This window comes from Duganella sp. BJB476, from assembly GCF_003416895.1.
In the GTDB taxonomy this organism is placed as follows: Bacteria; Pseudomonadota; Gammaproteobacteria; order Burkholderiales; family Burkholderiaceae_D; genus Rugamonas.
Map to the genome: position 1 here is coordinate 399,834 of NZ_QVIO01000001.1, position 57,671 is coordinate 457,504.

A 57,671-nucleotide genomic window follows, 5' to 3' on the forward strand; every position below is an offset into this window, starting at 1 on the left:
ATGGCGCCGGCCGGCGCCGCGCCCGTGCTGCGCCAGAGCCACCCGGTGATCGGCACCTGGCGGATCACCATGCCGGATGGCTCCTGCAGCGAGACCTATCGCATCCGCGCCGACGGCACCACGCTGGTGTTCAGCAACGAGGAGGTGGCCGAGTCCACCTTCGCCATCAGCGACCAGCCGGACAAGCAGGGCTTCTACAAGGAAGTCGACACCATCGTCAAGGATAACGGCAAGCGCGATTGCCTCGGCGATGTGACCGAGGTTGGGCGCGCCGTCACCAGCTATCTGCTGTTCCACCCCAGCGGCGACATGTTCCTGATGTGCGTGGAGCGGCGCACGGACAAGTGTATCGGCCCGTTCGTGCGGGTCAAGGGCAACGCCATTTAATCCGCATTTCAGCTTCGATACGCGCCGGGATTGACGCCCGCCCATTCCTTGAAGGCGTGGTTGAAGGCGCTCTGCTCCTGGTAGCCCAGCAGGAAGGCGATATCCACCAGGCCCAGTTCCGGCTGACGCAGATAGTCCTTGGCCAGCGCGAAGCGGGCCTGGTCCAGGATCTGCTGGAAGGTCGCGCCGGCCTCGCTCAACTTGCGTTGCAGCGTGCGCGGCGACAGTTTCAATTCTTCGGCGATGGACGCCAGCCGCACTTGGCCGTGCGCGAGGTTGCGGACGATGGCGGCGTGCACCTGCTGGGCGATCGAGTTGTCGGTCTGCGCGCGCTGGCGCAGCAGCTGCTCGGCGTGCTGTTGCAGCACCGGGTAGAGGCTGACGTCGGCGTTCGGCACCGGGAAGGCCAGCAGGGCGGCGTCGAAGCTGGCGACGTTGGCCGGCGCGCCGAAGCTGGGCATGGCGCCCAGCACGCGCACATATTCGTCGCGGGCTTCGGCGGCGCCGCCGTCGTGCATCAGCGCCAGTTGCGCGGCCGGCAGCGTGATCCCGGCCAGCCAGTTGCCGAACACGCGGATGCCGGCGAACACGCTGTCGGCCAGGTGGCGCTGGGCCGGGCCGTAGTTGCTATGCCAGGTGTAGTGGGCCACGCCGTCCGCCACCGTCAGTGTGGAGCGGCCCAGGTCATGCGCCAGCTGCTCGTAGCGCATGGTCTGCTCGAAGGCCTGGCCGAAGTCGCGGCAGCTGAGCAGGATCAGTCCATACACGCTGTAGGTGCCCAGCTTGACCCGTTCGCCCACGTGCAGGCCGAAATGCGGATCGGCCGCCAGCTCGGCGCCGATGTCGAGCAGGCGCACGTAATCGTCGGCGTGCAGCGTATCGGGCAGCGGTTGCAGGGCGCCCGCCGTCATGCCGGCGGCGCGTTCCAGCGCCGCAGCCGTGACGCCGCGCGCCGCCGCCGCTTCGAGCAGGGGCTGCAGGTAGGAGCCGGCCACGCGGCGCGACAGGTCAGCGGGCATGCTTGGCATGATCGAACAAGGCGAGTGTCATAAAAGCGCAATACCAGGTTGGTTCGTTATCTTATTCTGTTGTCATTCAAACTCGGTGCGCGCCAGTATAGCAAGCGCTCCGCTACGCAGACAGGAAAACAATGAGACGCTGGAACGGTTGGGGTGACGATACGATAGAGTTTGCGCTGAACGAGGATGCGCTGGGCTTTCTGGCCCAGCGCGTCGGTGCCGGCAGGCCGGTGGCGGATGCGGCGTTCGAGCAGGCCTGTGCGCGGATCGCGCCATCGCGGCTGCCGCCGCATGCGTTGATCGATGGGTTGATCGATACATCGGCCGAGGTCCGCTTGCGCAATGCACTGGGCCAGAGCCTGCCGGACTGGCTGCGCCTGCGCTATGGCGTGATCGAGACGGCGCCGGACGGCGTGGCCTATCCGGAGAGCGCGGAGCAGGTGCGGGCGCTGATCGACTATGCGCAGCAGTTCGGCGTGGCGCTGATACCGCAGGGTGGCGGCACCAGCGTGGCCGGGCATCTGACGGCGCCGGCCGGCGCTCGGCCGGTGCTGGCGGTGAACCTGACGCGCTTGCGGCAGATGTATTACCTGGACACGGAATCGCAGCTGGCGACCTTCGGCGCCGGCGTGTTCGGGCCGGACCTGGAGGCGCAATTGCGCGCACGAGGTTATACGCTGGGCCACTTCCCGCAGTCGTTCGAATATTCGACGCTGGGCGGCTGGGTGGTGACGCGGTCTTCCGGCCAGCAGTCGCTGCGCTACGGGCGCATCGAGCAGATGTTCAAGGGCGGAAAGGTGGAGACGCCGGCCGGCACGCTGGATATTCCGACCTTCCCGGCATCGGCGGCGGGCACGGATCTGCGCGAGATGGTGCTGGGTTCCGAGGGGCGGCTGGGCATCCTGACCGAGGCCACGGTGCGCGTGACGCCGCTGCCGGAGTACGAGGCCTTCCATGCGGTGTTCTTCCCGAGCTGGGCGGCGGCGGAGACGGCTGTGCGGCAGGTGGTGCAGGCGGGGTTGTCGCTGTCGATGCTGCGCTTGTCGAATCCATTGGAGACGACCACCATGCTGGCGCTGGCCGGCCACAAGAAATTGATCGCCGCGCTGGAACGCTACCTGTCGTGGCGCGGCTGCAAGGATGGCAAGTGCATGCTGATGATAGGCGTCAGCGGCCGCAAGACCGCGGCCAAGGCGGCGCTGAAGGATGCGCTGGCGCTGACGGCGACGCACGGCGGTGTGCACATCGGCCGCAAGATGGGCGACAAGTGGAAGCAGAACCGTTTCCGTAACGTCTACCTGCGCAACGCGGCCTGGCAGCACGGCTATGCGATCGATACGGTGGAGACGGCGGTGGACTGGCCGCGCGTCGGCACGATGATGCAAGCGCTGGAAGCTGCCGCCACCGGAGCGCTGGCGCAGCATGGCGAGAAGGTGCACGCCTATACGCACTTGTCGCATCTGTACGCGCAGGGCGCGAGCGTTTATTCGACCTTTGTGTACCGGCTTGCCGGCGACTATGAACAGGATCTGGCGCGCTGGCGCACGCTCAAGCACGCGGTGAGCATGGCGATCGTCGAAAACGGCGGCACCATCAGCCACCAGCATGGCGTGGGCAGCGACCACGCGCCTTACCTGGTGGCGGAGAAGGGCGAGTTGGGCTTGTCGGCGATGCGGGCGATGTTCGCGCACTTCGATCCGCAGCAGATCATGAATCCCGGGAAGCTGCTGCCATGACGGCGCTGTGGCGCAGCGGCGGGCGTACCGGCTTGACGGAGGTACTGGGGCGCGAATGGGATTTGATCGTGATCGGCGGCGGCATCACCGGCGCGGGGATTTTGCTGGAGGCTTCGCGGCGCGGCTTGAAGGCGCTGCTGGTGGAGCAGCGGGATTTTGCCTGGGGCACGTCGAGCCGCTCGTCCAAGCTGGTGCACGGCGGCTTGCGGTATTTGAAGGAAGGCCAGTTTGCGCTGACGCGCGAGTCGGTGCAGGAGCGGGAGCATTTGCTGCAGCAAGCGGCGGGGCTGGTGGAGCCGCAGAGTTTTGCGTTCGGCGAGTTTGAAGGTCGCAAGCCGGGCAAGCGCATGTTTCTGCTTGGGCTGGCGATCTATGACCGCATGGCTGGGCAGAAGGCGCGCCATTATTTCGGCCGGGACGAGTTCGAGGCGCTGGCGCCGAACGTGTCCACCAAGGGGCTGAAGGGCGGCATGGTCTACACCGACGCCAAGACGGACGATGCGCGGCTGGTGATGCGCGTGCTGCAGGAGGCGCAGCAGCATGGCGGCGTCGCCGTCAATTACATGGCGGTGGAATCGCTGCTGCGGGCGGACGGCGGCGTGCGCGGCGTACGTGTGCGCGATGGACTGGGCGGCGCGCAGCATGATGTGCGCGCACGGCTGGTCATCAGCGCGACCGGCGCGTGGGCCGACGGCTTGCGCTTGCAGGGCGATGCGGCGGCGCGCGGCGCCAAGCCGCGCTTGCGGCCTTTGCGCGGCAGCCATCTGGTGCTGCCGGCCTGGCGCTTGCCGCTGGCGCAGGCGATCAGTTTGATGCATCCGCAGGACGGCCGGCCGGTGTTCGCCTTTCCGTGGGAAGGCGTGACGCTCGTAGGCACGACGGATGTCGATCACAAGGGCGACCTGTCGCGCGAGGCGGCGATCACGCGCGCCGAAGTCGATTACCTGATGGCGGCCTTGCACGACCAGTTCCCGCATTTGGGCTTGCAGGAGAGCGACGTGATTGCCAGCTATGCGGGCGTGCGCCCGGTGATCGACAGCGGCAAGGCCGATCCGTCGAAGGAAGGGCGCGATCATGCGCTGTGGCTGGAGGATGGGCTGCTGACGGTCACCGGCGGCAAGCTGACCACGTTCCGCGTGATCGCGCTGGATGCGCTCAAGCTGGCGGCCACCTTGCTGCCGGACTGGCGCGACAAGCTGGAGCCGCAACCTGTCTTCGGCGTTGCCCCGACGACGGGAAGCAGCGCGGCGATGGCGCGCGCCTTGCCCTACCAACGCCACCTGCCGGCGGGCCAGGCGCATCGCCTGCACGGACGCTACGGCGCGCTGGCGCGGGAGCTGATCGAGGCGGCACAGCCGGGCGAACTGTCGCTGATCGCCGGCACGGAGACCATCTGGGCGCAACTGCGCTGGGCGGCCCGTTGCGAGTCGGTGCAGAAGCTGGAGGACCTGCTGCTGCGCCGCAGCCGCATCGGCATCCAGCTGCGCGGCGGCGGCGTCGAGATCCTCGGCCGCATACGCGCCATCTGCCAGCCGGAATTGGGCTGGAGCGACGAGCGCTGGGATGTCGAGCAGGCTGCCTATCTGGCATTATGGAATACCCACTACAGTTTGCCCGCATAGAGAGCGACATGGCCGATCAATACCTTCTTTCCATCGACAACGGCACGCAGAGTGTGCGCGCGCTGCTGTTCGATTTGAACGGCAACCTGGCCGCCAAGGCGCAGGTGCATTTGCAGGCTTACTTCTCCGATCATCCCGGCTGGGCGGAGCATGACGCCGACGGCTACTGGACGGCGGTCGGCCAGGCGTGCCGGCAGCTGTGGGCTTCGACCGATATCCCGCGTTCCGCCGTCAAGGGCGTGGCGGTGACGACGCAGCGCGGCACGGTGGTCAACCTGGACCGCGACGGCAAGGTGCTGCGGCCGGCGATCACTTGGCTGGACCAGCGCCGCGTGGGCAAGCAGAAGCCGCTGAGTTTTTTGTGGCGCACCGCGTTCAAGCTGGCGCGCGTTGCCGGCACCATCGAATACTTCCGGCGCGAAGCGGAGATCAACTGGATCGCCGAGCACCAGCCGGAGATATGGGCCCGGACCGACAAATACCTGCTGCTGTCGGGATTCCTCAATTTCCGCTTGTGCGGGCGGCATGTCGACTCCGTCGGTTCGCAGGTGGCGTACCTGCCGTTCGACTACAAGCGCCACAAGTGGGCCGGGGCGCGCGACTGGAAATGGGAAGCGCTGGCCATCAAGCCGGAGATGCTGCCGGAGCTGGTGGCGCCGGGCACGGTGATCGGCGCGATCACCGCCGCCGCCGCCGAGGCGACCGGCATCCCGCAAGGCACGCCGCTGGTGGCGGCCGCCGCCGACAAAGCCTGCGAGGTGATCGGCGCCGGCGCGCTGGAGCCGCACATCGCTTGCCTGAGCTACGGCACCACGGCGACCATCAACACCACGACAAAAAAATATGTCGAGGTTACGCCGTTGATACCGCCTTATCCGGCGGCCGTTCCGGGCGCCTACAGCACGGAGGTGCAGATCTTCCGCGGCTACTGGATGGTGAACTGGTTCAAGGAGCAGTTCGGGCACTTCGAGCAGATGGCCGGCTTGGAGCAGGGCAGGTCGCCGGAGGCGATGTTCGATTTGCTGGTGAACGAAGTGCCACCCGGTTCGATGGGGCTGATGCTGCAACCGTACTGGAGCCCCGGCATCAAGACGCCCGGCCCGGAGGCCAAGGGGGCGATGATCGGTTTCGGCGACGTCCACACGCGCGCCCATATGTACCGGGCGATACTCGAAGGCCTGGCCTACGCGCTGCGCGAAGGGAAGGAACGGATCGAGAAACGCAGCGGCGTGCCGGTGACGGAGTTGCGCGTGGCCGGCGGCGGTTCGCAGAGCGACGCGGCGATGCAGCTGACGGCCGATATCTTCGGCCTGCCGGCGGCGCGCGCGCATGTGTACGAGACGTCGGGACTGGGCGCGGCCATTGCGGTGGCGGCGGGACTGGGGCTGCACAAGGACTTCGACAGCGCCACGCACGCGATGACGCGGCCGGGCCGGGTGTTCCAGCCGATCGAGGCGAACCGGCAGATCTACGACAAGCTGTACCGGCGCGTGTATCTGAACATGTACAAGCAACTGCAGCCGATGTACCAGGAGATCGCCGACATCACTGGTTATCCCGAACAGCTCTGAAATCGGTTTGTGGCATAATATATTTTCGATAATATTATGTTTGCCATATCGGGCGCGTCGCGATGTTGAGCAGTTCTATGGTGCGCGCACAAGATGACGCCATGCCGGCGTTACGCAGTTCTGCCCAGGCCGTCATGGCGCGGCTTCGGGCCGACAATGCCAATTGACTCAACTTTAGGGAGTAACGAAATGCTAGTGCATATTTTTCGAGGACCAGGTCGGGTGTTTGGCGTTACCGAGGACGAGAATGGGGCGAATCTGCCGGCAAAGTTTGCGCCGTGGGTTCTCTTTAAACCGCTGGAGTTGAACCGGGATGTTGCGACCCCAGGTCTTGATGTGAACGAGTGTCTCGATGACATCGCGCAGTATGGACTCCACCTCACCGATGCACATGTCCGCATCACAGACTCTGTATTTTAGCAGCGCTGCCGATATTCCGTAGGGCTCATACCTTCGATTCGCCGGAATGCGGCGGCGAAGGCGGATGGGGTCTGGTAGCCGACGGCCAGGGCGACCTGGGTCAACGGGATCGAAGGATCGAGCATCAGTGAGCGGGCGCGCGCCATGCGCTGGGTCACCAGCCACTGGTGCGGCGTCAGGCCGGTGCTGCGGCGGAAGGCGGCGCAGAAGTAGAAGCGGGACAAGCCGACCAGCTGCGCGAGATCATCCAGCCGGACCTCTTCATCGAGCCGCTCCTGCAGATATTCCGTCACGCGGCGGACCTGCCAGTTCGCCAGGCCGCCTTTGGCGCCCGGACCTTCGCGCCGGCAGGTGGTCGAGTGGCCGCGCACCAGTTGCATGCACAGCAGATCGATCGCCTGCTCGATAAACAGGCCGTTGCCGGTGTCGTCGCGGCAGGCTTCGGAGGACAGGATCTCCAGCAAGGCGCTGGCGGTGGGGTCGGGCAGCGCCACCCGGTCCAGCAGCTGCACGGCGGGACCGCGATGGCCGGTCGCCTCGGCGCAGGCTTGCAGGCGCGCGTCCGAAAAATAAACATGTGAGACCTCGATGGCGCCCGCGATCATCCATGCGGCCTCGTGACCGCTGGGGATCAGCGTGATCGACTTCTGCCGCGTGACGCATTGCTGGTAGCGGCCGCCGTCGCGCCATTCGATTCTTCGCGGTGCGCCGTAGTAGGTCATGACCACATGGTCCGCCATCGGCTCGACATGGGATGTGAAGCCACTGTGCGCCCATCGTTCCGTGATGCAGGCGCCGCTGCCGCAGACGTCGGCACGCAGGCGCGGGGCGACATCGAGCACGCGATTCATCTCTTGCATGGCGCTGCGGTCCAGCATGGCCTGATATCTCCAATTGCAATGACCGCGTAAGGATATCATTGTTTTACGCCGATCCAGCGCAGGCGTGATGCGGCACACGGCTCCAGAAGCAGCAGCTCCGCCTGCGTATTCAGCGCGGCCTCGGTGGCGCACAGGGCCGGATGCAGGGCGGCCAGCGCCTGCATGTCCTGGACGATGCCGATCCAGGCGACGCAAGCCGCGTCGACAGCCTGCAGCAGGCCTGCCTCCACCACACCGGCGCCTCGGTAGCGGCCCACCAGTTCGTCCACCTGCCCGAAGCGGGCGCCGTGGAACAGGTGAACCAGCACCACGCCGCGCTTGCCGGGCGGTGCGTGCGGTGCGACGCTGGGCTCCAGCAGAGGAAGTGCGTGCATGCTGTCCGGCGCCTGCAACAGCATCGTGCGCTCGGTTTCCGGCGCCCTTGCCTGCGCGATGCGGGCGTTCGTCATGGTCGGATAGGCGCGCAGTGAAAGATGGTTGCCGTGCCGGCCGGCCTCCCGGAAGCAGCCAAGGACTGCGCCGTTGTGGCAGGGCTGCAACCGTGGCGGACCACGGCGCAGCATGACCACGCCGCCGGAGATAAACCGGTTTTTTTGTTCCATGCTGTGCTCCTGAAAGTGGGGCGAAGATTGGGTTGCATGGAATTTTCACGCTTCCCAGGCTGGCCCGCTGTTCAGGAGTTGCTGGAACTATTCCGAAATTGTCGCGTCAGCGCTTTATAAGCTGCCCCTCAATTCCAGCCCGATCATGCGCGGCGGGGTGATGCTGGCGAATGGCATGCCGAGCGGCTTGGTCTGGCCATCGAGGTTGTAGACGTAGCGTTTGTCGAACAGGTTGTTGACCAGCAGCGCCACGCCGAACTTGCCGCTGGCGTTGTCCCAGGCCAGGCGCAGGTCCGCCTTGCTGACCGCTGTACCGGTGCGGAAGGCAGGGGCGTTCATGCATTGCAGGGCGCGGGTGTCGTCGTTGCAGCGCGATTTGCCGTGGTAGCTGCCTTGCAGCGTCGCGTTGATCCTGCCGCCGGGCGCATCCCAGCTGCCGTTCACGCCGGCCATGCCGCTGAAGACCGGCGTACCCACCGGCTGGCCGGACAGGTTCAGCGTGGCGCCGTCGCTGCCGGTGGTTTGATAGCGATGATAGGTCTGGTCGATCAGTTCAAGTCCGGCGAACAGCGTGACGCCGGGGGCTACGCGGATGCGGCCGTCGAGGTCCAGCCCTTTGGCCTGCTGGTCGCTGCTGACGATGTTGTAGGTCGAGATGGCGCCGGTGCCGCCTAGCTTGATGTCTTGCAGGTTCTTGAAGCGGTAGGCGAACAGGGAGCCGTTCAGCGTGGCCCGGATGCTGGGGAGGTAGAGCTTGAAACCCAGCTCCAGGTTGGTCATCTTCTCGGGCGCGAAGCTTGGGTCGCGCGCCTTGGCATCGGCCGACGCCGGATTCGGCGGCGTGAAGACGTTGTAGCCGCCGGCCTGGTAGCCCTGCGACAGCGATGCGAACAACAGCAGATCGCCGGTCAGCTTATGGTCCAGCACCACGCGCGGGCTCCAGTCGCTCCAGCTGTGGGAGGCGTTGACCGGTGTGGCGGCCAGTTGTCCCGCCGCGCCGAACACCACGTTGGCCGGCAGCGATGACGCGTCCAGCCCCGCGGCCGGGCCGTAGGTGTTGAGCAGGGCGTCGAGCTCCGGCGACTGGCGCGCGGGTACGTACCACTGCATCGTCTTGCGGTCGCGGCTCCAGCGCACGCCGGTGGTCAGGTTGGTGGCCGGCGTTACGTGCCAGATGATGTCCTCGTAGACCGAGACTGCGCGGCTGTGTAGCCTGGAGTAGGTGTGCTCGCCCCATGAGAAATTCGACGAGCCATCGACACCGGGCACGCCGGCTTGCGCCAGGCCGGCGAACAGCGTGGCGAAGTCTGCGGCGCCACCCTGCATTTGGCTGATGGTGTCCAGCGTCGCCGTGTTGACGATGGCGGAAGAGGTCTGGCGCTCACGATTGTCGTAGAAGCTGACGCCGGCGATCCAGTCCAGCGTATCGGTCTTGCCGGACAGTTTGAACTCCTGCTGCCAGTTGTAGGCGTTCTTGTGATCGTCGGTGGACAGCCGGAAGTCGGCCCGGCTGGTGCCGTCGTTGTCGGTCAGGTTGGACGAGGAGAAGGTGCGGAAGGCGGTGGTCGAGCGCAGCGTCACGCCGCCCAGCGGCAGCTCGGCGCGCAGGGTGACGCCGTCGAACACGCGCCGCTCGCGGCCATCGGTGTCGTTCTCCAGCGGCGCCTTGCGCGGATCGACGAAGTTGGCGATGTAGGCAGCATCATAGACGCCGGTGTAGCCGCTCTGCGGCAGCGCGGGGTCCTTGACCACGCCGAACGCCGGCCAGCCGTGCTGGCGCAGTTGCTCGTGTTCCCACGAGAGGTTGATCGTGGCGTCCTTGATCTTCTGCTTCAGCGAAAGGCGGGTGGCCCACGAGTTGTCGCCGCCGGTACGGGTGCCGGTGGTGGTGTTGCGCACCCAGCCATCGCTGGCGGCGCGCACCACCACCAGGCGCGCCGCCGTGTCCTTCCCCAGCGGGAGATTGAGCATCGCGTCCATGTTGACGCGGTTGTAGTTGCCGACCTTGACGTGGCCGGCCACGTCGAGATTGTCGTCCGGCTCATTGGTGACGACGGATATCGCGCCGGCGGCGCTGTTGCGGCCAAACAGGGTCCCTTGCGGCCCCTTCAGCACTTCGACCCGCTGGATGTCGATGAAGTTCATCAGCGCGCCGCCGGTCTTGCCGGTGTAGACGCCGTCCACGTAGATGCCGACCGGCGTGTCGGTGCCGATGCCGAAATCGCCCGGCTGCACGCCGCGTATGCCGAACACCGGCTGCGTTGCCTGGGTGGCGTCCACCTGGAGGCCTGGCAGGTAGCCGTTCAGGTCACCGAGGTTTTTGGCGCCAAGGTTCTGGATGTCCCTGGCCGTTACGACCTCCATCGAGATCGGCACGTCCTGCGCCGACTGCGAGCGCGATTGCGCCGTGACGACCACTTTCTGTATGTCGTCGTTCGCGGCCTGCGCTGCGAACGGTGCGAGTGCGGCGCCGCCCGCAAAGGCAATGGCGATGCTGTGCGCGAGGGTGCGCATGCGGCTCGATGATGGTTGTGTTGCTGGTGTCTTCACGATATCTCCCGGGTTGATGATGGTTTTATTTTGCTGCCGTGTGAACCGAATGTAGACGCGCGCCGGACGGGGAGGGGGGCTGGATCGGACAGCCGGGGATGCCGGTGAGGCCAAGGCGGCCCCGGTGTTGCTGGGCCGCCCGTGGGGCCGCCTTGGCCGGAATTGCTCCCTGCCTGTCCTTTTGGCCCCCGTGCGTGGCCGCCTTTATTTGCACAATGAATCCTGTAATTTCATAAAACGGGAGAGTGAACATGGCGGACCAACAGACGGATAAAATTATCGATTGCGGCAACGCGGTGTGCGTGGTGGGGGCGGGGCCGGGCGGCCTGTCGGCGGCGCGGGCATTGAAGGGCATGAAGCTGGCGTACGAGCAGTTCGAACGCCATTCGGATGTGGGCGGGATCTGGGACATGAACAATCCCGGCAGCCCGATCTACGAATCGGCCCACTTCATTTCGTCGCGCGATTTGTCGGGCTTTATCGGCTTCCCGATGCCGAAGTCCTTTCCCGACTATCCCACCAACCAGCAGATACTGAGTTATGTGCGCAGCTACGCCGACGCCTTCGGCCTGCGCGGTGCGATCCGTTTCAATACGGCGGTGCAGAACGTGTACAAGGAAGACAGCGGTAAATGGCTGGTGACGCTGGGCGACGGCAGCCGCCGGCGCTATCACGCCGTCATCTGCGCCACCGGCTGCAACTGGGACCCCAATATGCCGGAGCTGAAGGGCCAGTTCAACGGCGAGATACGCCATTCCGTCACCTACAAGAGCAGCGACGAATTCGCCGGCAAGCGCGTGATGATCGTCGGTGCCGGCAACTCCGGCGCGGACATCGGCTGCGACGCGGCGGCGCGCGCCGACCAGGCCTTTATCAGCCTGCGGCGCGGCTATCACTTCATTCCAAAGCACCTGTTTGGCCTGCCGGCCGACCAGGTGGGCGAGAGCGGTCCGCAGCTGCCGATGTGGATCGCGCGACCCGTCATGGGCCTGCTGCTGAAGATGTTCACCGGCGACCTGACCCGCTTCGGCCTGCCCAAGCCGGACCATCGCCTGTTCGAGAGCCATCCGCTGCTCAACTCCCAGCTGCTGCACAATCTCCAGCACGGCAATATCGCCGTCAAGCCGGACATCGCCTACTACGACCGCGACGACGTGGTCTTCAAGGACGGCAGCCGCGAGCAGCTGGACCTGGTGATCTACGCCACCGGCTACAAGTGGAGCTGCAAATACGCGGCCGAATATTTCGAGTGGCGCGGCGGCAGGCCGCAGCTCTACCTGTCGATGTTCAGCCGCGATCACCGCAACCTGTTCGGCATCGGCTATGTCGAAACCAATTCCAGTGCCTACAAGCTGTTCGACACCGAAGCCTTCATGATCGCCGCCTATCTGCGCGACCAGCTGGACAACCCCGGCGGCGCCAGCCGCTTCGACGCGCTGATCGCCGAGGACGACCCGGACCTGTCGGGCGGCCTGAAATTCGTCAAGTCGCAGCGGCACGAGGTGTATCTGGAGGCGCATGCGCTCAAGTCCTATCTGAAGCGGCTGCGCAAGAAGATGGGCTGGCCGGAACTGAGCGAAACCTATTACGACCATTTGCGCACCAAGGCGGCGCGGCGATCGCCGGCGCTGCGCGCGGCAGCTTGAGAGGAATACTGTGGACAAGACAGTGCAGTACTACCAGCAACAGGCGACACAGCTGGATTTTGAGACCCGCGCGCTAATCGGCGGCCGCTTCGTCAACGCGGTCTCGGCCGAGGAGTTCGACTCCATCAATCCCGCCACCGGACGCAGGCTGGCCGGCATCGCGCGCTGCGGCGCCTTCGAGGTGGACGACGCGGTCGGCGCGGCGCGCCTGGCCTTCGAGCGCGGACACTGGTCGGGCGCCTCGCCCAAGCACCGCAAGAAGGTGCTGCTGCGGTTGGCCGAGCTGGTCGAGGCCAACCTGGAAACGCTGGCGCTGATGGAGAGCCTGGATTCCGGCAAGCCGATACGCGACGCGCTGGGGGCCGACCTGCCGGACATGATCGAGAGCCTGCGCTGGCACGCCGAGGCGGCCGACAAGCTGTACGACCAGATGGCGCCGACCGCACCCGATGTGGTGGCGATGATCGTGCGTGAGCCGATCGGGGTGGTGGGTGCGGTCCTGCCGTGGAATTTTCCGCTCTACCTGGCCGGCTGGAAGATCGGCCCGGCGCTCGCCAGCGGCAATTCGATGGTGATCAAGCCCGCCGAGCAGACCTCGCTGACGGCGCTGATGCTGGGCCGCCTGGCGCTGGAGGCGGGCCTGCCGGAGGGCGTGCTGAATATCGTGCCGGGCTACGGCGAGACGGTGGGGCAGGCGATGGGCCGGCACCGCGACATCGACTGCATCAGCTTTACCGGTTCGGGCGAGGTGGGGCGGCTGTTCCTCAAATACTCGGCCGAATCGAACCTGAAGCGGGTGGTGCTCGAATGCGGCGGCAAGAGCCCGGCGCTGGTGCTGGCCGACGCCGCCGACCTGCCGCGCGTGGCGCAGCAGGTGGCCACCGGGGCGCTGTTCTGCCAGGGCGAAAACTGCAGCGCCGGTTCGCGCCTGATCGTGCACCGCTCGCGCAAGGACGAGCTGCTGGAGCTGGTCAAAGGCGCGTTCGACGAGTGGCGGGTCGGCGATCCACTCGACCCCGCCACGCGGGTCGGTGCGCTGATCGAGCCTGCTCACATGCAGCGCGTGCTGGCCTACATCGACGGCGGCAAGGCGCAGGGCGCGCATCTGGTGCACGGCGGCGCGCAGGTGCGACGCGACTCCGGCGGCAGCTTTGTCGAGCCGACCATCTTCGACCACGTGCAGCCGGGGATGAACATCGCCCGCGAGGAGATCTTCGGGCCGGTGCTGTCGGTGCTGGGCTTCGACACGCTGGCCGAGGGCGTGGCGATGGCCAACGACACCAACTACGGCCTGGCGTCCTCGGTCTACACCAGCAACCTGGACGCGGCGCATGGCGTGGCACGGGCGATACGGGCCGGCACCGTGTCGGTCAACTGCTTCTCCGAGGGCGACACCGGCGTGCCGTTCGGCGGCTACAAGGAGTCCGGTTTCGGCGGGCGCGAAAAATCGCTGATGGCGCACGACCAGTACACCGAGACCAAGACCATCTGGATGCAGCTGGGCGCGGCCGGCGGCATCAACACCTGAGAGGAATGCACATGGCTACAACATCGAAGGGCGGCCGGATCGCCCTCATCACCGGCGGCGCCGGCGGCATCGGCCGCGAGATCTGCCGCGGCTTCATCGAGCGCGGCATCATCTGCGTGCTGGCCGACCATAACCAGGAGGCGCTGGACCGCGCGACGGCCGAGCTGGGGCCGGCGGCGGTGGGCGTGGCGGTCGACCTGTCCGATTTCAGCAAGCTGCCCGCCTTGCTGGCCTTCGTGCAGGCGCGCTACGGGCGGCTCGACATCCTGGTCAACAACGCCGCCATCACCGGCACCGGGCACTTCGAGGAGCGCCCGGTCGATAACATCCTGGCGGAGCTGAACATCAACCTGCTGTCGCCGATCGTGCTGACCCGATTGGCCTTCGCCGCCTTGCAGCGCAGCGGCGACGGTCGCGTGATCAACACCGTGTCGCTGGGCGGCATCTTCCCGCTGCCGGAAACCGGGGTCTATTCGGCCACCAAGTTCGGCCTGCGCGGCGCCATGCTGTGCCTGGGCATGGACCGCGAGCGGCACGGCGTGCATGTCGGCAGCGTGCTGCCCTCCGCCACGGAGACGCCGATGCTGATGCGCGAGGCGGTCGAAGGCGGCAACACCCTGCAGTTCATGGATCCGCCGCAGCAGCCGGCAGACGTGGCGCGCCAGGTGATGCTGATGCTGGACAGCCCCTGCCTGGAGCGCTATCCGCGCTGGAGCGAGTCCTGGTCGGTGCGGCTGGCGATGCTGGCGCCGAATTTTCTGCCGCGCTTGATACCGCTGTTCCGCAAAAAGGGAGTGCGCGGCCACGCGCGCTACCTGGAGTCGCTGCGCAAGCGCGGGCTGGCGGTTGCCCACGAGGGGAAGTGGGAGTTGTCCTGACGATGGACTAGGCCCAGGCGTTCAGGCGCGGCGCGGCGGCGCCTTGCCGCACCTGGTTCGGCAGCATGCCGGACCAGCGCTTGAACGCGCGGCGGAAGTTGCGCGCATCGGTGAAGCCGGTGGCCATGGCGATTTCCACCAGCGGCATGTCGCTGCGCTTGAGCAGGTCGAGCGCGCATTCGTAGCGGACCTGGTCGACCAGGCGCTGATAGGACGTGTTCAGGTCCGACAGACGGCGGCGCAGCGTGCGCTCGCTGAGATTGAGCGCTTCGCCGATCGCGGCCAGGCCGGGTACTTCGTCGACCGAGGCACGCAGCAGGTTCATGATCGATTCCACCAGATCGTTGCGCGGCTGGTCGACGGCCAGCAGTTGGTCGATCTGCGCCTGCAGGGTGGCCTGCATGTAGCGGTCGTAGGTGGGCAGCGGGCAGTGGAACCAGGCCATGTCGCAGATCAGCCGGTTCAACGGCGCGTTGAACACCACCGGGCAGCGGAAGTATTCGTTGTAGGCGCTGGCATAGGCGGGACGCGGGTAGCGCAGCTCCAGCCGCGCCGGGCGGAAGTGCGAGCCGACCAGCGCGCGCGATACTTCGACGCTGCTGACGAAAATCTCCTCGATGAAAAACGGCTCCATCTCGGGATCGTGAAAACGGGTCGTCACCTCGGCGACGAAGTGATGCTCGTCGAGGACGCCGAGTTCATTGACGGTGAAGGCGCCGGCCGCGCGCTGGTGCCGGATCAGGTAGTGGAACGCCTCGCCCAGCGTGGCGCAGGTGAGCATGCCCAGGCCCGGCAGGCCGAAACAGACCACGGTCTGGCGCGCGCCGGTGGCGATGCCGATGGCCGGGTCGCCCCAGCGCTGCATGGCGCGCTTGACCAGTTGGCTGGTCTGGCGATAGGAGACGCGGAAGCCGGCGTCACACAGATTCTCGGGCGTGAAGCCCAGTCCCTTGCACAGGCGTTCGGGCGAGTGGCCGCGGCCGGCCAGCAGTTGCAGCACCTGGCGGATCACATGGGGCGCTACGTCGGCATCGGCATCGGGGTGGTGGGATTTCGCCGTCACGGGTGCTCCTTTTGAAGATGTAGCCAGCATAGTATGGATTTGTGCGCATGGGGCGTCCGGCGCGGAAATGGCCGTTTGAGTGTCTGTTTCTGGCCGTTTTGGACCTCTGCCGGCGCGGCGCCGCCGTATGCTTGGTGTCGGCGCGCAGAGTCGCCGCATACCTCGGAGAACAGATGATCATCACGCCAGCGCAGCCCGCGCGCCAATCCCGCCCCACCTTGATCCTGGCCTGCTGCTGGGCGCTGGGCATAGGCGGCACCACCATGATGCCGCTGCTGGTGACCAACGCGATGGCGCGCCTGCGGCTGGACGAGGGCCAGGCCACCATGCTGGCCGGGGCGGAGATGTTGGGCATGCTGGCCGGCTGCATCGTACTGCCGGCGCTGGCCCGGCGCTGGCCGTCCCGGCTCACCGCCGGCGCGCTGGTGCTGCTGGTGTGGAGCCAGGTGCTGTCGGCGCTGATCGTGTCGGCGCCGGCGTTCGCGGCGGCGCGCTTCGCGGCCGGCTTCTGCGAGGCGCAGATGATCGTCATGGTCGGCATTTGCCTGGCCTGCCACCGCGACGCGGAACGCCTGTGGGGCGTGGTGCTGCTGCTTTCCGGGCTGGCCGTGGCGGGGGTGTTCACGCTGCTGTCGCTGCTGCCCGGCGTGGCGAACGGCAGCGGCATCTGGTACGGCCTGGCGCTGCTGGCGGCGGTGCTGGGAGTGGGGGCGGTGCGCGTGCCGGTGCTGATGCCGCCGCAGCAGCCGGAAGTGTATGTGGGCCGGCGGCGCGGCCGGGCCGAGGTGTGGCTGGCGTGGGGCGTGTTCGTCGGCGTGTACAGCGTGCAGGCGGGCGTGTGGGCGGTGTCGGCCTTGCAGGGCGAACGTATCGGCCTGTCCTTGCCGGCCACGGGGACGTTGTTGTCGCTGTCTTCGCTGCTGGGCTTCTTCGGCGCGGTGGTGCCGGCGATACCGGCGCTGGCGGCGCGGCGCGGACTGACGGTGATGGCGGCGCTGGCGGTGATGTCGGCGTCGGTGGCCGGCTTCTTCACCGCGCACGGCGCGGCGGCCTTCTTCATCGCCCAGCTGGCGCTGAACGCCGCCTTCTATACCGTGATGGCGATACTGAACAGTTTTATTTCGGCGCGCGATCGCGACGGCTCGCTGCTGTCGCAATCGGTGGTGGTGACGTTTGCCGCGGTGGCGCTGGGTACGGTCGGCGCCGGGGCGCTGTTCCAGGGCATGGGTGCTTGGGGCGTGATCCTGTTTTCGCTGCTGGCGCTGGCCGGCAGCGTGCCGCTCGGGCTCAAGGCCCTGCGCGCACGCCCTGCACCATTGCCGTTCTAGCCGTAGGGAGTGTAGGCGAAGCCCTGGCCGATCACCGGCAGCAGCGCCGCCTGGTTTTCCGCGCTTTCGCTGAAGTTGTACAGCACTTCGGCGCGCTCCACGCCCTTGTGCAAACCGTTTGTCCAGAAATCGAAGCCGCCCTGCTCGGGGGCGCGGTGCAGGATGTTGGTGTACAGATTGGTGACGAAATCGTGGTCGCTGACGCCGTCGCCATATTGCTTCTTGAATTCATCGCTGATCAGGAAATTTTGCGCGACCTCCTTGAGGGTGATCCCCTTGTCCAGCGCGTTGATCCAGAAGCCGACGCCGCCCAGGTCCGGCGTGCGGTTGAACGCCGCCTGGTACAGCCGGTAGGCCTGGCCGCCGTGGCCGTCGATATCGAGCGCCAGCGCATGGTTCGGGAACAGCAGCCGTTCGACCCCGGTCAGGGTGTCGCCGCCGGTGGCGCCATGCTGGCTGACGGTGGCCTGGCCTTTTTGCAGCGAGATGTCCAGCGCGCCCTTGCTGTCGTCGTAGAACGCGGTATCGATGCCGGCGCCGCCGTCGATCTTCTTGCCGCTGGCGTTGCCGGTGAGGAGGTCGTTGCCGCTGCCGCCGACGGTGGCGGCGGACGCGGTGGTGAAGGTGTAGGCGGTGTGGCCGGCGTAGCGGTTGCCGGCCAGATCCAGTACGCTGCCCAGCGGCAGCGCCAGGGTATAGGTCACGCCGGGGCGCAGGTTGACGTGCGGGTCGAGCTGCAGCGCGTTGCCGCTGGCGCTGAACAGCGCCGCGCCGTCGGCCGCCTTGACGGCCACGCCGTGGTCGTCGGTCAGCGCCAGGCCGGCGCCGGCCGCAATCGCTTCGTTGAAGGTCAGCGTGAGTTTGGGGTGGAGCGCGACGCCGGTGGCGCCGCTGACGATGGATGCGGCGCTCAGCAGCGGGGCGGTGATGTCGCCCGATCCGAACGTGGCCTTGATTTCATAAGCGGCAGGCACCGGCTTGTTGGCCGGGGTGCTCAGCGTCAGGTAGTAGTCGCCGGCAGAGCCCGCTGCGTAGCGTGTGATCGTATGGCCGGCATCGACGCTCTGGCTGATCGCTTTGATTGGGTCCAGGGCTGTGCCTGCGAACACGCTCAATGTTACCGCGCCGTCGGATGCGCCCAGGTCCACGGTGAGCACGCCGCTCTCGGTGACGTGCACCTTGAACGTATCGGTGTCGAAGAGGCTGCTATGGATCTGGCTCTTCACCAACTGGCCGAGGTCCAGTGCGCTGGCATATTCCCGCTGACCGCTGATGTCGTCGCCGGCAATCCCCAGTAATGCTTTCAGCGTATAGCTGGCCGGCGCGGGCGCGGCGCCTGCATTGACGACCTTGACGTAGTAGTCGCCGTAGGCCCCGGACAGAAAGCCCAGGCGGAGTTCCTGCGGGACGCTGACGTCGGCATACGAGCGCAGCGCCTTGCCGGCGCTGTCGACGATTTGCAGTGTCGGGCCATTGGTCTGTTGGCCGGCGGCGCCGCTCAGTTGTGGCGAGCTCAAATAGATCGAGAACGACTCGTCCGCATGCAGCGTGATTTTGAATACGTCGGAGGCGCCGGCCGATGCCAGCGTGCCTTGCACCTGTTGGCCGTAGGTGAGCGCGCCGGCATGGGCGTTATCGTTGCCAGGGACGGGGTCGGCGACTGCCTTGGTCAAGTGCAGCTGGTAGGTGCTGCCCTTGGCTTCGCTGGCGGATGCCACTTCGACATAGTAGGTGCCGCTGGTGGTAGGCGTGTACTGTGGCAGCCTGGTATGCGGCGGCGGACCGGCGAAGTTCATGGCGAAGCCGTTGGCGAGCTCGGTGCCGGATGCATTCTTCAGGCTCAGCTGGACGCTGCTGTCGGCTTCGAGGTCGACCACATAGGCGGTGCCGGCTTCCAGCGTGACCGCGATCCAGTCGCGGTCGCCGCCGCCCTGGCCCAGCATGCCCTTGATGGCGCCGCCCACCGCCAGCACGCCGGTGGTGCTGGTGTTGGCGCTGTAGTCGTCGTCGGCGTCCAGGCTGGTCTTGATCGTGTAGCTGCGATTGGCCGGCGTGTCGGTGTTGGCAGAAAACGCGGCGCTTGCCGCCAGGTAGTAGGTGCCGCTGGTGGTGGGCGTCATGCCGAACGAGATGGTGCTGCCGCTGCCTTTGTGGACGACGGTGCCATCTGCTGCATACAGCGCCACCTGCACACCGGACGAGGTATCGGACGGCGCTGTGAACGCATAATTGAGACCGGCGGTCAGCTCCAGCTTGACCATGTCGACATCGCGCGCCATTTGCAGCTTGCCGCTCATGGTGGCGCCGACGGCCAGCTTGGTGGCGGCGTCCCTGGTGTCGGCGTAGTCGTCCTCTGCGGCCGTGGCGCTGAGGGTGTAGCTGCGCGAGCCGGTCTGCGGCGTCGCGTTGTTGGCGTCGCCGACGTCCAGCGTGTAGGTGCCGGTGGTCTTCGCCTTCATCGCAAACGAGAAGATCTTGGCCGTGCTGCTGATGGCGCCGTAGTCAAAGGCGTTGTTGCCGGCAGGGTCGCGCAGCAGCAGGTTGGCCGAGTGGCCGCTGGCGACGGCGCCGGTATTCTGGATGGTCACCGAGTAGATCGTGCCGGCCACCATGTCCAACGTGAACCGGTCGACGTCGCCGTCGTATTGCAGCGCGCCTTTGGCCGGAGCGTCCACCGTCAGGTGACCCGGCTGGCTGTCGTTGCCGCTGTAGTCGTCGACCAGCGTGGTCGCGGTGGCGGTGTAGGCGCCGGAGCCGTGCGCCGTCACGGCGACGTAGAAGTCGGCATCGGTGGCCGATTCGATCACGCCGGCGTTGGTAGGCAGCAGCTTGCCCTTGGCGTCGTAGGCTTGCACGGAGCCGTAGCTTCGGTTGTCGTCGCCGTCGGCCCTGATCTGGTAGTGCTGGCCGGCTTCGGCGTGGAATTTGAACCAGTCGACATCGTCGGCGCGCTCGAACACGCCGCGGCCCGGGGCGCCGATGCTGATGACGCCGGTGGTTGCGGTGCTGGCCGGCAGATCGTCGGCGGCCGGATAGCTGGCCGACACGGTGTAGCTGCCGCTGAGGTAGCCGGTGAGGCTGGCTTCCAGGTAGTAGATCCCGCTGACCGTCGGCGTGAACTGCGTGAGCGGGGGCAGGTAATAGCGGGCGGAGCTCAAGCTCGCTTGCGCCTCGCCGGCGCTGTTGAACAGGTGCAGGGACGAATACGAATAGTCCGCCAAGGTACCGGCCCCATCGGCCTTGCCGGTGAGCGTGAATAAATAGGTGGTGCCGGCCTGGAGCGAGATCTTGAACCAGTCGCGGTCGTTTGTCACATAGCCGCCGCTTGGGGCCTCGAAATTCCCGGTGGCGGAGCCGCCGGCGGTCAAGAGTCCTGTGGTGCTGGTGTCGGAGCTGAAGTCGTCGGTCATGCTGGGGCGGCGGAATGGGCGGACCGGCATTGTAACAATATTTCCAACCGGAAAAACTATCCGATTGTCACCCGCCGCCCGGCTAGCGCATCACCAGCGCCTTGACCGCTTCCATCGCGGCGCTGCCGGTCTGGGTGGCCTGCACCTGGTTGCGGCCGCCTTCCTTGGCCACGTACATGGCGCGGTCGGCTGCGACGAACAGCGATTCGGTGTTGTCCAACTGGTGCGGGGTGATGGTGGCCACGCCGATGCTCACCGTCAGCCAGGCCGAGGTGGTCGAGCGCGGATGCGGGATCTGCAGCGATTCGACATGGGCGCGGATCGATTCGGCCAGCAGGTAGGCCGAGTCGCCGTCGGTTTCGGCGAACAGCAGCACGAACTCCTCGCCGCCGTAGCGCGCCGCGAGGTCGGTCGGGCGCAGCGCGTGCGAGGCGATCGCCTGCGCCACCTGCTGCAGGCAGGCGTCGCCGGCCGGGTGGCCCAGGGTGTCGTTGTACAGCTTGAAGTGGTCGACGTCCAGCACCACCAGCGACAAGGGCTGGGCGCTGCGCATGGCGCGCTGCCATTCCTTCTCGAGGAAGCTGTCGAAGTGGCGGCGGTTGGCGATCTTGGTCAGCGGGTCGACCATGGCGGCCCGTTGCAGCGCGTCTTCCGACTGCTTGTGGTGGGTGATGTCGTGCAGCAGGCCGATGAACAGCGGCTGGCGCAAATACATCGGCGTCAGGGTCAGGTCCATGCACACCGAGCTGCCGTTGCGGTGGCGGATGATCACTTCGCGCGTGCCGTGGCTGTGCGCCGTCTCGGGCGCGGCGGCGTAGCGGTCGAAGTAGTCCAGGTATTCCTGCGCCACCAGGGGATTGAGCAGGTCGGCGATGGCGCGCCCGGCCAGTTCGTTTTCCTGGTAGCCCAGGTATTTGTCGCAGGCCGGGTTGGTGAACTGGATGCGGCCGTCCGCCTCGATGATCAACAGGCCCTCGGCCATGTTGTTGACGATGGTGCGCAGGCGCTCGGCCTGTTCTTCCTGGGTCTCGCTCTTGCTGCGGATGTGCAGCTGGGTGCGCACGCGGGCGCACACTTCGGCCATGCGCAGCGGCTTGCTGATGTAGTCGACCGCGCCGATGTCGAAGCCGGCCACCACGTCCTCGGTCTCGGTGCGGGCGCTCATGAAGATCACCGGGATGCGCTGGGTGGCGGCGTGGCTTTTCAGCTGGCGGCAGGTCTCGAAGCCGTCCATGCCGGGCATCATGACGTCGAGCAGGATCAGGTCGGGATGGACCCGGCGGGCGATCTTCAGCGCCCGCTCGCCGGAGGTGGCGACGAAGGTCTGATAGCCTTGCTGGACCATCAGCTTGCGCAGTGCGCTCAGGTTCTCCGGCGCGTCGTCCACTATGAGTATCGCGGCATCGCGCCGCGTGGCAAGGATGGGATGGGGAACTGGGGTGAACAAAGGCTGGCCTGATCTGAAAGTGACTATCCGTTCAAATCATAACGCTTCAGCTCGGCTGCGGGTGAAAAAAAATCCGCAGTTTTTTGAGGATTTCTTCGGAAGTGACTGGGATGCCACATCAACCGGGGACTGGCTTGCCTATTGTTGATGGGATGTTACTGCTTTGGTGGGGTTTTGTTACTTTTGGTGATAATGCTGTGGGCGGCGAGCGCCGCCCACGACAGGTACGACGACTTAGATCTTGGCGGCGATCAGCTTGCCCAGGATCTCGATGCCGGTGCGGATGCGGTCCGGCGCCACGGTGACGAAGGACAGGCGCAGCGTGTTGGTTTCCGGCTCGTTGGCGTAGAACGGCGAACCCGGCACGAAGGCGACTTTCTGGGCGATGGCTTCGTCCAGCAGCTTCATGGCGTCGATGTGCTTAGGCAGCGTGACCCAGATGAACATGCCGCCTTCCGGCTTGGTCCACTCGACGCCGGCCGGGAAGTGCTGGGCCATGGCGTCCAGCATGACCTGGCACTGGTCGCCGTACAGGGTGCGGATTTTCGGGATGTGGCGGCCCAGGAAGCCGTCCTTGATCACTTCGTGCACCACCATCTGGGTCAGCTGCGAGGTGTGCAGGTCGGCGGCCTGCTTGGCCAGCTCCAGGCGGCGCACCAGCGGCAGCGGGGCGACCACGTAGCCCAGGCGGATGCCGGGGGTCAGCACCTTGGAGAAGGAGCCCATGTAGATGACGCCGTCCGGGTTCATCGCCACCATCTTCGGCAGCGGGTCGCCCTTGTAGCTCAGGGCGCCGTACGGATCGTCCTCGATCAGCGGCAGGCCGAGGCGGGCGCAGGTTTCCACCAGCTCCAGGCGGCGCTCGACGGACAGGGTGCGGCCGGTCGGGTTCTGGAAGTTCGGCAGCGCGTACAGCAGGCGTGCGCCCTGGGCGACGGCATCCAGCGACGACGGCACCAGGCCGTGTTCGTCGGTTTCCACCGATTTGAATTCAGGACGGTAGACCGAGAACGCCTGCAGCGCGCCCAGGTAGGACGGCGTCTCGACCAGCACGCGGCTGCCTTCGTCGATCAGCACTTTGCCCAGCAGGTCCAGCGCTTGCTGGGAGCCGGAGGTCATCAGCACCTGTTCCGGCACGATCTTGGCGCCGTTGGTCGACAGCGAATCGGCGATCCACTGGCGCAGCGGCAGGTAGCCGTCGGTCGGGCCGTATTGCAGGGCGACCTTGCCGTTTTCGCTCAGCACCTTGTCGAAGGCGGCCTTCATTTCGTCGATCGGGAAGGTCAGCGGCGACGGCAGGCCGCCGGCGAAGGAGATGATCTCCGGCTGCTGGGTGATCTTCAGGATCTCGCGGATGAAGGACGATTGCAGCTGGTCGGCGCGTTCGGAGAAGCGCCACTGGATCGGATTAGGGTTTTCGATTTTCATACATGTCTCACTAGAGGATGCCGGCGCTGCCGGCTATTCAACAAGCTCGCTTGTGGCGTGCTCTTATAAAAGGAACGACTCCGGATAAGGAGCCGCCCGCTTACGCGACTTCCGCGATCAGTTCGATTTCGACGCAGGCGCCAAGCGGGATTTGTGCGACACCAAAGGCCGAGCGGGCGTGCTTGCCGGCTTCGCCGAAGACTTCGCCCAGCAGCTCGGAGGCGCCGTTGGTGACCAGGTGCTGTTCGGTGTAGTCGGCCGTGGAGTTCACCAGGCTCATGACCTTGACGATGCGCTTGACGCGGGTCAGGTCGCCGCCGACGGCCGCTTGCAGCGTGCCCATCAGGTCGACGGCGATGGCGCGCGCGGCGGCCTTGCCTTCGGCGGTGTCGATATTCTTGCCCAGCTGGCCGACCCACACGCTGCCGTCGGCGCGCTTGGCGATATGACCCGACAGGAACACCAGGTTGCCGGTTTGGGCGTACATGACGTAGGCGGCGGCCGGGGTGGCGGGTGCGGCCAGGGTGATATCGAGCGCTTTCAGTTTTTCGTAGACAGACATGTGTTATCCAAAGTGTAAGTGGTGGAATGCGTTGAGCTAAGACCGACATTGTACGTCAGCGGCAGGGCGTGCCCACAAACGCGGCAAAATCAAGATAGTCTACGGTTTTAGCCGCGTTTTACCTGCATTTTGCGGCCGGCACCCACCACGGCGATGACGGCGATTGCAAAAACGATAGTGGGCCATTCCAGCGCTTCGCCCAAAACCACCGCCGCGCCGAGCAACGACAGGAAGGGCTGGACCAGCTGCACCTGGCCGACCCGCGCCACGCCGCCCAGCGCCATGCCGCGGTACCAGAAGAAGAATCCGATGAACATCGAGAATACCGAGACGTAGGCGAAGCCGGTCCAGGCGGCGGCGCTGGCGGCGGCCAGCTGCGGGCCTTCCTGCCAGCACAGCCAGCCCACCAGCGGCAGCAGCACGGGCGCCGACAGCACCAGCGCCCAGCAGATGGTGTGCTGGCCGCCCAGGGTTTGCGACAGGCGGCCGCCGGCGGCGTAGCCCATGGCGGCCAGCAGCACGGCCAGGAAGATCGCCAGGTCGGCCAGGTGCAGGCTGCCGCCGCTCTGGCCCAGCGCAAAGCCGACCACCAGCGCCGAGCCCACGCTGGCCATGATCCAGAAGCCGGCCGACGGCTTTTCGCCGGCCAGCAGGGCGCCGAAGACGGCGGTGGCCAGCGGCAGGATGCCGACCAGCACGGCGCCGTGGGCGGCCGGCAGGCTGCGCATGGCGATGGAGGTCAGCCACGGGAAGCCGATGATGCAGCCGATCGCCACCATCGCCAGCGGCAGCAGGGCGGAGCGCGGCGGCAGCGGCGCGCGTTTCCAGGCCAGCCAGCCGCCGGCCAGTACGGCGGCCACCAGCGCGCGGCCTAGGGCGACGAAGGTGGGGGACAGGCCGGCGCCGTGGCTGGCCAGCGCGCCGCCGACCGCCAGCCGGGTGAACGGCAATGTCAGGCTGAAGATGGCGACCGCGACCAGGCCAAGCAGCATGCCGGTGGTTTCGTCGCTCAGCCCCGGGCGGGTGGCGATGGCGGCGGCGATGGGCGGCGGGGCGCTGTGGGTCATGCGGGTCTCCGGTGGCGTTATGGTTGCTATGGTTGTATGCTACGTGACAAAACCAGTACAGTGCCAGTACACTTGCGCACATAATTTCTCATACTGTGACGGTAAAATGACCAATACACGCTCGCGCACTTCACTTTTGGGCGCCGCCGCGTCGGCTGCGGCGGAGGCGGTGGCCGATGCGCTGGCGGCGGCCGAGGCCCGCGCGGCAGCCAGGCAGGCCCCCGGCCGGACTGTGGCCGCGGCCGCGCCGGGACCGGCGGTGGCTTCGGTGATACCGACTCCGGCGCCGGCCGCGACGAGCGCGCGGGCGGGACGCGGGGCCGGCAAGGGCGCGGAGAAGGCGCAATCCGGGATGGTGCTGGGCTTGCTGTCGCGCGAGTCGGGCGAGACGCTGATCGACCAGATCGTGCGCTCGGTGACGGCGCGCATCGACGACCGCCTGCTACGCGGCGGCGCGCGCATGCCGTCGATCCGCGCGTTCGCGGCGGCGCATGCGGTGTCGGCGTTCACGGTGGTGGCGTCGTACGACAAGCTGGTGGCTGCGGGCTACCTGGAGTCGCGCCGGGGCGCGGGCTTCTTCGTGCGCGAGCCGGCGGCGATGGAACTGAACCTGGCGCAGCGGCGTCCGGGCTCGCGGCGCCGCTCGGCGGAGGGCGAGCGCGAACATCCCGGCGCCAAGCCGATCGACGTTGTCTGGCTGGTGCGGAATATGTTCCGCCAGATGCCGTACGGGCAGATGCCCGGCACCGGCGTGCTGCCGCCCGACTGGCTGGACGGCGCGGCCATCGCCAACGCGCTGCGTTCGGTCAGCCGGCAGAATAGCAACCTGCTGGTCAGCTACGGCGTGCCGCAAGGTTTCCTGCCGCTGCGCCAGCAACTACAGCTGAAGTTCGCCGAGCTGGAGATCGCCGCCGCGCCGGAACAGATCCTTACCACGGCCGGCGTGACGCAGGCGCTGGACCTGGTGGCGCGCGAGTTCACGCGGCCGGGCGACACCATCTTCGTCGACGACCCGGCCTGGTTCCTGATGTTCGGCTCCTTCGCGGCGCTGGGCGCCAAGGTGGTCGGCATCCCGCGCCTGGCCGACGGCCCGGACATCGCGCAACTGGCGGAGCTGGCGGCGCTGCACAAGCCCAAGCTGTACATCATCAACTCGGTGCTGCACAACCCCAGTTCGACCTCGCTGTCGGCGGCCAAGGCCTTCCAGGTGCTGCGGCTGGCCGAGGAGCACGATTTCATCATCGTCGAGGACGACATCTATTGCGACCTGCATCCGGGCAGCGCGGTGCAGCCGGCCACGCGGCTGGCGGCGCTGGACCAGCTGCAAAGGGTGGTCTACCTGGGCGGCTTTTCGAAGACCATGGCGGCCAATCTGCGGGTCGGCTTCATCGCGGCGTCGCCGGAACGGGCCGAGCGCCTGGCCGACCGCAAGATGCTGACCATGCTGACCACCAGCGATATCGGCGAGCGGGTGGTGTACAAGGTGCTGTCGGAGGGCTTGTTCCGCAAGCACTCGGACCGGGTGCGCGCGCGGCTGGACGCGATCCGCGCCAAGACCATCCGCCAGATGGAGCGGGTGGGGCTGAAGGTGGACGTGGCGTCGCCGGCCGGGATGTTCGTGTGGGCCGACGCCGGCTGCGACACCAATGTGCTGACCGAAAAGGCGATGGCGCACAACCTGCTGCTGGCGCCGGGCAGCCTGTTCTCGCCCAAGCAGCTGCCGTCGACCCGCATGCGGCTCAACGTGGCGGCGATGCAGGAGCCGGCGGTGTGGCGTTTCTTTGAGCGAGAGCTCGGCAAATGATGGGCCGCTCTTGAAAACTCTCCTATAATCCCCACTTTCGTCAAACCCTTGCATCAACCACAAGACTATTGAGGCTCTTAAAATGGCAGACAACGACAAGCAAACCCTGGGCTTCCAGGCCGAAGTGAAACAGCTGTTGCAGCTGATGATCCACTCCCTGTACTCGAACAAAGAGATTTTCCTGCGCGAGCTGATTTCGAATGCGTCCGACGCGTCCGACAAGCTGCGCTTCGAAGCGATCAACAACGACGCCCTGTACGGCAACGACCATGAACTGAAGATCAAGGTCTCGTTCGACAAGGCCGCGCGCACCATCACCATTTCCGACAACGGCATCGGCATGAGCCGGGACGAGGCGATCTCGCACCTGGGCACCATCGCCAAGTCGGGCACCAAGGAATTCTTCGGCAAGCTGTCGGGCGACCAGCAGCAGGACGCGGCCCTGATCGGCCAGTTCGGCGTGGGCTTCTATTCGGGCTTCATCGTCGCCGACAAGATCACCGTTGAAACCCGCCGCGCCGGCGCGGACGCCGCCGATGGCGTGCGCTGGGAATCGGCCGGCGAGGGCGACTACTCGATCGAACAGATCGAGAAGACCGGCCGCGGCACCGACATCATCCTGCACCTGCGCGAAGGCGAAGACGAGCTGCTGTCGTCGTGGAAGATCAAGTCCATCATCCGCAAGTACTCCGACCATATCTCGCTGCCTATCGTGATGGCGAAGGAAGAGTGGGACGAGGAGAAGAAGGAAACCGTCGTCAAGGACGAGCTGGAAACCATCAACCAGGCCAGCGCGCTGTGGGCCCGCAACAAGTCGGACATTACGCCGGAGCAGTACGAGGAATTCTACAAGCACGTGTCGCACGATTTCCAGGCGCCGCTGACGCATACCCACAACCGCGTCGAAGGCCGCAGCGAGTACACGCAGCTGCTGTACATTCCGGCCAAGGCGCCGTTCGACCTGTGGGACCGCAACAAGCGCGGCGGCATCAAGCTGTACGTCAAGCGCGTGTTCATCATGGACGACGCCGAGCAGCTGATGCCGGCCTACCTGCGCATGGTCAAGGGCGTGATCGATTCGGCCGACCTGCCGCTGAACGTGTCGCGCGAGATCCTGCAGGAGTCGCGCGATGTGAAGGTGATCCGCGACGGCTCGACCAAGCGCGTGATCGGCATGCTGGAAGAACTGGCGAACGCCGATGAGCAGGAGAAGAAGGACAAGTACGTCACCTTCTGGAAGGAATTCGGCCAGGTGCTGAAAGAGGGCATCGGCGAGGACGCGACCAACAAGGACCGTCTGGCCAAGCTGCTGCGCTTCGCCTCGACCGCCAACGACAACGACGAGCAGAGCGTCTCGCTGGAGCAGTACGTGGCGCGCCAGAAGGAAGGCCAGGACAAGATCTACTACGTCACGGCCGATAACTACGTCGCCGCGAAGAACTCGCCGCACCTGGAGATCTTCCGCAAGAAGGGCGTGGAAGTGCTGCTGCTGACCGACCGCGTGGACGAGTGGATGTTGTCCTTCCTGACCGAGTTCGAAGGCAAGGAGCTGGTGTCGGTGGCCAAGGGCGGCCTGGATCTGGGCGCGCTGGAAGACGAAGCCGAGAAGAAGGAACACGAAGAGACCGAGACCTCGTACAAGGATTTGGTCGGCAAGATGAAGGAAGCCTTGGCGGACAAGGCCAAGGACGTGCGCGTGACGTTCCGCCTGACCGATTCGCCGGCCTGCCTGGTGGCGGACGAGCATGAGCTGTCGGGCAACCTGCTGCGCATGCTGAAGGCCGCCGGCCAGAGTGCACCGGAGTCCAAGCCTATTCTGGAAATCAACCCGAACCACCCGCTGGTGACGCGCCTGAAGTACGAAGAAGCGGGCAGCTCCTTCAGCGACTGGGCCAACATCCTGTTCGACCAGGCTTTGCTGGCCGAGGGCGGTTCGCTGAGCGATCCGGCCACCTTCGTCAAGCGCCTGAATGAAATGCTGTTGAGCGGCGCGAGCAAGTAAAGTAAGTTGGTAGGACCCGTCCCGGGAGTTGTGCTATTTTTAGGTTTCACTGGCACAATTCCCGGGATACACATGAACAAGATCGTGTTGGCGCTGACGGGCGCCTTTGTTTTATCCGCGCAGGCCGTCCTGGCCCAGAATACGCTGCCGGCATCGACGCCGGGCGTCGCGGCCACACCCCTGTATCCCGCATTGCCGAGTGAGACGCCCGATGAGTTCAAGGCGCCGGTCGACGGGCTCGACTACGTCAAGCGCAGCGTGATGGTGCCTATGCGCGATGGCGTCAAGCTCAATACCGTGATCATCGTGCCGCGCAAGGCGCGCAACGCGCCCATCCTGCTGACGCGTACGCCCTACAGCGCGGCCGAGCTGACCAGCCATAACGAGAGTTCGCAGATGGAGTCCATCTTGCAGGGCTATGACAATGCGGCCGACGTCATCGCCGAGGGCGGCTATATCCGCGTGGTGCAGGATGTGCGCGGCAAGTACGGTTCCGAGGGCGACTATGTGATGAACCGGCCGCTGAGCGGCAGTGCGCTCAATCCGACGCCGGTCGATCATTCCACCGATACCTGGGACACCATCGAGTGGCTGGTCCAGAATATTCCCGAGACCAATGGCAAGGTCGGCATCATCGGCATTTCCTACGACGGCTTCCTGCCGTTGATGGCGCTGGTCAATCCGCATCCGGCGCTGAAGGTGTCGGTGCCGATGAATCCGATGGTGGACGGCTGGCGCGGCGACGACTGGTTCCACAATGGCGCGTTCCGGCAGATCAACCTGTCGTATGTGCTGGAGCAGGTGGTCACGCGGCGCAACGAGGCCAAGTGGTACAACAGTCATTTCGATGATTACGACACCTTTATCCGCGCCGGGTCGGTGGGCGAGCTGGCGCGCCAGCGTGGGGTGGAGCAGAGCGGTTTCTGGCGCAAGATCGTCGCGCATCCGGCCTATGACGCGTTCTGGAGCGCGCAGGCGATGGACCAGATCCTGGCCCGTCAGCCGGTGACGGTGCCGACCTTGCTGGTGCACAGCCTGTGGGATGCCGAGGATATCTATGGCGCCATCGCGGTGTACAAGGCGATCAAGCCGCACGACAGGGACAACAAGGTGTTCCTGGTGCTGGGGCCGTGGAATCATGGCGGCGGCATCGGCGACGGCAGCCGGCTGGGCGCGCTGCGCTTCAACAGCGATACGGCGCTGCACTTCCGGCAGGAGATTCTGCGGCCATTCCTGGACCGCTACCTGAAGGACGATGCGCCGGCGACTCCTATCGCGCCGGTGTCGGCGTTCGAGACCGGGACCAACAAATGGCGCTCGCTCAATAGCTGGCCTAGCGGCTGCGTCAGCGGCTGCGCGATCGCGCCGGCCACGCTGAAGCTGGCGGCCAACGCCCGGCTGAGCTTGACCAACGAGGCGTCGCGGCCGGCTTCGGCGCCGGCGCAGCGCAGTGCGTTCGACGAGTATGTGTCCGATCCGGGCAAGCCGGTGCCGTTTCGCGCGCGGCCGATTGCGCCGTATGGCTATGACGAGGCCAAGGGGCAGACCTGGCCGCGCTGGCTGGTCGACGACCAGCGCGAGGCGTCCGGCCGCACCGATGTGCTGAGCTACACGACCGACGTGTTGACGGCGCCGGTGAAGATCAGCGGCGAGCCGGTGGCGCATCTGCTGGCCTCGACCAGCGGTAGCGACGCGGACTGGGTCGTCAAGCTGATCGACGTCTACCCGGACCAGGTGGCGGCGCAGCCGGAGATGGGTGGCTACCAGCTGATGGTGTCGGCCGATATTTTCCGCGGCCGCTACCGCGAGAGCCTGGAGACGGCCAGGCCGATCGCCGCCAACACGGCCTTGCCTTACACCTTCGCCCTGCCGACCGCCAACCATGTGTTCCTGCCGGGGCACCGCATCATGGTGCAGGTGCAGTCCAGCTGGTTCCCGCTGTACGACCGCAACCCGCAGACCTTTGTGCCGAATATCTTCTACGCCCAGCCGTCCGACTACAAGAAGGCGACCCAGCGCGTCTACCACGACAGCTATATCGAGCTGCCGCTGGTTGGCGCGACGCGCTAGTTACGCTTTGCGGCGGCGCCGCGCCATCAGCAGCACGGCCGGCACGCCCAGGCCCAGCATGCCGAACATGGCCGGCTCGGGCACCGGCGGGGTCGGGCCTGTCAGGAAGCCGCGAATTTCTCCGCCCGGGTAGCGGCTGGTGTGGATGTTGAGGTAGGCCTCGCCGCTGGCCAGGCCGGCGGCGAAGGCCGATTCGGCGCCGGCCGTGGTGCCGCCGTGGCTGCTGATGAAGGCCGGGTTCCAGCTGGCCGCCAGCGAGGTGTCGAAGGTGTTGGCGTAGGCGCCGCTGGTCACGCCCAGCGGGAAGCCGCCGAAGGTCGGCGTTTCCGTGGCGATGCCGGCGGTGCCGGCGCCCGGCATGGCGGTGCAGCAGTGGATGTGCGAGGCGGTGGTGGGGCCGAGCAGGCCGCCGAAGGCGACGTCCACTTCCAGGATGTGGGTAGTGGCGTCGAACTTGACGAACGCCGCGCCCGTGCCGGTTGAGCTGTTGGATGGTGATTCCTTCGGGCCGGTGAGGATGGCCGTATAGTCGGCGGCACCGGCCGTCATGACGGTGAGCAGCAGGCCTGTGGCCGCCGCGCAGTTGCGGATACGCTGGTTCATTTTTCTTCCCTCCTTGGTGCGTGATGCAAGGTTAGAGGGGCGGACCAGCGCCAGAGTTCCGTCAGCGTTGCAGCCTGGCGCAGAAATTCAGCAGCATTTGTTCGCCTTCGGGCCAGGGGCCGTAGCCGGCGTCGCCGTTGATGTGGCCGGCGTCGCCGATCTCGATGTAGTCGCTGCCCCAGGCCTGTGCGAACTGGCGCGCGCGTTGCGGGCTGACGTACTGGTCGTCGCTGCTGGCGATCACCAGGCTGGGGAAGGGCAGGCGCTCCAGCAGCATGGGCTGGAAGCCGGTGGTGCAATCGGGGTAGCTGGGGGCGTCGGTGTCGCTGGGGGCGACCAGGAAGGCGCCGGCGATTTTCAGCGGCGAGCCGGAGGCGGCCCAGCGGCCCACCAGCGAGCAGCTCAGGCTGCGCGCGGCCAGCACCGGCGGGCGTTTGCATTGCGCGATGGCGGCTTCGAGGTCGGCCACCCAGTCGTCGCGGTTGGGCGTTTCCCAGTCGCGGTGCGGCACGCGAATCCAGTCCGGGTGCTTGCCTTCCCACTGCGTTTGCCAGTGGGCTGGGCCGGAGTTCCACAGGCCGGCCAGGGTCAGTACTTCGTAGTCCATGCTTGATCCTTGCTGAATAAGATGGGGTTTATCTTACTTCAGCGCGGCGGGAATATTTTGTTGGCGACGGCAGTTTGCGCAAGCGCGGACAAATGCCCGGAATCAATGGTGAGCAGGACGCGGGGCGAGGCCTGCACGATCCTTCTACGAAGCCTCCTGATTCCGCTTTCTGAAACGTGCTGAAATCTGCCGTATTCCACTGCGACGGTGGCGGCAGATTTTACAGTTTGGTCCCGATAATTTCAGCACGTTTCAGAAGCCGCTTTCAGGCCCTTTGCCAGAAGGAGCGTGCGGAGACACCCATGGTGTGTATTCTCGCGGCAATCTCAGAGCGCGGTGCGCAGGGCGAACAGTTCGGGGAACAGCACCACGTCCAGCATCTTGCGCAGGTAGCTGACGCCGGCCGTGCCGCCGGTGCCGGTCTTGAAGCCGATGATGCGCTCGACCGTGGTGACGTGGCGGAAGCGCCAGAAGCGGAACGCGGTTTCCAGGTCGACCAGCTTCTCTGCCAGTTCATACAGCGCCCAGTAGCGGGACGGGTCGCGGTAGACCTCCAGCCATGCGTTCTTGACGGACTCGTCGGCGGCGGTCGGCAGGGTCCAGTCGGCGTTGAGGCGCTCGGCGGAAACCGGCAGGCCGTTGCGGGCCAGCAGCTTGATCGCTTCGTCGTACACCGACGGTTCGCGCAGCGCCTTGTCCAGCACGGCAAAGGCGTCCGGCGCGGTGGTGTGGACGTTGAGCAGGGCGGCGTTCTTGTTGCCGAGGATGAATTCGATCTCGCGGTACTGGTAGGACTGGAAGCCCGACGACGCGCCCAGGTAAGGGCGGATGGCCGTGTATTCCGGCGGCGTCATCGTGGCGAGCACATCCCATGCGTGCACCAGCTGGTCCATGATGCGGGCCACGCGGGCCAGCATCTTGAAGGCCGGCGCCAGGTCGTCCGATTGCAGGTGGGCGCGCACCGCGTGCATTTCGTGCAGCATCAGCTTCATCCACAGTTCGCTGGTCTGGTGCTGGACAATGAACAGCATCTCGTTGTGGTTGGGCGACAGCGGGTGCTGGGCGGTGAGGATCTGGTCCAGGCCCAGATAGTCGCCGTAGCTCATCTTGTTGCTGAAGTCCATTTGCGCGCCGTGCCATTGCGTATCTGAGCCGGCGCCGGCGGCGGGCGCGGCGGCGTGCATCGGGCAGCCGCTGGCGGTGTCTTTGGAATCGCTCATATCGTTTATCTCGTTATTAAGTCACTGCGTCGCGCTTGGCGTCGACGTTGTAGTCCTTGCGGCCCAGGATGTCGCGCAGGATTTCCACCGCGTCCCAGACATCGGCATAGCTGGTGTACAGCGGCGTGAAGCCGAAGCGCATGATGGCCGGTTCGCGATAGTCGCCGATGACGCCGCGCGCGATCAGCGCCGACATCACCGCATAGCCGTGCGGGTGGGTGAAGCTGACCTGGCTGCCGCGGCGCGCATGTTCGCGCGGCGTGACCAGGCCCAGCGGATGGTCGGCGCAGCGTTGCTCGACCAGTTCGATGAACAGGTCGGTCAGGGCCAGCGACTTGGCGCGGATGGCGGCCATGCTGGTCTGGCCGAACACGTCCAGGCCGCATTCAACCATCGCCAGCGACACCACCGGCTGGGTGCCGCACAGCGCGCGGCCGATGCCGTCGGTGGGGGCGAAGTCGGGCGCCATGGCGAACGGCGCGGCGTGGCCCCACCAGCCCGACAGCGGCTGGCGGAAGCGCGCCTGGTGTTTGCGCGGCACCCAGATGAAGGCCGGCGAGCCGGGGCCGCCGTTCAGGTATTTATAAGTGCAACCCACGGCCAGGTCGGCGCCGTCGGCGTTGAGGTCGACCGGCACCGCGCCGGCCGAGTGCGCCAGATCCCAGACGATCAAAGCGCCAGCGGCGTGGGCCAGGGCGCTGGTGGCGCGCATGTCGTGCTGGTAGCCGGTGCGGTAGTTGACGTGGGTGAGCATGACGACGGCGGTGTCGGCGCCGATGGCGGCCGGCAGTTCTTCGACGCTGTCGACCAGCTTGACGGTGTAGCCGCGTTCCAGCCAGCCGCTCAGGCCCTGGGCCATATAGATGTCGGTGGGGAAGTTGGAGCGTTCGGTGACGATCACGCGGCGCCCGGCCGTGGCCGGGGCCGGGTCGCTGGCCTGCATGTGCAACGCGGCGGCCAGCGCCTTGAACAGGTTGACCGAGGTGGTGTCGGTGACCACCACTTCGTCGTCGGCGCCGCCGATCAGCGGGGCCAGGCGGTTGCCGAGGCGCTTGGGCAGGTCGAACCAGCCGGCGCTGTTCCAGCTGCGGATCAAATCATGGCCCCATTCCTGGGCGATCACCTGCTGGGCGCGGGCCAGCGCGGCCTTGGGGCGGGCGCCTAAAGAGTTGCCATCCAGATAAATCACATTGGGGGGCAGGTCGAACTGGTCGCGCAGGGCGGCGAGCGGATCTTGTGCGTCGCGGCCCAGGCAGTCGTTGCGAGTTGTCATTATGTAACTTTCTTGCAAGGTGGTGGAATGCTTTAGGCTTCAATAAGTTGCCAGTGTAACCCGAAAAACCGGGGCCTGACCCCAAACCGGGTCAGGCGCCAGGCTGGCTGCGTGCCCGCAAACCCGCATGAATACTGGCTTTGCGACTTTTTTTAAATTATTTTCGATTTTTTTCAAAAAAACCCTAAAGTTCCCGAAAACGCTGCCGTTACCAGTCTCATGATGAGCGGAAAAGCGCCATCAGGTAGCAAGAAAGAATCGAAAATAATTCAAATTATTTTCACCGGAACCCTAAAGTTCCTCGAATTGCTGCCGTAACCGGGTTAGATGTAGCAAAAAAGAGTCGCTGAACTGCACTATTTTTCGTTTCATGACAGGACTTTTTTGAAGATCTTGGACCTTAAAAAGCCTACGCCGCAAGGGCGTGGATGAGTGATCTGTGTGTGTTTGTCAGACAAACACCGACGGGTCGCGTTCGCTATTTCCTGACGGAAAATACGGAGAACCTCCTCTACTCGTATTTTTGTTGCTCCCGCAGAATGTATCTCACTGGAAACGCAAATGTGTTCCGCAGTGCAGATAACGGACTAGGAGATGGAAATGACCGCTAACGATATGATGGCTGAAATTCGCGACGCCAACCTGAGCTACCTGATGTTGGCCCAGCAGATGATCCGCGCCGACAAAGTCACCGCGATCTTCCGCCTTGGCATCGCCGCCGACATCGCCGAGCTGATCGAAGGCATGAGCAACGCGCAGATCCTGAAGCTTGCAGGCGGCAACATGATGCTGGCCCGCTTCCGCTTCGATGACAGCGCCATCCTGTCGATGCTGACCAACTACAATAAAGACCGCGTCCTGGCCCAGTCGCACGCCGCCATCCTGATGGCCGGCCAGGCCGTCGAAGAAATCGCCTGATCACCCAGCCGGAGCCGATCATGTCCAAGAAAAGCGTAGTGACGGAAGCCCAGGAAATCCAGCTGGCCATCGAACTGATCCAGCTGGGCGCGCGCCTGCAGCTGCTGGAATCGGAAGTGTCGCTGTCGCGCGAACGCCTGCTCAAGCTGTACAAGGAGCTGAAGGGCGTGTCGCCGCCTAAGGGCATGCTGCCGTTCTCCACCGACTGGTTCCTGACCTGGCAGCCGAACATCCATTCCTCGCTGTTCATCAATATTCATCATTTCCTGACCGAGCACGCCGGCGCCACCGGCATCGAGGCGGTCATGAAAGCCTACAAGCTGTATCTGGAGCAAATGCCGCCGGAAGCGGGCGAGGAGCCGCTGCTGTCGCTGACGCGCGCCTGGACCCTGGTGCGTTTCTTCAGCGGCAAGATGCTGGAGCTGGCCCCGTGTGGGCGGTGCCAGGGCAAGTTCGTGGTCAACTGCATGGACCTGAACGGCAGCTATGTCTGCGGCCTGTGCCACATGCCTTCGCGCGCCGGCAAGACCAAGAAGGCCCGCGACGCCGACGCCCTGGCCGCGTGAGCCCACCCGCTCCCGACTCCTACCTGAAGCGCATCGCCCGCGCGCCCGCCGTGCGGGCGCTGCTGATCCAATGCGGCGCCGCGCCGCTGACGCTGGCCATCATTTATCTGATGGCCAGTTTTCGTTTGCCGGTCGATTACTGGAGCGTGGCCGTGGTGCAGGGCCTGCTGGCGGCCGGCCTGACCTGGAAGCTGGGCCTGGCCGTGTGGTGGCGCGCGATCCAGCTGCTGTTCCCGGTCGCGCTGCTGGCCGCGCAGGCGCTGCACTTGCCATCCTGGCTGTTCCTGGCCGTGTTCCTGCTGTTGCTGGGATGGTATTGGTCGACTTTTCGTACGCAAGTGCCGTACTACCCGTCCAGCCCGGCGGTGTGGGATGCGGTACGTCAAATTCTGCCGCCGCCGGCGGCGAGCGATGGCCGGCCGTTGCGCGTGATCGACATCGGCAGCGGCCTGGGCGGGCTGGTGCTGTACCTGGCGCGCCAGCGGCCGGACGCCGAATGCAGCGGCATCGAGCTGGCGCCGCTGCCCTGGCTGGTTAGCCGGCTGCGCGCCGCCGCCAGCGGCAGCCGCGCCCGCTTTACCTTGGGCGACTACGAGCGGCTCGACTTCGGCCGCTACGACCTGGTGTTCGCCTACCTGTCGCCGGCCGCGATGGCCGGCCTGTGGCGCAAGGCCGCGGCCGAAATGCGCCCCGGCGCCATGCTGGCCAGCTACGAATTCGCTATCGACGCCCGTGCTCCCGACCGGACCATCCGCGCCACAGAGGCTGAGGATGCACTCTACATATGGTACTTTTAAGCATCATTTCGCGTTAATCACTTGCCCGCTCCCCCCTAGTCACGCTATTGTAGTTCTACATGTAAATTTATTGAAATCGGGCGATTGTTAGGTTGATGCCGGCCGATTTCATACCGGGGAGTCAGGGCACTTGTTAGTCATAATCGGATATGTAGTGGTCTGCGTCGGCGTGTTCGGCGGCTTCGCCATGAACGGCGGGCATCTGGCCGCGCTGCTGCAGCCGCTGGAGCTGGTGATGATCGGCGGCGGCGCGCTGGGCGCCTTCCTGGTCGGCAACAACGCCAAGGCGATCAAGGCCACGCTGGCCGCGATCCCGACCCTGTTCAAGGGCTCGCGCTACACCAAGGACCTGTACATGGAGCTGATGTCGCTGCTGTTCGACGTGCTCTCCAAGGTGCGCAAGGAAGGCTTGATGTCGATCGAAGGCGACATCGACAGCCCGGAGCAGAGCCCGCTGTTCAGCAAGTATCCCAGCGTGCTGCAGGACCATCACATCGTCGAATTCATGACCGATTACCTGCGCCTGATGGTGTCGGGCAATATGGATGCGTTCCAGATCGAGAACCTGATGGACAACGAGATCGAGACCCACCACCACGAGCACGCGGTGCCGGCGCACGCGCTGGCCAAGCTGGGCGACGGCATGCCGGCCTTCGGCATCGTGGCGGCGGTGATGGGCGTGGTGCATACGATGGAATCGGTGGGCTTGCCGCCGGCCGAGCTGGGCATCCTGATCGCGCACGCGCTGGTCGGCACCTTCCTCGGCATCCTGCTGGCCTACGGCTTCGTCGGTCCGCTGGCCAGCCTGCTGGAACAAAAGCTGGACGAATCGACCAAGATGTACCAGTGCGTCAAGGTCACCCTGCTGGCCAGCCTGAACGGCTACGCGCCGGCGCTGGCGGTGGAGTTCGGCCGCAAGGTCTTGTACTCGACCGAGCGCCCCAGCTTTGCCGAGCTGGAAGACCACATCAAGAAATCGAAGGCCAAGTGAGCGCGCGCATGACAGGCGGCGGCGCAGCAACCATAAGGAATCGCCATGGCTGAAGAGGGCTTGCGGCCGATTATCGTCAAGCGCATCAAGAAGGGCGGCGGCGGCCACCATGGCGGCGCCTGGAAGATCGCGTACGCCGACTTCGTGACGGCGATGATGGCCTTCTTCCTGCTGATGTGGCTGCTCGGCTCGACCACCAAGGGCGACCTCAACGGCATCTCCGAATACTTCAAGACCCCGCTCAAGGTGGCGCTGCAGGGCGGCTCGGGCAGCGGCGACAGCTCGTCGGTGATCCCCGGCGGCGGCAAGGACTTGACGCGGCGCGACGGCCAGGTCAAGGCCAGCGACGATCCGGTGATCAAGAAAACCTTTAACCTGACCGCCGCCAAGGCCGCGCTGGAAGCCGAGGAAAACCAGCGCCTGAAGGCGCTCAAGGAAAAGATCGAAGCCAAGATCGAGGCCAACCCGCTGCTGAAGAAATACAAGGAGCAGCTGCTGCTCGACATCACCAGCGAAGGCTTGCGGATCCAGATCGTCGACGAGCAGAACCGCCCGATGTTCGCGCTGGCCAAGGCCGAGCTGCAACCGTACACGCGCGAGATCCTGCACGAGATCGGCTTCGTGCTGAACGAGGTGCCCAACCGCATCGGCCTGTCCGGCCACACCGACTCGACGCCCTACCTGAGCGACGCCGGCTACAGCAACTGGGAATTGTCGGCCGACCGCGCCAACGCCTCGCGGCGCGAGCTGATCGCCGGCGGCATGGCCGACAACAAGGTGCTGCGGGTGGTGGGGCTGGCCTCGGCCGCCCACCTGGACAAGGCCGACCCGTTCAACCCGATCAACCGCCGCATCAGCATCATCGTGATGAACAAGCGCACCGAGGAAAACGTGATGCGCGACGGCGCCCGCCAGATGGACGTGGGCGCGGAAGAAGCGGCGGCTGCCGCGGCGGCGGCGCAGGCGCCGGCGCCGGCCGGACCGCCGGTGCGCAAATAAGCAGGTGTACGAAGTAGTGGAATAAGTAGGTGAAAGACATGCGCAGAACAACGAGACTGTTATGACGAGAAAAAAAATCCTGGGCTCACATGTAAAACGCCTGCTGTCGGGCGTGTCTGACCACGGACGCAAGCATTTGACCGAAGTGGAGACCGATCTGATCCAGACCGGCCTGCTGCTGGAGGAAGCGATCGAAAAGCTGTCCTTCAACTTCATGGCCATCCATCAGGCGGTCGAGGCCGAGCAAGCCACCATCCAGCTGCTGCTCGAGGGCGGCACCGCCACGCCCGAGCAGCGCAGCCAGCTCGAAGCGCTGCAGGGCCAGGTGGGCGGCTATGTCAACGCCGCCATCACCAGCCTGCAATTCCAGGACATGACCAGCCAGCTGCTCGACCGCACCCTGAAGCGGGTCACCGGCCTGCGCGAATTCCTCGGCACCCTGGGCGCGCACGGCGCCGAGATGCTGCCCGAGAGCGACAACGAGGAAATCGTCGCGCTGCTGGGCAAGGTCAGCATGGCGCTGGCGATCCAGAGCCTGGAGCTGCGCAGCGTGCTGCGCAAGGCCGTCAGCCAACAACACCTGGAGAGCGGCGACATCGAATTATTCTGAACGCCGCAACCTGCCGATTGATACAAACGGGGCCCGTGTCCCGCATTTAATGAGTGAGAACCAAGATGGCCAAGACAATACTTGCAGTTGATGATTCCAGTTCCCTGCGCCAGATGGTGGCCTTCAGCTTGAAGGCGGCCGGCTACCTGGTGGTGGAAGCGGTGGACGGCCAGGACGGGCTGGAAAAAGCCAAGCTGCAAAGCGTCGACCTGGTGCTGACCGACCAGAACATGCCGCGCATGGACGGCTTGCAGCTGATCAAGCTGCTGCGCGAACTGCCGACCTACCAGAAGACCCCTATCCTGATGCTGACCACCGAATCGTCCGACGAGATGAAAGCCAAGGGCCGCGCCGCCGGCGCCAACGGCTGGCTGGTCAAGCCTTTCGATCCCCAGCGGCTCATCGAGGTAGTGAAGAAGGTCATCGGCTGATAAGGCGCATGCAATGATGCTGAGCGAAACTTACGGAGTATCCCCATGACCATCGATATAAGCCAGTTCTTCCAGGTCTTTTTCGATGAGGCCGAGGAGCTGCTGGCTGAAATGGAGCGCCTGCTGCTGGCGGTCGACGTCGCGCAGCCGGACGCCGAAGACCTGAACGCGATCTTCCGCACCGCCCATTCCGTCAAGGGCGGCGCCTCCACGTTCGGCGTGACCGACATGACCGAGGTGACCCACATCCTCGAGACCCTGCTCGACCGCGTCCGCAAGGGCGAGATGGCGCTGACCTCGGAGCACGTGGACGCCTTCCTGGCGGCCAAGGACATCCTCAAGATGCAGCTCGACGGCCACCGCCACGGCAGCACGGTCGACCAGGACGCGGTCGGCGACGTGCGCATGATGCTGCAGTCGCTGGCGCAGGACGTGCCGCTGGCGGCCATGGCCGCCGTGGCGCCGTCGTTCCACGCGGCCGAGGCCAAGACGGTCGACCACAGCGGCGGGCGCCGCTACCGGCTGGAACTGCCGGCCATGGTGCACCGCGAAGTGACCGCGCTGGGCGCCGAGCTGGGCCTGATGGGCCATGTGGCTATCACGCCGCTCGACCGCGACCGCAACGCCATGGTGGTCACCACCCACGAGAGCCTGGACGACATCATCGCCATCTGCTCCTTCGTGCTGAACCCGGACGACATGGTGGTGACCGAGCTGCCGGCGCTGGACGCCAAACAGGCCAAGCTGGAAAACGCCGAGCGCTCCAAGGTCGAGAAGGACCTGGGCTACGGCTTCTTCGACGAGGCCGAGCTGCACCCGGCCGCCGCCGGCGGGGCGGAAGGCTACGGTTTCTTCCAGCCGCTCGACGAGATCCGCGCGGCCGCCCAGGCCGGCAGCGAGGATGCGCAGGGCTATGGCTTCTTCCAGCCGGTCGAGCAGATCCGCGCCGCCGCCGGCATCGTCATCGAGGCGCCGGCCGCGCAGCAGCAGGCCGCCGACGAGGAAAAGAAAGCCGCCAAGAAAGAAGAGAAGGGCGGCGCCGGCCCCGGCGCCGAATCGTCGTCGATCCGCGTGTCGATCGAAAAAGTCGACCAGCTGATCAACCTGGTGGGCGAGCTGGTCATCACGCAAGCGATGATCGAGCAGCGCGTCGACACGTTGGACCCGATGGTGCACGAGCGCCTATTAAATAGCGTGAGCCAGCTGACCCGCAACACCCGCGACCTGCAGGAAGCGGTGATGTCGATCCGCATGATGCCGATGGACTTCGTGTTCTCGCGCTTCCCGCGCATGGTGCGCGACCTCGCGGCCAAGCTGGGCAAGAAGGTCGACTTCATCACCAACGGCGCCGCGACCGAACTGGACAAGGGCCTGATCGAGCGCATCGTCGACCCGCTGACCCACCTGGTGCGCAACTCGATCGACCACGGCATCGAGATGCCCGAGGTGCGCCGCGCCGGCGGCAAGAGCGACGCCGGCCGCCTGTTCCTGTCGGCCTCCCACCAGGGCGGCAACATCATCATCGAAGTGTCGGACGACGGCGGCGGCCTGAACCGGGAACGCATCCTGGCCAAGGCCGAGCAGAGCGGCCTGCCGCTGCACGAGAACATGAGCGACGCCGAAGTATGGCAGCTGATCTTCGCGCCCGGCTTCTCGACCGCCGAGCAGGTGACCGACGTCTCCGGCCGCGGGGTCGGCATGGACGTGGTCAAGCGCAACATCACCGCGATGGGCGGGGTGGTCGACATCCGCTCGGCCAAGGGCTTCGGCACCACCATCTCGATCTCGCTGCCGCTGACGCTGGCGATCCTGGACGGCATGTCGATCCGGGTCGGCGAGGAGGTCTACATCCTGCCGCTGGGCTTTGTCATCGAATCGCTGCAGCCGGCGCCGGAAGACGTCAAGGAAATCTCCGGCAAGGGCCGGGTGATCAAGGTGCGCGGCGAATACCTGCCGCTGGTGCCGCTGTACCAGATGTTCGGCATCGCGCCGCGCTTCACCGACCCCTGCCAGGGCATCGTGGTCATCATCGAGACCGACGGCCGCAAGGCCGGCCTGTTCATCGACGACCTGGTCGGCCAGCAGCAGGTGGTGGTCAAGAACCTGGAATCGAATTACCGCAAGGTGGCCGGCATCTCCGGCGCCACCATCCTGGGCGATGGCGGCGTGTCGCTGATTCTCGATGTCGCCGCCCTGATACGCTCATCCCGTCAGCTTGCTGACGAACAGATTTTTAGCTAATCCCACCAAGGAAACCATCATGGCAGACGTACTAACCACCGGAGCGAACGAGATCGCCGGCCACGAATACCTAGCGTTCACGCTGGGGTCGGAGGAATATGGCATCGACATCCTCAAGGTGCAGGAAATCCGCGGTTACGAAACGGTGACCCGGATCGCCAATGCCCCCGCCTTCATCAAGGGCGTGATCAACCTGCGCGGCATCATCATTCCGGTGGTCGACATGCGCATCAAGTTCAATCTTGGCGAGCCGGTGTACGACCAGTTCACCGTGGTCATCATCCTCAACATCGGCGGCCGCATCGTCGGCATGGTGGTCGACTCGGTCTCGGACGTGACCACGCTCACGCCCGAGCAGGTCAAGCCGGCGCCGGAGATGGGCACCGCCTTCAGCTCCGACTACATGATTGGACTGGGCACCATTGATGAGCGTATGCTGATCCTGGTGAACATCGACAAGCTGATGTCGAGCGCCGAGATGGGCTTGATGGAGCAGATCGCGGCCTGAACCTCGCCGCGGCAGCGCAGCACGGCAGCGCCCAACAGAGTGCGCGCCACTACCTACACGATAACGGGGTCCGCAGGCAGTTCCCGGCGGACGACAGAACAGACAGCATAGGGGAGAAAACAACATGAATTTACGTGATTTCAAAATTGGCGCACGACTGCGCATCGGCTTCGGCAGCATCCTGGCGATCCTGGTGGCGATGGTCCTGATGACCAACTACCTGAACTACAGCAACAAGAGCAAGCTGACCCAGGGGCTCGAGCTGTCGACCGGCAAGAACCTGCAGGCCGGCACCATGAAGAGCTCGATGCTCGAGACCGGCATCGCCATGCGCAACATCGGCCTGCAATCGGACGTCAGCCTGATGCAGAAGGAAGAGCAGAAGGTCAAGGACCAGCGCGCCCGCTACGACAAGGCGCTGGCCGACCTGAAGGCGCTCGGCCTGAACGACGCCGAGAAGAAGGTGCTGGCCGACATCGCCGCGCTGGACGCCGACGTCGACAAGGCTTTCAAGGAAGCCATCGGCCAGGTGCTGGCGTTTAACAGCGAAGGCGCGGCCAAGGTGATTTCCGGCCGCATCGACCCGCTCAACCAGCAGACCCTGACCCTGATCAACAAGCTGGTCGACATGCAGCAGGCCAACGCCAAGGATGTGATGGCCGGCTCGGTCACCGCCGACCGCAGCCTGATGATGGTGCTGTTCGTGCTGGGCGCGGTGGCCGTGGCCATCGGCGTGGTGTGCGCCGCCGTCATCACCCGCTCGATCACCGTGCCGCTGTCGGGCGCGGTCGAGGTGGCGCAGAAAGTGGCGGCCGGCGAGCTGACCTCGCAAGTCTACGTCGAAGGCAAGGACGAGACCAGCGAACTGCTGCAGGCGCTCAAGGACATGAACGACAGCCTGGCCAAGACCGTGGGCGACGTCCGCACCGGCACCGAGCTGATCTCGACCGCCTCGCAGGAAATCGCCTCCGGCAACGCCGACCTGTCGGCGCGCACCGAGTCGCAGGCCAGCTCGCTGGAGGAGACCGCCTCGTCGATGGAGGAACTGACCTCCACCGTCAAGCAGAATGCCGACAACGCCCGCCAGGCCAACCAGCTGGCCGTGACCGCCTCGTCGGTGGCGGAAAAGGGCGGCACCGTGGTGTCGCAAGTGGTCGAGACCATGGGCTCGATCAAGGCCAGCTCCAGCAAGATCGTCGACATCATCGGCGTCATCGACGGCATCGCCTTCCAGACCAACATCCTGGCGCTGAACGCCGCCGTCGAGGCGGCCCGTGCGGGCGAGCAGGGCCGCGGTTTCGCGGTGGTCGCTTCCGAGGTGCGCAACCTGGCGCAGCGCTCGGCCGGCGCCGCCAAGGAAATCAAGGAACTGATCGGCGACTCGGTCAACAAGGTCGACGCCGGCAGCAAGCTGGTCGACGAGGCCGGCCAGACCATGGACCTGATCGTCACCTCGATCCGCCAGGTGGCCGACATCATGGGCGAGATCACCGCCGCCACCCAGGAACAGAGCAACGGCATCGAGGAAGTCAACCAGGCTATCACCCAGATGGACGAGATGACCCAGCAGAACGCCGCGCTGGTGGAAGAGGCGGCCGCGGCCGCCGAGAGCATGCAGGAACAGGCCGAGATGCTGGCGCAGGCCGTCAGCATCTTCAAGCTGAACCAGGACGACGCCCGTCGTCCGGCCGCCCGCAAGGCCGCGCCTGCGGCCCGTCCGGCGCCGGCGGTGAGCACCCGTCCGGCGCCAGCAGCGCGTCCGGCGGTGGCCGCCGCCAAGCCGGCCGCGCCCAAGAAGCTGGCCAGCGCCGCGCCGTCCGCCGGCGAGGAGTGGGAAGAGTTTTAAGTAGTCCGCAGCAAGGCGGCGCCTGCGGCGCCGTCGCAGGCATTGTTAGTTTTACATGAAGGAATACAGAACATGCCGCAAACCAAAGACACCGTCAAAGAGTTTGATTTCAACGCCAAGGACTTCGAACGCGTCCGCGGCCTGATCTACAAACGGGCCGGCATCTCGCTGGCCGACAGCAAGCAAGAGATGGTGTACAGCCGCCTGGCGCGGCGTTTGCGCGCCACCGGCATCGACTCGTTCGGCAAGTACCTGGACGACCTCGAAGCCGGCCGCCTGGGCGAGGAATGGGAGTCGTTCACCAACGCGCTGACCACCAACCTGACCTCGTTCTTCCGCGAGGCGCACCACTTTCCGCTGCTGGCCGAGCACATCAAGCACAAGCGCGAACCGATCACCATCTGGTGCTCGGCCAGTTCGACCGGCGAGGAACCGTACTCGATCGCCATGACCGTGTGCGAGGCGTTCAACACGCTCACGCCCAACTGCCACATCATCGCCACCGACATCGACACCAATGTGCTGGCCACGGCCGCCAACGGCGTCTACACCATGGACCGGCTGGACAAGATGTCGCCCGAGCGTTCGCGCCGCTTTTTCCTGAAAGGCAAGGGCGACCGCGAGGGCATGGCCCGCGTGCGGCCCGAGCTGCGCAATATGATCACCTTCAAGCCGCTCAACCTGCTGGCCGATGGCTGGCCGCTGAGCGGCCAGTTCGACGTGATCTTTTGCCGCAACGTCATGATTTACTTCGACAAAGCCACGCAGCGTAAAATCCTGTCCCGCTTTGTCCCATTGATGAAACCGGACGCCTTGCTGTTTGCGGGCCATTCGGAGAATTTCCTCTACGTGTCGGAGTCGCTCAAACTACGCGGCAAGACGGTGTATGAGCTGGACGAACAACACCGTGGCGCTGCCCTCAAAGCATCGCAACGCACATGAGAGTAAAACATGGACCTCGAACAATTTGCCACGAACGTATATTTCGATAGAACGTTCGACTGCGAAGCCGCCAAGATCCTGCCGGGCGAGTATTACTTCACCAACAAGGACATGTTGATCGTCACCGTGCTCGGCTCGTGCGTGTCGGCCTGCATCCGCGACCGCGTCACCGGCCTGGGCGGCATGAACCACTTCATGCTGCCCGACGGCGGCAGCGACACCAACAGCCCGGTGTCGGCCTCGGCCCGCTACGGCACCTACGCGATGGAAATCCTGATCAACGATTTGCTCAAGGCCGGCGCCAAGCGCGAGAACATGGAGGCCAAGGTGTTCGGCGGCGGCGCGGTGTTGAAAGGTTTCACCGCCATCAACGTCGGCGAACGCAACGCCGCCTTCGTGCTGAACTTCCTCAAGGTCGAGAAAATCCGCGTGGTGGCCGAAGACTTGAACGACATCCACCCGCGCAAGGTGTATTTCTTCCCGCGCAGCGGCAAGGTGCTGGTCAAGAAGCTGATGCAGACCCACAACGACACGCTGGCCAAGCGCGAGATCGAATACGCCAGCCGCCTGAAGAAGGCGCCGGTGGGCGGCGAGATCGACCTGTTTTGAACTATTGTTAAGAATGTAGTCAGGGCCTTTTGCCCGGAAAGTAGCATTTTATGAAGATCAAAGTCCTGATCGTCGACGACTCCGCGCTGATCCGCAGCGTGATGAGCGAGATCATCAACAGCCAGCCCGACATGGAAGTGGTGGGCGTGGCCCCCGATCCGCTGGTCGCGCGCGAGCTGATCAAGCAAACCAACCCCGACGTGCTGACCTTGGACGTCGAGATGCCGAAGATGGACGGCCTCGACTTCCTGGAAAAGCTGATGCGCCTGCGGCCGATGCCGGTGGTGATGGTGTCCTCGCTGACCGAGCGCGGCTCCGAGATCACCATGCGCGCGCTGGAACTGGGCGCGGTCGACTTCGTCACCAAGCCGAAGATCTCGATCCAGGCCGGCATGCGCGAGTACACCGAGCTGATCACCGACAAGATCCGCGCCGCCTCCAAGGCGCGGGTGCGGGCCCGCACCCTGCCGCAGCCGGGCGCCGACGGCCAGCAGGGCCAGACCCAGCTGCCGCAGCTGCGCAATCCGCTGACCTCGTCGGAAAAACTGATCATCATCGGCGCCTCCACCGGCGGCACCGAGGCGATCCGCGAATTCCTGATGCAGATGCCGTCCGACTGTCCCGGCATCCTGATCACCCAGCATATGCCGGAAGGCTTTACCCGTTCGTTCGCCAAGCGCCTCGATTCGCTGTGCAAGATCTCGGTGCAGGAAGCGGCCGGCAACGAGCGGGTGCTGCCCGGCCACGCCTACATCGCGCCCGGCCACTCGCACCTGTACCTGACCCGCAGCGGCGCCAACTACATGACCAAGATCGACCAGGCCGAGCCGGTCAACCGCCACCGGCCCTCGGTCGACGTGCTGTTCCGTTCGGCCGCCCAGTGCGCCGGCAAGAACGCGGTCGGCGTGATCCTGACCGGCATGGGCAAGGATGGCGCGGCCGGCATGCTGGAGATGAAGGGGGCGGGGGCGTATAATTTCGCCCAGGACGAGGCCAGCTGCGTGGTGTTCGGCATGCCGCGCGAGGCGATCGCCATCGGCGCCGCCCATGAAGTGGGGGCCTTGCAAGCCTTGCCCGGCATGGTGCTGGGCTACCTGGCGGCCCACGGCATGCGCGCATTACGGGTTTAAATCGTCAAGTGTGACGTTTTACTGCTACTTTGTTCGCCTTAAAGCAACGAAAATGCTATCCTACAACTTGCTGGCACGTAGAACTTATTAACAACCACCGCGTAGAGAAACAACGGAGTAATTCATGGCTGATCCAAAGATGAAATTTTTAGTCGTTGACGATTTTTCGACGATGCGCCGCATTGTCCGGAATCTGTTAAAAGAACTGGGTTATGCCAATGTCGACGAGGCCGAAGACGGCGTGATGGCGCTGGCCAAGCTGCGCGCCGAATCGTTCGACTTCGTCGTGTCCGACTGGAACATGCCGAACATGGACGGTCTGACCATGTTGCAGAACATTCGCGCCGATCCCGCGCTGGCCAAGCTGCCGGTGCTGATGGTGACCGCCGAAGCCAAGAAGGAAAACATCATCGCGGCGGCCCAGGCCGGCGCCAACGGCTACGTGGTCAAGCCGTTCACCGCTGCCACGCTGGATGAAAAGCTGAACAAGATCTTCGAGAAGCTCGGAGCTTGATGATGGTTGAGCAACAAAGCGGCGCCATCGCGGCTGCGGTGGAGCCGAATGAAGAGTTTTTGTCGCGCATCGGTCACATGACGCGCGCCTTGCATGAAAGCCTGCGCGGCCTGGGCCTGGATAAATTGATCGAGAAAGCGGCGTCGGACATCCCGGACGCCCGCGACCGGCTGGACTACGTGGCGCGCCTCAGCGAAGACGCGGCGCAGAAAGTGTTGAACGCCACCGACGCCGCCAGTCCCCTGCAGGACCAGATCGGCGGCGACGCAAAGCAATTGAGCGCCTCGTGGAACGGCCTGCTGGCGGCCGGCGCCTCGGACGAACAGTGGCGCGCGCTGGCGCAGCAGACCGTCGCCGCGCTGGACGGCGCATCGGCCGGGACTTCGCAGACCAAGGCGCACCTGATGGACATCATGATGGCGCAGGACTTCCAGGACCTGACCGGACAGGTGATCAAGAAGGTCACTTCGATCGCGCAAAACCTCGAAAAGCAGCTGGTGCAGATGCTGATCGACTTTGCGCCCGAACAGATGAAGAAGGAAATCGACAACGGCTTGCTGAACGGACCGCAAATCGATCCGACCCGCGAGAACGTGGTGGCTGACCAGGAGCAGGTGGACGACTTGCTGGATAGTCTGGGCTTCTGATCTGTACCGGCCCGTTCGCCGCGGGCCTACTCCGATACGAGCATCATGCATCAAACCAATTTCCTCGTCCGTGAGCCGCTGCTCGATCCCAAGCAGCGCGTGGTTGGGTATGAACTCTGCTGGCAGCGGCAGGGTGACGCGCCGTCCACCCCGGCCGCGCTGGAAGCGCTGGTGGCCTTTGTCGCCGGCCAGATGGTCGACGGCGACGACAACTGGCTGCTGCGCGACAAGACCCTGTTCCTCGAAGCGGTGCCGGCCATGCTGTCGACCGACGCGCTGCACCAGTTGCCGCCGGAACGCACCGTCCTTTCGATCAAGACCTCCGAACTGGCCCAGCCCGACACGCTGACCGCCGTGCAAGCCTTGCGCGCCGGCGGCGTCGGCGTGCTGCTGCGCGAAGCCGACCTGACCCGCATCGGCGCCCGCCTGCCGACCATCGCCTCGTATGTGGAAGTGCGCTTTTCCGGCGCCGACGTCGGCAGCCAGGCGCGCGCCTACGCGGCGCTGAAGCAGTCGACGGTGGCGATGGTGGCGCGCCCGGTCAGCAACTGGGCCGATTTCGACGCCTGCGCCGCGCTCGGCCTGAACGCCTTCGTCGGCAAGCTGCACCTGACGCCGCGCCCCAGCAGCGACAGCAAGGGCATGAACCCGGCCCAGACCATCATCATGCAGCTGATGCAGATGGTGCGGCAGAACGCCGACCTGCCGCAGCTGGAAGCGGTGCTCAAGCGCGACGCCACGCTGTCGTACAAGCTGCTGCGCTTCATCAACTCGGCCGGCTTCGGCGCCGGGCGCGAGATCCAGTCGCTCAAGCAGGCGCTGACCCTGCTGGGCTACACGCCGCTGTACCGCTGGCTGACCTTGCTGCTGGCCACGGCCAGCACCTCGGGCTATTCGCCGGTGCTGCTGGAGACGGCGGTGGTGCGCGGCCGCCTGGCCGAGCTGCTGGCGCTGGGCGCGCTGGGCAAGAGCGAGGCGGAAAACGTCTTCGTGGCGGGCATGTTCTCGCTGCTGGACCGGCTGCTGGGCATCGCCATGGAAGAGGTGTTGGCCAACATCCAGCTGTCCGACGACGTGGTCGCCGCGTTGCTGACGCGCAGCGGCAAGTACGGGCCCTACCTGGCGCTGGCGGAGGCCTGCGAACTCAATTCCGACCTGGTGGCCTCGCTGGCCGCCTCCCTCAAGCTGAGCCCGGAAGACGTCAACAAAGCCCATCTGTCGGCGCTGGCCTGGGCGCAAAACGTCGCCGCCTGACCAGTCTCAAGCGGCGCCCGTGCGGGCGTTGACAGCGCGGGATGGCGGGCGGATTATCGGCGTATGAACTCGAATTCCGACAAGGAGTATATCGACGCCAGGGTGGATGGCATCCGGGCCGTGCTCGACGAGCGCACCGAGGCGATTCGCGACTCGATGGAAGCGATGCGCGTGGCGGTGGAGGCCAAGATAGACAGCGCTTTTGAGCGCGCGGTGTCGCAGTTCGTCAAATGGATGGTTGGTACGCTGCTTGCCGGAATTACGATAGTCATCTCGGTCATGACCTTTGTGCTGAACAACGCGATCCCCAAGGCGCAGCCGGCCGCACCGGTGGCGCCGGCCGTCATCATTCAGGTCACGCCGCAGGGCGTCAGCGTATTGCCGGTGACGCCTGCGGCCCCGTCGCCCAAACCTTAAATTTCCAGATTGTCGATCAAGCGGGTGGAGCCCAGCTTGGCGGCCGCCAGCACCACCAGCGGCGTGCCTTGCGCCAGGTCGCCGGCGCTAGGCGGTTGCAGGTCGATGCGGCGGCGGATCGAGATGTAGTCCGGCTGCCAGCCGCGCTGGGCCAGGTCGTCCATCGCCTTGTGCTCCAGCTGGAACACGTCCAGATGGCCGGCTCGCACTTCGGCGGCGACCGAGTTCAGGCTCTGGTACAGGGCCGGCGCCTCGGCGCGCTCGGCCGGCGACAGGTACATATTGCGCGACGACAGCGCCAGGCCGTCGTCGGCGCGGTAGGTCTCGGCGGCGATGATCTCGGTCGGCAGCGCGAACTGGCGGCTCATGTTACGCACGATCATCAGCTGCTGGTAATCCTTCTTGCCGAACACCGCCACGCGCGGCTGCACGCAGGAAAACAGCTTGAGCACCACGGTGGTGACGCCGGTGAAGAAGCCGGGGCGGAACTCGCCCTCCAGCGTGTTGCCCAGGTCGTCGGGCGGACGCACGCGGAATTCCTGCGGCTCCGGATACAGGTCCTTCTCGGTCGGCGCGAACAGCACGTACACGCCTTCCTTCTCCAGCTTTTCGACGTCGGCCTGGAAGGTGCGCGGGTATTTGTCGAAGTCCTCGTTCGGGCCGAACTGCAGGCGGTTGACGAAGATCGACGCCACCACCGGGTCGCCGTGCTTGCGCGCCAGGCGCATCAGCGACAGGTGGCCTTCGTGCAGGTTGCCCATGGTCGGGACGAAAGCGGTGCGCAGTTGGCCGCTGAGTTGGTCGCGCAGTTCTTCTATGGAGGTGACGATTTTCATGACGTGGTCGCTCTGGGCGTAATGGGAATGGGGTGGGGGCTCAGGCAGGCGAGTACGCCAGCCGCACGTAGATCGGCGCGAACGGCTCGGCCTGGGTAATCTCGATCAGCGTTTCCTTGGCCAGCTCCAGCAGCGCGACGAAGTTCACCACCACCACCGGCACGCCGCCGGCGATGTCGAACAGGTCGGCGAACTCGACGAAGCGGCTCGATTGCAGGCGCCGCAGGATGCCGGTCATGTGCTCGCGCACCGACAGTTCCTCGCGGCTGATCTTGTGGTGCTGGGTCAGCTTGGCGCGCTTCATCACGTCCAGCCAGGCTTGCTGCAGGTCGATGGCCTCGACCTCCGGCCAGGCCGGCACCAGGCTTTGCTCGATGAAGATCTGGGTGCGGACGAAATCGCGGTCCAGCTGGGGGATCGTGTTCAGGTCGTAGGCGGCCAGCTTGATTTGCTCGTATTCCAGCAGGCGGCGCACCAGCTCGGCGCGCGGGTCGTCGCTCTCGATGTCGAGTTCGGACTGGCGCTGCGGCAGCAGCATGCGCGACTTGATCTCGATCAGCATGGCCGCCATCAGCAGGTACTCGGCGGCCAGCTCCAGGTTGGACAGGCGGATCTGGTCGACATATTTCAGGTATTGCAGCGTCAGCTGCGCCATCGGGATGTCGAGGATGTTGAAGTTTTGCTTGCGGATCAGGTAGAGCAGCAAGTCCAGCGGGCCTTCGAAGGCGTCGAGGAAGATTTCCAGCGCGTCGGGCGGGATGTACAGGTCGTTGGGCAGCTTGAGCAGCGGCTCGCCGTACAGGCGGGCGAGGGCGGCGACTTCGGTGGTCACGGCGACCGCCTCTGCGGCGGCTTCGGTGGCGCCAACGCCGGCCACATCGGCCGCGTCGCTCAAGGCCTCTGGCGACGGCTGCGCCGACGGCAGTGCCGTCGCCTCGGCGATGCCGTGCTCGGCCACAGTCGGCTGGGTTTCAGCCGTGTCGTCTGGCAACATCCTTGCCGCCCCGGTGCTTAGACTTTGTTCTGATAAACGTAGGCTTGTTGCTTGATGGCCGATTTCAGCTGGCGCTCCTGCTCATCCAGCGACACCGGCGGACGATCCCACAGCAGGGCGCGGCCTTGTTGCTGGCCAGCTTCCATGCCCGGATTCTTTTCCTTCAGCGCCTTGATGAACAGGGTGTGCTCGGATTCGTACATCGAATGTTGTTTGGAGAGTTTCATATTTTCTAAGTGGGTGGATCAGCAAGGCGTATTTTACCGCGCCGCGGCGGCCGGCGGTAATTCTATCGTTGGCCGCGGCGCTTGCCCGGGCTACAAGGTGTGCAAAAAGTGGTCGATGATGCTTTGCTTGATGCGTGGCGCCAACTCCTGGCTGAAACCATGGCCGGTCGGGTAGGTGTCGTGCGTCAGCGCGTGCGGGAAGTGTCGCTCCTTCAAATAGGCCACGATGTCGTTGGACATCTGGAATGACGGCCATACCTGGTCGTTTTGCGCCGAAATCAGCAGGATCGGGCCGTTGATCTTCTCCACCGCGATGCGTGCCTGCCGCACGGCTTGCTGCTGGTCCAGCGCCGCCAGGAACCGGCCGACCTGGGGCAAGGTCTCGTCCTGCGTGGGACTCATGGCCGGGATATCCTTGCCCTGCCAGGTCCAGGCCGACTTTGGCAGGGTACGGCCGAACCATGCCACCGAGCTGGGCGTGGTCGCCACCACCGACTTGATGCGCTTGTCCAGGGACGCCACCAGCAGGGCCGCTTCGGCGCCGCGCGAGCCGCCGACGAAGCCGATGCGCGTGGCGTCCACTTCGGGCTGCGTCTGCAGGAAGTCCAGGGCGCTGATGAAATATTCCAGCGGGATCTGGTCCAGCGTGGCCGGCAGCCCCGACTCCTTGAAATAAGCCAAGCCCAGCACGGCGATGCCCTGCGGGGCCATCATCTGGCCGTTGGCGTCGCCGGTGCCCAGCCCGCCCTCCGAACCGCCGATCGCCACGACGACCGGGACTTTGGCGAGTGTCTTGGGCAGGTAGAGATGGGCCACCAAGTGATGGTAGGCGACCTGTCTCACTTCATATTCGTAGTTTGCGGCGCGCGCCGTCCCGAAAAAAGATACATACAGTATCAAAATACCCATCACTATGCGTTGCATCGCGTTCCCCGGTATGATTGCTTGCCTTGGCAAATCGGCAAGGCGCCATGCTAGCAGTGCGTTGGCGTGGCGGCAACTCATTCCTCAACAACTATCCACCATCGATGACCCAGCGCCTGACGCCCCGCACCGTATTCCTGTTGACCCTGCCGCCGCTGCTATGGGCCGGCAATTCCATCGTCGGCCGGCTGGTGCACGACCAGTTGCCGCCGGTGCTGCTCAATTTCCTGCGCTGGGCGCTGGCGGGCGCCATCCTGCTGCCGCTGGCCGGGCCGGTGTTCGGGCGCGCGGCGGGCATGTGGCGCTACTGGAAGCAGTATGCGCTGCTGGGCCTGCTCGGCATCGGCCTGTACAACACCCTGCAGTACATGGCGCTGCAAACCTCGACCCCGATCAACGTCACGCTGGTGGCCTCCGGCATGCCGGTGTGGATGATGCTGACCGGCTGGCTGTTCTTCGGCGTGCCGGTCGGCCGGCGCCAGGTGGCCGGCGCCGTGCTGTCGATCGCCGGCGTGCTGCTGGTGCTGGCGCGCGGCGAATGGGCGCATCTGCTGGCGCTGCGGCTGGTGGCGGGCGACCTGTTCATGATACTGGCGACCATCGCCTGGTCGCTGTACAGCTGGCTGCTGACGCGCGCCCGTGAACCGGCCGCATTGCGCGCCGACTGGGCCGGCTTCCTGCTGGCGCAGGTGGCGTTCGGCGTGCTGTGGTCGGGCGGCTTCGCGCTGGGCGAGCAGGCGCTGGGCGCGATGCCGGTGCAATGGAGCTGGACCCTGGCGGCCGCGCTGGCCTATGTGGCGATCGGGCCCGGCGTGATCGCGTTCCGCTGCTGGGGCGCGGGTGTGCAGGCGGCGGGGCCTTCGGTTGGCGCCTTCTTCGTCAACCTGACGCCCTTGTTCACCGCCGTGCTGTCGGCCGCCTTCCTGGGCGAGGCCCCGCATGGCTACCACGTGGCGGCGTTTGCGCTGATCGTCGGCGGCATCGTGGTGTCGGCGCGGCGCTAGCGCAAGAAATGTTGACGGAGCGTAACAAGTAGCAGAGCCGGCCGCCGTACACTGCAGCTTCGCCATTACTCAGCGGAGCGACAGTATGCGACCCAGTTCATTCAATCCAAGCGGCATCCTGGCAGCGGCGGCCCTGATCGCCGCCGCGCTGCCGTGGCAAGCGGCGCAAGCCGTCGATGCCAGCGTGCGGGATGCGCTCGCGCCCGGCTTGCTGGGCCTCTATCCCAGCGAACGTTTCAGGCTGGCCACCGGCCGCTGCCAGGACTGCGCGGCGCCCGAACAGGCGCTGTGGTACTTCAGCGACGATATGATCGCCGTGGCCAAGGCCGATGGCGCCGGCTATGCGCCCCGGCTGCGGGCCCAGGAAGACGTCAAGACCTGGCTGGCAGCGGGCGGCGGACGGGCGCGCGACCAAGCGCCGCCGCTGGTGTGGATAGGTTCACCCCATGTGGCCGAGGGGCGGCTGGAGCCGGATGCAAGGCTGACACGGCCCGGCGCCGCCGCGCCCTTGAACGTTGAGTTCACACCCCGGTTGTCGTCCAACCGCTCGTATGCAGATCGCAGCAGCCTGGCGTTCTTTGCCGGCGGCGAGGTCAAGGCCCGCGGCGCGCTGACCGAGGAGCGCTTTGTGATGCGCACGCTGTGGCCCAAGCGTTACGCGCTCGGCGCGGCGGCGCCCAGCCAGCCGCTGGCCATTGGCGAGACCGTCGAAAGCCTGGTCCGCGCCCAGCACGGCGGCGCCACTGCGCCATACGCCAGCCGGACCCTGTGGCGCCGCGACGGCGGCCGCGAGCCCTTGCCGCTGGCGGGCAAGCCGGTGCTGGCCTTCATGCTCAACGGCGCGCAAGGCGACGACGATGAATCCTATGGCGGCCACTTTGCCGTCGCCACCGGCCGCTTCGGCGCCGCCGGCGAATGGGATAACTGGCTGGTGAACAATTTCTACAGCCTGGCATCGATCAGCGAAAAAGGCATCGTCGCCTCGATTCTGCCGATGGACGCCTACATGGGCGACCTCAACAGCGGCCAGGCCTGGTACCGCCCGTCCTACATGCTGGTGGCGGTGCTGAAGGACCAGCGCGCGCCGGCCTTGTACCAGGAGGCGATAGCCCGGGTGTTCAACCACTTCTACCGGCAGGATTTTCACTACCGCCACGCCAGCACCAACTGCGCCGGCATCAACGTCGAAACCCTGCGCACGCTGGGCTGGAACATTCCGCGCCTGGGCGGCGAAAGCCCGCTGAAGGCGGCGGTGGCCCTGCCGTACATGGCGTTGAAAGAGGTCAGCCTGGCCAGCGGCCAGAGCGCCTACGACTACTTGAAGACCGAGCGCACCGAGTTGCTGCCCTTCGTCGCCTTCAACACCATCGCCGACGACCTGCTCAAACGCCTGGCGGCGCCGGGCAGGGCGGCCGGCGGCACACTGGAGGCGCAACTGAGCGAGGACCTGGAAGCGCTGCTGTTCGTGCGCATACCGCAATTCCCGTCGTCGCGCGCCTTTGGCCACGATCCGGTGTTGTCGCTGCGCGAATACCAGCAGCGCGCCCCGGCCAACCGCGCGGACTGGAAGATCGTGCCGGTGGCCCCGCGTGTGCTGCCGGCGGCGTTCACGGATGGCGCCGCACCCAGTGAGCGCAAGCCGCCGTCGGTGATCGCGACCTGGCTCTGGTTCGGCTTTGCGGCGGTGGCGGCGATGGCGCTGCTGACACGCTGCCGCCGCTGGCTGGCTAGTCGCCGGCCGCCAGCTTCAGCGCGTCGATGAACACGCGCACCTTTTGCGGCAGGTGCGGCGTGGCCGGGAACACGGCGTGGATGTCGCCCTCCGGCAGCGACCAGTCCGGCAGCAGCCGCACCAGCCGGCCTGCCGCCAGATCCTCCCGCACCGAAAACCAGGTCGCGCGCAGTACGCCGTCGCCGGCCAGCGCGGCGGCGCGGCAGGCGGTGGCGGTGTTGGTCGAGAACACGATGTTGCGCATCCGGACTTCGCTGTGCTGGCCGGCGCCGTCCTCCAGCGTGAAGGTGTTCGGCTGCCGCAGCACCGTCAGCGCGATGTAGGGCAGCGGCGCCAGCGCCTGTGGATGGTCCGGCATACCATGCCGAGCCACGAAGTCCGGGCTGGCCACCAGCAGGCGCACCATGCGGCCGATGCGCGCCGCCATGTAGCCCGAATCGGCCAGCTTGCCCAGCCGCACCGTCACGTCGATCCCTTCGGCGATCAGGTCGATCAGGCTGTCGCCACACACCAGTTCCACCTTCAGCGCCGGAAAGCGCCGCCGCAACTGCGACAGCACCGGCGCCACCACCATCGTGCCGTAGTCGATCGGCGCGGCCACCCGCAGCGTGCCCTGCGGCACCGCGCGGCCGCTGCGGGCGTGCTCGATGGCCAACTCGGCCTGCTGCAACAGTTGCCGGCTGGCGTCGTAGAAATCGCGGCCGGCCTCGGTCAGCGACAGTTTGCGGGTCGAGCGCAGCAGCAGGCCGACGCCGACCTCGGCCTCCAGCAACTGCATGTGCTTGCTGACCATGGACTTGGCCAGGCCCAGGCGTTCGGCGGCGGCCGTCAGCGAGCCTGCGTCCACCACGGCGACGAAGGTAATCAGGCGGTTCAGGTTGACGGTGCTTAAATCGGCCATGGCGTGTTCGGAGAGTGATTGTTCACCTAGGGTGAACTTAGTGTCCGGTTTTGTCCAGCTTATCAGCACGATTGCAGCTGAATATACTGGCCAGACTATCCATCCTTGCAGGAGATTGATCATGAAACTATACGGCTCCCCCCTTTCCGGCCACACCCACCGTGCGCGCTTGTTCCTCAGCCTGCTGAACTTGCCGTACGAATTCGTCCAGCTCGACATGCGGGCCGGTGAGAACCGCACGCCCGAACATCTGGCGCGCAGCCCCTTCGGCGAAATACCGGTACTGGAAGACGGCGACCTGACCTTGCCCGATTCGACCGCGATCCTGGTCTACCTGGCCTTGAAATACGACGACAGCGGCCGCTGGTTGCCGCGCGAACCGGTGGCGGCGGCCACGGTGCAGCGCTGGCTGTCCAACGCCTCGGGCAAGATCGCCTACGGCCCGTGCGTGGCGCGGCTGGTGGTGGCGTTCGGCATGCCGTTCGATCACGAGCGCGCCAAGAGCATCGCGGTGCGACTGTTCGACGCGATGGAGGTCGAACTGGCCGGCCGCCGCTTTGCGCTGGGCGATCAGCCCAGCATCGCCGACGTCGCCGCCTTCAGCTACATCGAGCATGCGCCGGAAGGCGGCGTGTCGCTCAAGCCGTATCCGAACATTCGCGCCTGGCTGGCCAACGTCCGCGCCTTGCCCGGCTTTGTGGCGATGCCCGCCACGGCGTGTGGCCTGGCGCCAGAAACCATCTGAACGGAGACCATCATGAGCGCCACACCATTCCATGCGGGCGAACTGGCGATCCAGCAGCGGATGGGCGTGCGCGAGCAGATGGCCGGCGCCGGCGCGGCCGGTGTGCGCGACTACATGCCGGACCAGCATCGCCAGTTCTTCGGTGAGCTGCCGCTGTTCTTCAT

The 57,671-nt window shown here is 65.5% G+C and carries 51 protein-coding genes (2 of these 51 cut by a window edge); 32 read left to right on the forward strand and 19 right to left on the reverse strand.

The window, feature by feature from the left end:
• Positions 1-387 carry the 3' portion of a hypothetical protein gene (locus D0T21_RS01770; protein WP_116988137.1) on the forward strand. 54 nt of this gene lie to the left of the window's left edge, so the window shows 387 of its 441 coding nt (coding positions 55-441); its start codon lies off the left edge, out of view; it ends in the stop codon at positions 385-387.
• Between the two features lie 8 nt (positions 388-395).
• On the opposite strand, the gene D0T21_RS01775 is transcribed toward D0T21_RS01770, so the two are convergent.
• Positions 396-1,415, reverse strand: coding sequence for an AraC family transcriptional regulator (locus D0T21_RS01775; protein ID WP_116988138.1), 1,020 nt, complete (start codon positions 1,413-1,415; stop codon positions 396-398).
• A gap of 122 nt (positions 1,416-1,537) precedes the next feature.
• Between D0T21_RS01775 and D0T21_RS01780 the strand changes: the two genes are divergently transcribed.
• The 3 genes from D0T21_RS01780 to D0T21_RS01790 are packed head-to-tail and all read left to right on the forward strand — an operon-like array spanning position 1,538 to position 6,335.
• Complete coding sequence (locus D0T21_RS01780) at positions 1,538-3,142, forward strand: FAD-binding oxidoreductase (RefSeq protein ID WP_116988139.1); 1,605 nt, start codon at positions 1,538-1,540, stop codon at positions 3,140-3,142.
• Positions 3,139-4,764, forward strand: a complete 1,626-nt coding sequence (locus tag D0T21_RS01785; RefSeq protein ID WP_116988140.1) for a glycerol-3-phosphate dehydrogenase/oxidase — start codon at positions 3,139-3,141, stop codon at positions 4,762-4,764. The genes D0T21_RS01780 and D0T21_RS01785 overlap by 4 nt, the downstream gene beginning before the upstream one ends.
• 8 nt (positions 4,765-4,772) lie before the next feature.
• Entirely contained in the window at positions 4,773-6,335 is a 1,563-nt protein-coding gene (locus D0T21_RS01790) for an FGGY-family carbohydrate kinase (RefSeq protein WP_116988141.1), read from the forward strand.
• Positions 6,336-6,751: 416 nt separating this feature from the next.
• Here D0T21_RS01790 and D0T21_RS01800 read toward each other — a convergent pair whose 3' ends face one another.
• The 3 genes from D0T21_RS01800 to D0T21_RS01810 all read right to left on the reverse strand — a co-directional run bounded on the left by D0T21_RS01800 (position 6,752) and on the right by D0T21_RS01810 (position 10,788).
• A complete protein-coding gene (locus D0T21_RS01800; RefSeq protein WP_158567946.1) occupies positions 6,752-7,633 on the reverse strand; it encodes an AraC family transcriptional regulator in 882 nt (293 codons plus the stop codon).
• A 38-nt stretch (positions 7,634-7,671) separates the two neighbouring features.
• Positions 7,672-8,238: a hypothetical protein gene (locus D0T21_RS01805; RefSeq protein ID WP_116988144.1), complete on the reverse strand. Its 567-nt coding sequence runs from the start codon at positions 8,236-8,238 to the stop codon at positions 7,672-7,674.
• Between the two features lie 114 nt (positions 8,239-8,352).
• The gene (locus tag D0T21_RS01810; protein WP_229211298.1) at positions 8,353-10,788 is read right to left on the reverse strand and encodes a TonB-dependent receptor; all 2,436 of its coding nucleotides are present in this window, start codon (positions 10,786-10,788) and stop codon (positions 8,353-8,355) included.
• Between the two features lie 251 nt (positions 10,789-11,039).
• Between D0T21_RS01810 and D0T21_RS01815 the strand changes: the two genes are divergently transcribed.
• The 3 genes from D0T21_RS01815 to D0T21_RS01825 are packed head-to-tail and all read left to right on the forward strand — an operon-like array spanning position 11,040 to position 14,840.
• On the forward strand, positions 11,040-12,434 hold the full coding sequence (locus D0T21_RS01815; protein ID WP_116988146.1) for an NAD(P)/FAD-dependent oxidoreductase: 1,395 nt from the start codon (positions 11,040-11,042) through the stop codon (positions 12,432-12,434).
• A 10-nt stretch (positions 12,435-12,444) separates the two neighbouring features.
• Complete coding sequence (locus tag D0T21_RS01820) at positions 12,445-13,962, forward strand: aldehyde dehydrogenase (RefSeq protein WP_116988147.1); 1,518 nt, start codon at positions 12,445-12,447, stop codon at positions 13,960-13,962.
• An 11-nt stretch (positions 13,963-13,973) separates the two neighbouring features.
• On the forward strand, positions 13,974-14,840 hold the full coding sequence (locus D0T21_RS01825) for an SDR family oxidoreductase (protein ID WP_116989322.1): 867 nt from the start codon (positions 13,974-13,976) through the stop codon (positions 14,838-14,840).
• A gap of 7 nt (positions 14,841-14,847) precedes the next feature.
• Here D0T21_RS01825 and D0T21_RS01830 read toward each other — a convergent pair whose 3' ends face one another.
• Positions 14,848-15,903: an AraC family transcriptional regulator gene (locus D0T21_RS01830; protein ID WP_158567947.1), complete on the reverse strand. Its 1,056-nt coding sequence runs from the start codon at positions 15,901-15,903 to the stop codon at positions 14,848-14,850.
• Between the two features lie 173 nt (positions 15,904-16,076).
• Between D0T21_RS01830 and D0T21_RS01835 the strand changes: the two genes are divergently transcribed.
• Positions 16,077-17,231: a hypothetical protein gene (locus D0T21_RS01835; protein ID WP_116994258.1), complete on the forward strand. Its 1,155-nt coding sequence runs from the start codon at positions 16,077-16,079 to the stop codon at positions 17,229-17,231.
• On the opposite strand, the gene D0T21_RS01840 is transcribed toward D0T21_RS01835, so the two are convergent.
• From D0T21_RS01840 to D0T21_RS01860, 5 genes are all read right to left on the reverse strand, one after another.
• Positions 17,228-20,671 (reverse strand): DUF4214 domain-containing protein, encoded by a 3,444-nt coding sequence (locus D0T21_RS01840; protein WP_116988150.1) that lies wholly within the window; start codon positions 20,669-20,671, stop codon positions 17,228-17,230. The two genes, D0T21_RS01835 and D0T21_RS01840, sit on opposite strands and share 4 nt — an antisense overlap.
• 52 nt (positions 20,672-20,723) lie before the next feature.
• The gene (locus D0T21_RS01845; protein ID WP_229211299.1) at positions 20,724-22,088 is read right to left on the reverse strand and encodes a diguanylate cyclase domain-containing protein; all 1,365 of its coding nucleotides are present in this window, start codon (positions 22,086-22,088) and stop codon (positions 20,724-20,726) included.
• A 234-nt stretch (positions 22,089-22,322) separates the two neighbouring features.
• Positions 22,323-23,516, reverse strand: coding sequence for a PLP-dependent aminotransferase family protein (locus D0T21_RS01850; protein ID WP_116988152.1), 1,194 nt, complete (start codon positions 23,514-23,516; stop codon positions 22,323-22,325).
• Positions 23,517-23,616: 100 nt separating this feature from the next.
• A complete protein-coding gene (locus D0T21_RS01855) occupies positions 23,617-24,078 on the reverse strand; it encodes a RidA family protein (protein WP_116988153.1) in 462 nt (153 codons plus the stop codon).
• A 107-nt stretch (positions 24,079-24,185) separates the two neighbouring features.
• Positions 24,186-25,145, reverse strand: coding sequence for a DMT family transporter (locus D0T21_RS01860; protein WP_116988154.1), 960 nt, complete (start codon positions 25,143-25,145; stop codon positions 24,186-24,188).
• A gap of 106 nt (positions 25,146-25,251) precedes the next feature.
• Between D0T21_RS01860 and D0T21_RS01865 the strand changes: the two genes are divergently transcribed.
• The 3 genes from D0T21_RS01865 to D0T21_RS01875 all read left to right on the forward strand — a co-directional run bounded on the left by D0T21_RS01865 (position 25,252) and on the right by D0T21_RS01875 (position 31,021).
• Positions 25,252-26,949 (forward strand): PLP-dependent aminotransferase family protein, encoded by a 1,698-nt coding sequence (locus tag D0T21_RS01865; protein ID WP_116988155.1) that lies wholly within the window; start codon positions 25,252-25,254, stop codon positions 26,947-26,949.
• 82 nt (positions 26,950-27,031) lie between these two features.
• Positions 27,032-28,951: a molecular chaperone HtpG gene (htpG, locus tag D0T21_RS01870; protein ID WP_116988156.1), complete on the forward strand. Its 1,920-nt coding sequence runs from the start codon at positions 27,032-27,034 to the stop codon at positions 28,949-28,951.
• Between the two features lie 72 nt (positions 28,952-29,023).
• Positions 29,024-31,021, forward strand: a complete 1,998-nt coding sequence (locus D0T21_RS01875; RefSeq protein ID WP_116988157.1) for a CocE/NonD family hydrolase — start codon at positions 29,024-29,026, stop codon at positions 31,019-31,021.
• Here D0T21_RS01875 and D0T21_RS01880 read toward each other — a convergent pair whose 3' ends face one another.
• The 4 genes from D0T21_RS01880 to kynU form a co-directional block, all read right to left on the reverse strand.
• Complete coding sequence (locus tag D0T21_RS01880; protein ID WP_116988158.1) at positions 31,022-31,624, reverse strand: CHRD domain-containing protein; 603 nt, start codon at positions 31,622-31,624, stop codon at positions 31,022-31,024.
• Positions 31,625-31,685: 61 nt separating this feature from the next.
• Positions 31,686-32,231 (reverse strand): alpha/beta hydrolase, encoded by a 546-nt coding sequence (locus tag D0T21_RS01885; protein WP_116988159.1) that lies wholly within the window; start codon positions 32,229-32,231, stop codon positions 31,686-31,688.
• Positions 32,232-32,557: 326 nt separating this feature from the next.
• On the reverse strand, positions 32,558-33,451 hold the full coding sequence (gene kynA, locus D0T21_RS01890) for a tryptophan 2,3-dioxygenase (protein WP_116988160.1): 894 nt from the start codon (positions 33,449-33,451) through the stop codon (positions 32,558-32,560).
• Between the two features lie 16 nt (positions 33,452-33,467).
• Positions 33,468-34,724: a kynureninase gene (gene kynU / locus D0T21_RS01895; RefSeq protein WP_116988161.1), complete on the reverse strand. Its 1,257-nt coding sequence runs from the start codon at positions 34,722-34,724 to the stop codon at positions 33,468-33,470.
• Positions 34,725-35,324: 600 nt separating this feature from the next.
• On the opposite strand from kynU, the gene flhD reads away from it, so the two are divergent.
• The 17 genes from flhD (at position 35,325) to D0T21_RS01980 (ending at position 50,144) form a co-directional block, all read left to right on the forward strand.
• Positions 35,325-35,642 (forward strand): flagellar transcriptional regulator FlhD, encoded by a 318-nt coding sequence (flhD, locus tag D0T21_RS01900; protein WP_020702278.1) that lies wholly within the window; start codon positions 35,325-35,327, stop codon positions 35,640-35,642.
• Positions 35,643-35,662: 20 nt separating this feature from the next.
• Positions 35,663-36,208, forward strand: coding sequence for a flagellar transcriptional regulator FlhC (gene flhC, locus D0T21_RS01905; protein WP_116988162.1), 546 nt, complete (start codon positions 35,663-35,665; stop codon positions 36,206-36,208).
• Positions 36,209-36,267: 59 nt separating this feature from the next.
• A complete protein-coding gene (locus D0T21_RS01910) occupies positions 36,268-37,005 on the forward strand; it encodes a trans-aconitate 2-methyltransferase (protein ID WP_116989323.1) in 738 nt (245 codons plus the stop codon).
• A 130-nt stretch (positions 37,006-37,135) separates the two neighbouring features.
• Positions 37,136-37,996: a flagellar motor stator protein MotA gene (gene motA, locus D0T21_RS01915; RefSeq protein WP_116988163.1), complete on the forward strand. Its 861-nt coding sequence runs from the start codon at positions 37,136-37,138 to the stop codon at positions 37,994-37,996.
• A gap of 45 nt (positions 37,997-38,041) precedes the next feature.
• Positions 38,042-38,995 (forward strand): flagellar motor protein MotB, encoded by a 954-nt coding sequence (motB, locus tag D0T21_RS01920; protein ID WP_116988164.1) that lies wholly within the window; start codon positions 38,042-38,044, stop codon positions 38,993-38,995.
• Between the two features lie 61 nt (positions 38,996-39,056).
• Positions 39,057-39,605, forward strand: a complete 549-nt coding sequence (locus tag D0T21_RS01925; protein WP_116988165.1) for a chemotaxis protein — start codon at positions 39,057-39,059, stop codon at positions 39,603-39,605.
• 65 nt (positions 39,606-39,670) lie between these two features.
• Positions 39,671-40,036 (forward strand): response regulator, encoded by a 366-nt coding sequence (locus D0T21_RS01930; protein WP_026334355.1) that lies wholly within the window; start codon positions 39,671-39,673, stop codon positions 40,034-40,036.
• 45 nt (positions 40,037-40,081) lie between these two features.
• Positions 40,082-42,277, forward strand: a complete 2,196-nt coding sequence (gene cheA / locus D0T21_RS01935; protein ID WP_116988166.1) for a chemotaxis protein CheA — start codon at positions 40,082-40,084, stop codon at positions 42,275-42,277.
• A gap of 19 nt (positions 42,278-42,296) precedes the next feature.
• Positions 42,297-42,785: a chemotaxis protein CheW gene (locus D0T21_RS01940; protein WP_020702286.1), complete on the forward strand. Its 489-nt coding sequence runs from the start codon at positions 42,297-42,299 to the stop codon at positions 42,783-42,785.
• 124 nt (positions 42,786-42,909) lie between these two features.
• A complete protein-coding gene (locus D0T21_RS01945; protein WP_116988167.1) occupies positions 42,910-44,631 on the forward strand; it encodes a methyl-accepting chemotaxis protein in 1,722 nt (573 codons plus the stop codon).
• 72 nt (positions 44,632-44,703) lie between these two features.
• Positions 44,704-45,573: a CheR family methyltransferase gene (locus tag D0T21_RS01950; protein ID WP_116988168.1), complete on the forward strand. Its 870-nt coding sequence runs from the start codon at positions 44,704-44,706 to the stop codon at positions 45,571-45,573.
• A gap of 9 nt (positions 45,574-45,582) precedes the next feature.
• Positions 45,583-46,182, forward strand: a complete 600-nt coding sequence (cheD, locus tag D0T21_RS01955) for a chemoreceptor glutamine deamidase CheD (protein WP_020702289.1) — start codon at positions 45,583-45,585, stop codon at positions 46,180-46,182.
• 50 nt (positions 46,183-46,232) lie between these two features.
• Positions 46,233-47,312, forward strand: a complete 1,080-nt coding sequence (locus D0T21_RS01960) for a chemotaxis response regulator protein-glutamate methylesterase (RefSeq protein ID WP_116988169.1) — start codon at positions 46,233-46,235, stop codon at positions 47,310-47,312.
• Between the two features lie 124 nt (positions 47,313-47,436).
• On the forward strand, positions 47,437-47,826 hold the full coding sequence (cheY, locus tag D0T21_RS01965; RefSeq protein WP_008450066.1) for a chemotaxis response regulator CheY: 390 nt from the start codon (positions 47,437-47,439) through the stop codon (positions 47,824-47,826).
• Positions 47,826-48,473 (forward strand): protein phosphatase CheZ, encoded by a 648-nt coding sequence (gene cheZ, locus D0T21_RS01970; protein ID WP_116988170.1) that lies wholly within the window; start codon positions 47,826-47,828, stop codon positions 48,471-48,473. The genes cheY and cheZ overlap by 1 nt, the downstream gene beginning before the upstream one ends.
• Positions 48,474-48,518: 45 nt before the next feature.
• Positions 48,519-49,727: an EAL and HDOD domain-containing protein gene (locus D0T21_RS01975; RefSeq protein ID WP_116988171.1), complete on the forward strand. Its 1,209-nt coding sequence runs from the start codon at positions 48,519-48,521 to the stop codon at positions 49,725-49,727.
• A gap of 63 nt (positions 49,728-49,790) precedes the next feature.
• Positions 49,791-50,144, forward strand: a complete 354-nt coding sequence (locus D0T21_RS01980) for a hypothetical protein (protein ID WP_116988172.1) — start codon at positions 49,791-49,793, stop codon at positions 50,142-50,144.
• Here the strand turns inward: D0T21_RS01980 and panC are convergent.
• From panC to D0T21_RS02000, 4 genes are all read right to left on the reverse strand, one after another.
• A complete protein-coding gene (gene panC, locus D0T21_RS01985) occupies positions 50,141-50,980 on the reverse strand; it encodes a pantoate--beta-alanine ligase (protein ID WP_116988173.1) in 840 nt (279 codons plus the stop codon). The two genes, D0T21_RS01980 and panC, sit on opposite strands and share 4 nt — an antisense overlap.
• Positions 50,981-51,020: 40 nt before the next feature.
• Positions 51,021-51,974: a ScpA family protein gene (locus D0T21_RS01990; RefSeq protein ID WP_199538382.1), complete on the reverse strand. Its 954-nt coding sequence runs from the start codon at positions 51,972-51,974 to the stop codon at positions 51,021-51,023.
• Positions 51,975-51,991: 17 nt separating this feature from the next.
• Complete coding sequence (locus tag D0T21_RS01995; RefSeq protein ID WP_008450053.1) at positions 51,992-52,201, reverse strand: DUF3460 family protein; 210 nt, start codon at positions 52,199-52,201, stop codon at positions 51,992-51,994.
• Positions 52,202-52,291: 90 nt separating this feature from the next.
• A complete protein-coding gene (locus D0T21_RS02000; RefSeq protein WP_158567948.1) occupies positions 52,292-53,044 on the reverse strand; it encodes a S9 family peptidase in 753 nt (250 codons plus the stop codon).
• Between the two features lie 185 nt (positions 53,045-53,229).
• Here D0T21_RS02000 and D0T21_RS02005 point away from each other — a divergent pair, with 185 nt between their 5' ends.
• Positions 53,230-54,129: a DMT family transporter gene (locus D0T21_RS02005; protein WP_116988175.1), complete on the forward strand. Its 900-nt coding sequence runs from the start codon at positions 53,230-53,232 to the stop codon at positions 54,127-54,129.
• 85 nt (positions 54,130-54,214) lie between these two features.
• Positions 54,215-55,891, forward strand: coding sequence for a hypothetical protein (locus D0T21_RS02010; protein ID WP_116988176.1), 1,677 nt, complete (start codon positions 54,215-54,217; stop codon positions 55,889-55,891).
• Here D0T21_RS02010 and D0T21_RS02015 read toward each other — a convergent pair.
• Entirely contained in the window at positions 55,857-56,762 is a 906-nt protein-coding gene (locus tag D0T21_RS02015) for a LysR family transcriptional regulator (protein ID WP_116988177.1), read from the reverse strand. The genes D0T21_RS02010 and D0T21_RS02015 overlap by 35 nt on opposite strands.
• A gap of 121 nt (positions 56,763-56,883) precedes the next feature.
• On the opposite strand from D0T21_RS02015, the gene D0T21_RS02020 reads away from it, so the two are divergent.
• The gene (locus D0T21_RS02020) at positions 56,884-57,507 is read left to right on the forward strand and encodes a glutathione S-transferase family protein (protein WP_116988178.1); all 624 of its coding nucleotides are present in this window, start codon (positions 56,884-56,886) and stop codon (positions 57,505-57,507) included.
• A 12-nt stretch (positions 57,508-57,519) separates the two neighbouring features.
• Positions 57,520-57,671 carry the 5' portion of a pyridoxamine 5'-phosphate oxidase family protein gene (locus D0T21_RS02025; protein WP_116988179.1) on the forward strand. It continues 1,888 nt past the right edge of the window, so 152 of the gene's 2,040 nt are visible here — the first part of the coding sequence; the start codon lies at positions 57,520-57,522; the stop codon falls past the right edge of the window.

Coding starts and splice junctions, on each gene's coding strand:
- kynU (WP_116988161.1), bottom strand. CDS start 34,724: ATGACAACTCGCAACGACTGCCTGGGCCGCGACGCACAAGATCCGCTC.
- D0T21_RS01860 (WP_116988154.1), bottom strand. CDS start 25,145: ATGACCCACAGCGCCCCGCCGCCCATCGCCGCCGCCATCGCCACCCGC.
- D0T21_RS01975 (WP_116988171.1), top strand. CDS start 48,519: ATGCATCAAACCAATTTCCTCGTCCGTGAGCCGCTGCTCGATCCCAAG.
- D0T21_RS01960 (WP_116988169.1), top strand. CDS start 46,233: ATGAAGATCAAAGTCCTGATCGTCGACGACTCCGCGCTGATCCGCAGC.
- D0T21_RS01825 (WP_116989322.1), top strand. CDS start 13,974: ATGGCTACAACATCGAAGGGCGGCCGGATCGCCCTCATCACCGGCGGC.
- D0T21_RS01800 (WP_158567946.1), bottom strand. CDS start 7,633: ATGCTGGACCGCAGCGCCATGCAAGAGATGAATCGCGTGCTCGATGTC.
- cheY (WP_008450066.1), top strand. CDS start 47,437: ATGGCTGATCCAAAGATGAAATTTTTAGTCGTTGACGATTTTTCGACG.
- D0T21_RS01840 (WP_116988150.1), bottom strand. CDS start 20,671: ATGCCGGTCCGCCCATTCCGCCGCCCCAGCATGACCGACGACTTCAGC.
- D0T21_RS01780 (WP_116988139.1), top strand. CDS start 1,538: ATGAGACGCTGGAACGGTTGGGGTGACGATACGATAGAGTTTGCGCTG.
- D0T21_RS01865 (WP_116988155.1), top strand. CDS start 25,252: ATGACCAATACACGCTCGCGCACTTCACTTTTGGGCGCCGCCGCGTCG.
- D0T21_RS01990 (WP_199538382.1), bottom strand. CDS start 51,974: ATGTTGCCAGACGACACGGCTGAAACCCAGCCGACTGTGGCCGAGCAC.
- D0T21_RS01885 (WP_116988159.1), bottom strand. CDS start 32,231: ATGGACTACGAAGTACTGACCCTGGCCGGCCTGTGGAACTCCGGCCCA.
- flhC (WP_116988162.1), top strand. CDS start 35,663: ATGTCCAAGAAAAGCGTAGTGACGGAAGCCCAGGAAATCCAGCTGGCC.
- D0T21_RS02020 (WP_116988178.1), top strand. CDS start 56,884: ATGAAACTATACGGCTCCCCCCTTTCCGGCCACACCCACCGTGCGCGC.
- cheA (WP_116988166.1), top strand. CDS start 40,082: ATGACCATCGATATAAGCCAGTTCTTCCAGGTCTTTTTCGATGAGGCC.
- D0T21_RS02010 (WP_116988176.1), top strand. CDS start 54,215: ATGCGACCCAGTTCATTCAATCCAAGCGGCATCCTGGCAGCGGCGGCC.
- D0T21_RS01805 (WP_116988144.1), bottom strand. CDS start 8,238: ATGGAACAAAAAAACCGGTTTATCTCCGGCGGCGTGGTCATGCTGCGC.
- D0T21_RS01980 (WP_116988172.1), top strand. CDS start 49,791: ATGAACTCGAATTCCGACAAGGAGTATATCGACGCCAGGGTGGATGGC.
- panC (WP_116988173.1), bottom strand. CDS start 50,980: ATGAAAATCGTCACCTCCATAGAAGAACTGCGCGACCAACTCAGCGGC.
- D0T21_RS01945 (WP_116988167.1), top strand. CDS start 42,910: ATGAATTTACGTGATTTCAAAATTGGCGCACGACTGCGCATCGGCTTC.
- D0T21_RS01950 (WP_116988168.1), top strand. CDS start 44,704: ATGCCGCAAACCAAAGACACCGTCAAAGAGTTTGATTTCAACGCCAAG.
- flhD (WP_020702278.1), top strand. CDS start 35,325: ATGACCGCTAACGATATGATGGCTGAAATTCGCGACGCCAACCTGAGC.
- D0T21_RS01785 (WP_116988140.1), top strand. CDS start 3,139: ATGACGGCGCTGTGGCGCAGCGGCGGGCGTACCGGCTTGACGGAGGTA.
- cheZ (WP_116988170.1), top strand. CDS start 47,826: ATGATGGTTGAGCAACAAAGCGGCGCCATCGCGGCTGCGGTGGAGCCG.
- cheD (WP_020702289.1), top strand. CDS start 45,583: ATGGACCTCGAACAATTTGCCACGAACGTATATTTCGATAGAACGTTC.
- D0T21_RS02005 (WP_116988175.1), top strand. CDS start 53,230: ATGACCCAGCGCCTGACGCCCCGCACCGTATTCCTGTTGACCCTGCCG.
- D0T21_RS01875 (WP_116988157.1), top strand. CDS start 29,024: ATGAACAAGATCGTGTTGGCGCTGACGGGCGCCTTTGTTTTATCCGCG.
- D0T21_RS02015 (WP_116988177.1), bottom strand. CDS start 56,762: ATGGCCGATTTAAGCACCGTCAACCTGAACCGCCTGATTACCTTCGTC.
- D0T21_RS01880 (WP_116988158.1), bottom strand. CDS start 31,624: ATGAACCAGCGTATCCGCAACTGCGCGGCGGCCACAGGCCTGCTGCTC.
- motB (WP_116988164.1), top strand. CDS start 38,042: ATGGCTGAAGAGGGCTTGCGGCCGATTATCGTCAAGCGCATCAAGAAG.
- D0T21_RS01790 (WP_116988141.1), top strand. CDS start 4,773: ATGGCCGATCAATACCTTCTTTCCATCGACAACGGCACGCAGAGTGTG.
- D0T21_RS01775 (WP_116988138.1), bottom strand. CDS start 1,415: ATGCCAAGCATGCCCGCTGACCTGTCGCGCCGCGTGGCCGGCTCCTAC.
- D0T21_RS01940 (WP_020702286.1), top strand. CDS start 42,297: ATGGCAGACGTACTAACCACCGGAGCGAACGAGATCGCCGGCCACGAA.
- htpG (WP_116988156.1), top strand. CDS start 27,032: ATGGCAGACAACGACAAGCAAACCCTGGGCTTCCAGGCCGAAGTGAAA.
- D0T21_RS01925 (WP_116988165.1), top strand. CDS start 39,057: ATGACGAGAAAAAAAATCCTGGGCTCACATGTAAAACGCCTGCTGTCG.
- D0T21_RS01995 (WP_008450053.1), bottom strand. CDS start 52,201: ATGAAACTCTCCAAACAACATTCGATGTACGAATCCGAGCACACCCTG.
- D0T21_RS01815 (WP_116988146.1), top strand. CDS start 11,040: ATGGCGGACCAACAGACGGATAAAATTATCGATTGCGGCAACGCGGTG.
- D0T21_RS01835 (WP_116994258.1), top strand. CDS start 16,077: ATGATCATCACGCCAGCGCAGCCCGCGCGCCAATCCCGCCCCACCTTG.
- D0T21_RS01930 (WP_026334355.1), top strand. CDS start 39,671: ATGGCCAAGACAATACTTGCAGTTGATGATTCCAGTTCCCTGCGCCAG.
- D0T21_RS01855 (WP_116988153.1), bottom strand. CDS start 24,078: ATGTCTGTCTACGAAAAACTGAAAGCGCTCGATATCACCCTGGCCGCA.
- D0T21_RS01850 (WP_116988152.1), bottom strand. CDS start 23,516: ATGAAAATCGAAAACCCTAATCCGATCCAGTGGCGCTTCTCCGAACGC.
- kynA (WP_116988160.1), bottom strand. CDS start 33,451: ATGAGCGATTCCAAAGACACCGCCAGCGGCTGCCCGATGCACGCCGCC.